Source organism: Modicisalibacter muralis, from assembly GCF_900102945.1.
GTDB lineage: Bacteria > Pseudomonadota > Gammaproteobacteria > Pseudomonadales > Halomonadaceae > Modicisalibacter > Modicisalibacter muralis.
Genome location: NZ_FNGI01000011.1, coordinates 1 through 56,642 on the forward strand (window position 1 = coordinate 1; position 56,642 = coordinate 56,642).

Consider the following 56,642-nt stretch of genomic DNA (forward strand, 5'->3'; position numbering starts at 1 on the left):
GCTCGTTGCTCGTTGCTCGTTGCTCGTTGCTCGTTGCTCAGAATGCCCGGCGCCGATAGCGTCGATAGCGCGGATACCAGAAGTGCCGCTCGATGGTCTCGCGCAGCACCTCATCGCTCGAGCGTAGCGCCACGCCATCTTCCTGGGCCTGCTTGGCGACATCGAAAGCAATCGCCTTGCTGAGTTCGCGAATATCGCCGAGTGCCGGCAGTAACGCCCCCTCGCCCTGCCTGACGATCGGCGAGTTGTTGGCCAATGCATTCGAGGCGGCCATCAGCATGGCATCGGTAACGCGAGAGGCGTTCGCCGCCACCACGCCGAGGCCGATACCCGGGAAGATATAAGCATTGTTGCACTGCGCGATGGCGACACGGCGATCGCCGATGGTTGCCGGCGGAAACGGGCTGCCGGTGGCGACCAACGCCTGGCCGCCGGTCCAGTCGAGAATGTCCTGCGGCGTGGCTTCGGCCCGCGATGTCGGGTTGGATAGCGGCATGACCAGCGGATTCGCGCAGTTCTGGTGCAGTGTCTTGATCAGCGTCTCGTCGAACAGGCCCTTCTGGCCCGAGACACCGATCAGCACCGTTGGGCGCGCATTCTTCACCACGTCCATCAAGCCACTACCCGACCAGCCATCGAGATCGCCACGCGGATGCGCCAGACGCTGCTGGAAGTCATAAAGCCCGTTCATGTCGCCAGTCAGCAGGCCGTTGCGATCGACCATATAGATACGCTTGCGCGCTTCGGCGTCGCTCAGCCCCTCGGCCGTCATCGCCACGATGATCTGCTCGGCGATGCCACAGCCCGCCGAGCCGGCGCCAACGAAGGCCACCGTCTGCTCGCTGACCTTGGCCCCGTTGGCCTTGCACGCGGCCAACAGCGTGCCGACACACACCGCCGCGGTGCCCTGGATGTCGTCGTTGAAGCAGCACAGTTCGTCGCGATAGCGCTCGAGCAGCGGCATGGCATTGGTCTGGGCGAAATCCTCGAACTGCAACAGCACGTTCGGCCAGCGGCGCTTGACCGCATCCATGAACAGGGCCATGAACTCGGCATATTCGTCGCCACTGATACGCTCGTGGCGCCAGCCCATGTACATCGGGTCATCCAGCAACGCCTGGTTGTTGGTGCCCACATCCAGCGCGATCGGCAGCGTATAGGCCGGGCTGATGCCGCCGCAGGCGGTGTACAGCGACAACTTGCCGATCGGAATACCCATGCCGCCGATACCCTGGTCGCCCAAGCCGAGAATCCGCTCGCCGTCGGTGACCACGATCACCTTGACCTTGTCCTTGGTGGCGCTGCGCAGAATGTCTTCCATGTATTCGCGGTCGGGATAGGCGACGAAAATACCGCGATGGTTGCGGTAGATATTGGAAAACTCCTCGCACGCCTCGCCCACCACCGGCGTGTAGATGATCGGCATCATCTCCTCGAGATGCTCTTCGAGCAGGCGGAAGAACAGCGTCTCGTTATCGTCCTGAATCGAGCGCAGGAAAATGTGCTTGTCGAGGTCGTTCTGACAAGCGCGATACTGCCGGTAGGCGCGCTCGGCCTGCTCCTCGATGGTCTCGACGTTTTGCGGCAACAACCCGACCAGGTTGAAATCGATACGCTCCCTGAGGGTAAAGGCGCTGCCCTTGTTGAGCAGCGGCATCTCCAGCAGCGAAGGACCGGCATAGGGAATGTAGAGGGGGCGCTTGGCGTGTTCGCTCATATCTCGGCTCGACTCGATGAAAGAAAAAATGGCGGCGATACCCGGTGGCGCGCCTTACGGTGCAGGTTGAAGCGAGGCGTAAAGCATGGGCACGAAACGCCAAGCCACCGTTGCATTATAGCGCGCTAAGATAACATGCCGCCCCGGTCCGGCCCGCCGGATTGGACGGCTGACCACACTTGCGTCAGGGGCTCGATGAGTGAAGCCGTTATATGAAAGAGCCCAGGCCCACGGCGTGACGCAGTTTGTCCATCATCGGCGCGGCCTCGGCGCGGGCTCGCTCGGCGCCCTTTTGCAACACGCTCTCGATATGCCCCGGGTCTTCCATCAGCGCCTGATAGCGCTCGCGCGGCTCACGCAGGTACGCGTTCAGGTACTCGAAGAGTTCGTTCTTGGCGTCGCCCCAGCCGATGCCCTCAAGATAGCGCGCACGCATGGCCCGGGTTTCTTCCGGCGTGGCGAAAGCCGAGTAGATCTGGAACAGCGTGCAGGTGTCGGGATCCTTGGGCTCGCCCGGTTCCAGCGAGTTGGTCTTGATCTTGCGCACCAGCTTCAAAAGCTTCTTCTCGGAGACGAACAGCGGGATGGTATTGTCGTAGCTCTTCGACATCTTGCGCCCATCGAGACCGCCCAGCACCTGGGTCTTTTCATCGACCACCGCCTCGGGCAGGGTGAAGTACTGGCCCTTGAACAGGTGGTTGAAACGCCCGCCCATATCACGTGCCATCTCGATGTGCTGAATCTGGTCGCGTCCCACCGGCACCTTGTTGGCATTGAACATCAGGATGTCGGCGGCCATCAGCACCGGGTAGCCGAACAGTCCCATGGTCACGCCCTTATCGGGATCGGGTTGGCCGGCCGCCTCATTATCGGCGACCGAGGCCTTGTAGGCATGCGCACGGTTCATCAGTCCCTTGGCGCAGACGCAGGAAAGCATCCAGGTCAGCTCGGGAATCTCGGGAATGTCAGACTGGCGATAGAAGATCGCGTTATCGGTATCCAGCCCCAGCGCCAGCCAAGTCGCGGCGATCTCCCGGCGCGACTCCTGCACGCGCCGGGGATCCTGGCACTTGATCAGCGCATGCAGGTCGGCGAGGAAGTAATAGGACTGAACGTTGGGATCCTGACTGGCGGCGATCGCCGGCTTGATGGCGCCGACATAGTTGCCGAGGTGCGGCGTGCCGGTGGTGGTGATACCGGTAAGAACGCGGGTCTTTTGCATGGGTAGGCGTATCTGCGTGAGAAATGGCAAATATGCCCAGTGTACAACGGCGAGGCTCTTTCAGGCGACCGCCACCTCGGCCAACGCAGCCGAGACGACGGTGCCCAAGGCAGTATTCGGGAATCGCTGGATAAGTCGTCGAACGGGATGACGCGGGCGTCGCTACGTCGCAAGGCGCACGGAACGCAGAAGACGAGACATAACATAAAGTTAGGTGAGTCTCGACCGGGCTGGCGCACCAGTACCGCGTAACACAGCGATTCACCCGTGCAGACAGTTATACAGTGGTTCCAACCAGCGAGCGTGGATCGACACCCTCCAACGCGAACGCCGAGGCGACCGCCGGATGCGTTACCTGCCCGGCGTGTACATTCAGCCCGGCGCGAAAATGCGCGTCGTCGGCCAGTGCCTTCTGCCAACCCTTATCGGCGAGTGCGGCAACGAACGGCATGGTGGCGTTGGTCAATGCCTGTGTCGAGGTGCGCGCCACCGCGCCGGGCATGTTGGCCACGCAGTAGTGCACCACACCGTCAATGACATAGGTGGGCTCGGCATGGGTGGTCGCCTTGCTGGTCTCGAAGCAGCCGCCCTGATCGATGGCCACGTCGACCAGCACGCTGCCCGGGCGCATGTCGGCGAGCATCTTGCGGGTAATCAGCTTGGGCGCCGCGGCACCCGCCACCAGCACCGCGCCGATGATCAGATCCGACTCGCGCACGGCTTCGTCCAGCGCGTCGGCGGTGGAGTACACGGTACGCATGCGCCCCTGGTAACGGTGATCGAGCACTTCCAGACGCGCCAACGATCTATCCAGCACCGTGACCTCGGCACCCAAGCCCAACGCCATGCGCCCAGCATTCTCGCCAACCACGCCACCGCCGATCACCGTGACCCGGCCCGGCGCCACGCCCGGCACCCCCGGCAGCAGCACGCCGGCGCCACCCTGGGCCTTCTCGAGACTGTGCGCCCCGGCCTGTACCGCCATGCGCCCGGCCACGCGGCTCATCGGCGCCAGCAAGGGCAAGCCGCCCTCGTTATCGGTGATGGTTTCATAGGCGATGCAGGTCGCGCCGGAGTCCATCAACCCCTTGGTGAGCTTTTCCTCGGCGGCCAGATGCAGGTAAGTGAATAGCGTCTGTCTCTCGTGGAGCCGCGCGACTTCATCGCTCTGTGGCTCCTTGACCTTGACGATCAGTTCGGCCTGGTCCCAGACCTTTTCCACATCGGCTTCGATAGTGGCGCCAGCCGCCTGGTAATCGGCATCGGGGAAGCCCGAACCCTCGCCCGCCGAGGCTTGCACGATCACCCGGTGGCCACGATCGACCAGTTCGCGTACGCCCGTCGGGGTTAGGGCGACGCGATATTCATGGTTCTTGATTTCCTTGGGAACGGCGATTTTCATGACACCTCCTGCGTGCGGGTATTGAGAGCGGAACGTTTCACCTTCTCAGTACAGCACAAAGCGGCGATCACGATATTATCACGCAAAAAAACGGGCTCCTGCGCTATATCGGCAATCCATTCCAGAAAATACTCCGGCCATAAGCGGCAAAATGACAAATCTTTCCAGCGTGGGGTCAGCCAGCCTCGTCGATCAGCGCGCCACCATAGACCGCCACGTAGGCAGCCGGCAGACGCCGGGCCCGACCACTGGAAAGTTCGATGCAGGCGAAGCGGGTGCGCGCTCGCAGCAGAGTGCAGTCGTCATTCGAGCGCTTGAGCTGGAAGCGCCGGGTCAGGGTCAACCGTCCATCGCAACCGACGATCCAGGTAGCGAGTCGTAGATTATCGCCAGCGTATGCCGGGGCGAGATAATCGAGTTCATGACGATGCACGGCCATGGCCCTGTCGTGCTGGCGATAATCGTCGATATCCAAGCCCAGATGCCGGGAATGGGCCCAGCTGACCTGCTCGATCCAGCGCAGGTACTCGGCATTGTTGACGTGGCCATAGTGGTCGATCGTGGCTTCGTCAACCGTGATATCGATCACGAAGGGGGTGGGCAGCTCCCAATTCATGGCGACTCCTTGTCACGGCGGGCGTTCATGCTGCCAGCATTGGCGCGACTGGCTCAAACCGGGCGCGACGCCGCGCACTGCCAGCAGGCGTCGAAGACACCATCGAGTTTCTCGCCGCAGCGCGGGCAGACCCATGCCGACGCCGTTTCGCGCGGGCCGTGCAGGGCATCGTGGGTCAGTGTTTCGGCACGCTCGCGATTATGCGCCGCAACCCAGACTTCGGGTTCGCACTCGCCCAGCGGCAACTCGCCGGCGCCACCGCCCAGCGTCATGTTGCGCAGCTCGCAGGGAATTCCCGCGTTTTCCAACACGTTGCGCACATGACTGACCAACAGCGTATTGCTGTGCCGGAAGATCCGCACGTAGCTCATGTTCAATCCCGGAAGACCCGCACACCCAACGCCTTGAGATAGGACGTCTCGGGAATCGCCGGATGCACCGGGTGATCCGGGCCCTGGCCGCCCTGATAGATCACCTGGCCGTGGCGATCCTGATGGCGTACCGCGCCGCGCACGCACTCCACCAGACGCTCCGGCGCCAGGTGCATCGAGCACGATGCGCTGAGCAGCAGACCATCGCGGCCCAGCAGGCGCATCGCCTCGCGGTTGAGCCGCGAATAGGCACGCTCGCCATTGGGAATGTCCTTGCGCTTCCTGATAAAGGCCGGCGGGTCGAGAATCACCACATCGAACTGCTCGCCATCGGCCTTGAGCGCGGCCAGTGCCTCGAAGGCGTCGCCCTCGCCGATCGACACTTTTTCGGCGAGCCCGTTGAGCGCGGCGTTTTCGACGACCCGCTCCAGCGCCACGCCGGAACTGTCGATGCACAACACCTCGGACGCCCCGTGAGCGGCGGCTTGCACGCCCCAGCCACCGACATAGCTGAACACGTCGAGCACGCGTTTGCCGGCGACCAGGCCATTGAGCCAGGCACGGTTGGCGCGGTGGTCGTAAAACCAGCCGGTCTTCTGGCCATCGAGCACCGGGGCGACGAAGCGTACGCCATTCTCCTCCAGCACGATCTGCTCGGGCAGGTCGCCATGCACCACTTCCACCTGGCGCTCGAGCTGCTCCTGGCGGCGCCCGGATGAATCGTTCTTGAATACGATCGCGCGCGGCGACAGCACCTTGTCCAGCGCGGCGACGATTTCGCCGGCGAGCATTTCCATGCCCAGCGTATTGAGCTGGACCACCAGCACGTCATCGAAGCGATCGACGATCAACCCCGGCAGCAAATCGCCTTCGCCGTGGACGAGACGGTAAAACGGCTTCTCGAACAACTGCTTGCGCAAGGCCAATGCCTGGTTGAAACGATGCACCAGCAACGAGCGATCGAGGCGCACATTGGCATCGCGCGACACCACGCGGGCGCAGATCAGCGAGTGCGGGTTGACGTAGGCCACCCCCATCGCCTTGCCATTGGCGGCCTCGATCACCGCCTGGGCACCGGGCTCGATGCCCTTGAGCGGCGTCGCCTCGATATCGATCTCGTTGGAATACAGCCAGAGATGACCGGCCTTGAGGCGGCGATCGGCGTTCTTCTTCAGGCGCAGGCGTTCGGACACGGAACTCTCCGTCGAATAAGGGGAAATCAGCACGTATTCTAACGCGCCAACATATCAATGGGGCAGGCTGAGCCCTGAGCTTTCGCGCAGAAATCGTGAAATAAACTTTCGAGCGAAATGAAGCACAAGGCGCCCGGAGCACAGAAGACGAGACATAACATCTTGTTAGGTGAGGCTTCGAGCACCGCGTAACGCAGTGATTCGTTCGCGCAGTCGTTTATTTCGTGATTTTTCAGGTCTGGCAGTGGGCACAGTACACACTGGCCCGCTGACCCAGCGTGATCAGGCGCAGCTCATCGCCACAGCGCCGACACGCCTGCCCGGCGCGCCCATACACATTCAGGCGCTGGGCGAAGTAGCCCGGCTCGCCGGTGCCGCTGACGAAATCGCGCAGCGTCGTGCCGCCCTGGGTGATCGCCGCGGCGAGTACCTCGCGAACCGCCTCGGCCAAGCGCTGGTAGCGCTCGCGCGAGATGCGCCCCGCCGCGCGGCGCGGGTCGATACCCGCCAGATACAGCGCCTCGCTCGCATAGATGTTGCCCACCCCGACCACGACGGCGTTGTCCATCAGAAACGGCTTGACCGCCATGCGCCGACCGCGCGATAGCGTGTAGAGCCGCTCACCATGAAAATCGCTGGACAGCGGCTCGGGGCCGAGGCGCTTGAATCTGGAATCATCATGCAGACTACCCTGCAACCAGTCGACGAAGCCGAAGCGGCGTGGGTCGTGGTAGCGCAGGATGGCACCGCTATCGAGGACCACATCGAGGTGATCGTGCTTCTTCGGCAGATCGCCGACCCGGGCGATACGCAGGCTGCCCGACATACCCAGATGCCAGATCAGCGAGCGCTCGCCGACGGGAACCACAAGGTATTTGGCGCGCCGCCCCAACTCGCCGACACGCCGACCGATCAAGGCATCGGCCAGGTCGTCGGGCACCGGCGTGCGCAGGCGTCGTTCGCGAACGATCACTTCGCTGATCTCGCGCCCCTCGATATGCGGGGCGATGCCACGGCGGGTGGTTTCGACTTCAGGGAGTTCGGGCATGACGGCGATTTTCCTGGGAGCAGATACGCAAAAACCCGGCGCTAACCGGGTTCTGGCGACAGGTCGATGCCTGCGGCGGAAGCGTCAGATCACTTGATCTTGGCTTCCTTGTACATCACGTGCTTGCGAACCACCGGATCGAATTTCTTGAATTCGAGCTTGTCCGGGGTGTTGCGCTTGTTCTTGTCGGTGGTATAGAAATGGCCGGTACCGGCACTGGACACCAACTTGATCTTGTCACGCATGATCTTTACTCCCTGTTAAACGCGCTCGCCACGCTTACGAATGTCGCCGAGCACCGAATCGATACCCTTCTTGTCGATGATGCGCATGCCCTTGGAGGAAACACGCAGCTTGACGAAGCGCTTCTCGGCTTCCACCCAAAAACGATGGGTATGCAGGTTGGGCAAGAAACGGCGACGCGTCTTGCGCTGGGAGTGAGATACATTGTTACCAGTCACCGGGCGCTTGCCGGTAACCTGACATACTTTGGACATGGAAGCCTCCAACCGCTGGGCGAGTTGTTCAAAACCTGTCGGGCAAACCGGGAAGAGAGAGTGGCAGGTGACCGCCTTTCCGCCCCTGTAATTAACCCAAGGAAAGTCAAAGGGCGTACTTTATACCAGAGGACCGGCGCCTCGGCAAGCGCCATCGCGCCTGAGACGAAGCCTTTATAGCCAGCCTCTTTCCGCAAATGAAATGACTTCGCCGTCGCCGACCACGAAGTGATCCAGCACGCGAATCTCGAACAACCCCAGCGCCTCGCTGAGCCGCGTGGTGATGCGCCGGTCGGCATCGCTGGGCTCGGCGACACCCGAAGGATGGTTATGGGCGAAGATCACCGCGCCGGCGCCCAACTCCAATGCCCGGCGCGCCACTTCGCGCGGATAGACCGAAGCGCTGTCCAGCGTGCCGCGGAACAGCGACTCGAAGCGAATCACCCGATGCCGGGTATCGAGAAACAGCGCAGCGAACTCCTCATGACCGAGATGGCGCAGTTGCGAAGCCAGGAAGGCGCGCACCAGGGTCGGTGAAGTCAGCGCGCCGCCACGCTCCAGCTGGCTGGCCAGATGACGCCGCGACAGCTCCAGCGAGGCTTGCAACTGCACGAACTTGGCCTCGCCCAGGCCATGCTCAGCGCAAAAGCGTGCCTGCTCGGCTTCGAGTAATGGCCTGAGCCCACCGAAAGACGCCAACAGATCGCGCGCCAGATCCACCGCCGAGCGCCCTTTCACGCCTACGCGCAGGAAAATCGCCAACAGCTCGGCATCCGATAGCGCCGCGGAACCGAGCGCCAGCAGTTTCTCCCTCGGGCGCTCGCCCTCGGGCCAGTCACGAATCGACATCGGCGTTTCCCATCTCGCTTGTTAACGGGTCATTTACGTTCAAGTAACGCATTTATAACGCAAAGCCGGAACAAAACCGACCAACGTATAAGAAACGCAGTGCCACGCGACAGTTGCGAAACGGCGAAAAACAACTACCATACTAGTTAGTTCAGAACACGATACCCAATCCGCCTTTCACCGAGAGCCTGCATGAACAACGAACTACTCGCCCTGTGGGACGATTGCGCCAGCGAGAGCAGCGTGCGCCAGCGCCTCTACCGCGTGCTGCGCCAGTCGATCATTCGCATGGTGCTATCCCCCGGGCAGGCGCTTTCCGAAAAAGAGATCGCCGATACGTTCGATGTCAGCCGCCAGCCGGTGCGTGAGTCTTTCATCCGCCTGTCGGAAGCCGGTCTGGTCGAGGTGCGCCCACAACGCGGCACTTACGTGGTGAAGGTTTCCCAGGCGGCGGTTCATGAGGCGCGCTTCGTGCGCGAGGCGATCGAGGTGGCGGTGGCCAAATCAGCCGCCGAGCAAGGCCTGGACGAGGCCGTGATCGCCGAACTGTACGATCTGATCGAGCGCCAGAAGCGTTGTGCCTCACCCAGCGATTACGACCGCTTCTTCCTGCTCGACGAAGCGTTTCATCGCACGCTGTCCCTCGGCGCCGGCCACCACTCGGCCTGGCGGGTGACCGAGGAGGTCAAGGCGCAACTCGATCGGGTGCGCTACCTGAGCGTGCCGGAGACCACGCCACTCCCCAAGCTGATCGATCAGCACACGCGCATCGTCGAGACCATCGCCGAGGGCAATGTCGAGGCCGCCGAAGTCGCCATGCGCGTGCACCAGCGGGAAATCCTGCACTCACTGCCGGAACTGGTCGCGCGTTTCCCCGACATGTTCGACGCCAAATCCTGATTCACGAGCCATTGAAGAGAGCCGCCGATGAAGATCAAGGACGCCTACGTCATCGTCACCTCGCCGGGACGCAACTTCGTCACGTTGAAGATCGTCACCGACGAAGGCGTCCATGGCATCGGCGACGCCACGCTCAACGGCCGCGAGATGGCCGTGGTCGCCTACCTCGAGGAGCATGTCATCCCGGCGCTGGTCGGGCGCGATCCGCAGCGCATCGAGGATACCTGGCAGTACCTCTATCGCGGGGCCTATTGGCGCCGTGGGCCGGTGACCATGAGCGCGATCGCCGCCGTCGACATGGCATTGTGGGATATCAAGGGCAAGCTGGCCGGCCTGCCACTCTATCAACTGCTGGGCGGCAAGAGCCGCGAGCGGGTGATGACCTACAGCCATGCCACGGGTAGCGACATCGCGGCCTGCCTTGATGAAGTCGCCCGACACGTCGAGCAGGGCTATCGCGCGGTCCGGGTGCAGTCGGGTATCCCCGGCATCCAAAGCACCTACGGTGTGGCCAAGCGCCCCGGTGAGCGCTACGAGCCGGCCGATGCCAAGCTTCCCGCGGAACACGACTGGAACACCGCGCGCTATCTCAACCATGCGCCCAAGCTGTTCGCCGCGGTGCGCGAGCGTTTCGGCGACGACCTGCATGTGCTGCACGATGTCCACCATCGCCTGACGCCGATCGAGGCCGCACGCCTGGGCAAGGAGGCCGAGCCGTACAAGCTGTTCTGGCTCGAGGACTGCGTGCCGGCCGAGAATCAGCAGAGCTTCAAGCTGATCCGCCAGCACACCACCACGCCGCTGGCGGTGGGTGAGGTGTTCAACTCGATCCACGACTGCCGCGAGCTGATCGAAAACCAATGGATCGATTACATCCGCGCCTCGCTAACGCATGCCGGCGGCATCACCGCAATGCGCCGTATCGCCGACCTGGCCGGGCTCTACCACGTGCGCACCGGCTTCCACGGCCCCACCGACCTGTCGCCGGTATGCCTGGGCGCGGCGGTGCATTTCGACACTTGGGTGCCCAACTTCGGTATCCAGGAGCACATGCCTCACGAGACGCGCACCGACGAGGTATTCCCGCACGATTATCGCTTCGAGGACGGTCATTTCATCGTCGGCGAGACGCCAGGGCACGGCGTCGATATCGACGAAAAAGCCGCCGCCCGCTTCCCTTATCAACCCGCCAGCCTGCCGGTCAACCGTCTCGAGGACGGCACCCTGTGGCACTGGTAACCAGGAGATTGTGATGCAAGCCTTTCAGGTACGCGCCGCGCACGATTACCACCTGGCCGAGATCGAGTTGCCTCAGGCCGCACCGGGCGAGGTGCTGGTGCGCGTCGCCTTCGCAGGCATCTGCGGCTCGGACATGCACATCATTCACGGCGACAACGCCTTCGTGCGCTTTCCGCGCATCACCGGCCATGAATTCGCCGGCATCGTCGAGGCAGTGGGCGATGGCGTCGACGACGTCGCCATCGGCGAGCGAGTGTGCATCGATCCGGTCATCAACTGCGGCGAGTGCTACCCGTGCCGCATCGGTCGGCCCAACGTCTGCACCGCGCTCGAGGTGATCGGCGTACATCGCAACGGCGGCTTCGAGGAGCAGGTCAGCGTACCGGCCGGTAATGTGCACCGCCTGCCCGAAGGGCTGGGCCTGGACGCCGCCGCGCTGGTCGAGCCCTACACCATCGCCGCCAACGTGCTGGAACGCATGCAGCCGCTGCCCGACGATCGGTTGATGATCTTCGGCGCCGGGGTGATCGGACTGACCATCCTGCAGGTAGCGAAGGCGCAGGGTATCGACGACATCACCGTCAGCGACGTCATCGATACCCGCCTGGAGACCGCCCGCGAACTGGGCGCCACGCGCACCATCAATGGCCGGCACGAAGACCTCGAAGCCGTCGTCGCCGAGATGACCGGCGGCGAAGGCATGCCGTTGATCGCCGATGCCGCCTGCGTGCCCGCGCTGCTGCCGCAGATTCTGCGCCTGGCCTCGCCGGCCGGACGCATCGGCCTGCTCGGCTTCAACCCCACGCCCAGCGACCTGGTGCAACTGGAAGTGATCAAGAAGGAGCTGACGATCGTCGGCTCACGCCTCAACAACCGCAAGTTTCCGGAGGTGATCGAGTTGATGGCCAGCCAACGCCTCGATCCCCTGGCGCTGGTCAGCCACCGGCTGCCGCTGGCCGAGATGCCTGGCGCCATCGACATGCTCGATCACCATCCTGAAAAGGCACGCAAGGTGCTGATACGAATCGGCACCTGAGTGCCATCCACTAAAGCTCGCCACAACTCGCACAACCCAGAGCCAGGAGAAAACGATGTTCAAGAAACTCTTTGCCAGTGCCGTGATCGGCGCGGCGCTGATCGGCACTCAAGCCGCCGGCGCCGCCGATTTCACCCTGAAGTTCGGCCATCTGGCCAATGAGCAACATATCTGGAACCAGGCCGCCGAGCATTTCAAGGAGCAGGTCGAGAAGAACTCCGATGGCCGCATCGCCGTACAGATTTTCCCCAATGAGCAATTGGGCAACGAAATGAGTGTCATCAACAGCATTCAGTTGGGTACTGCCGATATGACCATCACCGGCGAGAGCCTGCAGAACTGGGCACCCAAGGCGGCGATGATGGCGGTGCCGTACCTGTTTCGCGACTCGCAGCATTTGCGTGACACGGTCACCAGCGACATCGGCGATGAAATCGAGGCGCAGATCACCGAGAGCACGGGCCTGGTGCCGATTGCCTGGTTCGAGCGCGGACCACGCCAGTTGACGTCCAATCGCCCGATACGCAAACCCGAGGATCTCAACAACCTGCGTTTACGCGTACCTAACGTGCCGCTGTTCGTCGATACCTGGCAGGCGCTGGGTGCCAAGCCGGTCCCCATGGCGTTCAGTGAAGTCTTCTCGGCGTTGCAACAAGGCATTATCGAAGGGCAGGAGAACCCATTGAGCCTGATCAAGAGCGCCAGCTTCAGCGAGGTTCAGGACTACGTGAACATGACCGGCCATGTGCGTAGCTGGATCTATGTCGTGATTGGTCAGAAGAAACTCGAAAGCATGCCCGAGGAGCTGCAGCAGGTCGTGCTCGACGCCGCCGAGGAAATGCAGGCCTATCAGGCGAAGTTGTTCGAGGAAGACCAGAAACGCTTGAAGGAAGCCCTACAGGAAGAAGGCATGGAGTTCATCGAGGTCGATCAACAGGCTTTCGCCGAGAAAGCGACGCCGGCTGTTCTCAAATCATTGTCGGAAGAACAGCGAGCAATTTACGAAGCCATTCAAGACCTTTGATGCCTATGCGGGCGGGAGGATGCAGATCCCCCTGCCCGCTTCATCCCCATTGGTAACGCCTGACAGCTTCGGCCTTGGTGTCTATGCGATGGTCGTCGCTCGATAGAGGAAACGTCATGGACTCCGACGAAAAGGATCTAGAGAACATCGATGTCATGTCGACCGTACCCAAGGTCGGGGGCACCATCGGCAAACTCTTCGACATACTCGATTCCATTTTCACGGCATTTGCCACCCTGGCGCTTCTCGCCATTGTTTTTACGGTTCTTGTGCAAATAATCAGCCGGCTGTTTTTTCCTTCACCGCCCATCTGGACGGCGGAAGGCTCGAAATACCTGTTCATTTACATGGTCGCCATGGCATCAGGCGTGGTAATTCGCAGAAGCCGTAACGTCAATGTCGAGCTTTTCCAAGTGTATCTGAGCCCTCGCGGCCTGGCCGTCTACCAGGCCGTGATATGTACGCTGATCGGCTCGTTCGCCGCGTACATACTCCCGCATGCCTGGGCGTTCGCGCAGGTCGGTACCTTTCAGTCGTCACCGACCCTGTATATCTCCATGTTCTATATCTTCCTGTCGACGGTCTTTCTGTTCTCGTTGGTGCTGTTATACAGCGCAATCGGCGTGTTCGAGGCAATCGCCGCCATGTTTCGCAAGCCACCCACCGAGACGGAGTCAACATCATGGAATTGATCGTACTGTTCGGTGTGTTTCTGGTATTGATGCTGGTGGGAATGCCCATCGCCTTTGCTCTCGGCATCTCCTCGGTCAGTTTCTTATTGATGGCGGACATTTCTCTTACCATCGTGCCGCAACGCATGTTTGCGGGCATCAACTCCTTCGTATTGCTGTGCATACCCGGCTTCGTGCTGGCCGGCAACCTGATGAATGCAGGCAATATCACCGAGCAGATCATCCGCTTTTCCAACGCCCTGGTGGGGCACATCCGTGGCGGCCTGGGGCTGGCCAACGTGGCCGGTTCGATGATTTTTGGCGGCGTATCCGGCACCGCCGTGGCGGACACCGCGAGCATCGGTTCGGTGATGATTCCCGGCATGGCCCGCTCAGGCTATGACAAACCCTTCTCGGCCGCCGTGACCGCTGCCTCCTCGACGGTCGGCCCGATCATCCCGCCCAGCTTGCCGATGATCATCTGCGGCTCGCTGGCCAGCGTCTCGGTCGGGCGCATGTTCATCGCCGGCGCAGTCCCAGGCCTGCTGTTGGGACTGGCGATGATGGTCACCACGTATATTCTGGCCGTGAAGCGCGGCTATCCCAAGGAGAAGCGGGCGACCTTGGGTCAGATCCTCTCCGAGGGGCGCAGCGCCTTCTGGGCCCTGCTGATGACGTTCATCATCCTCTACGGCATCATCGGCGGCTTTTTTACCGCGACCGAAGCATCCATTGTCGCCAGCGTGTACGCCTTGATCGTCGGCATGTTCATCTACAAAGGCCTGACTTGGCGCCAGTTGCCGGCGATCTTTGCCGATACCGCCTTGACGACAGCCGCGTTAATGCTGCTGGTAGGCATGGCCAATCTGTTCGGCTGGATTCTCACCACGCAGCAGATACCGGCGATCATCGCCGAGACGATTCTCGGCATCAGCGACAACCCCATCGTGGTGATTCTGATCATCAATCTGCTGCTGCTTTTCGTCGGCATGTTCATGGAAACCATCGCCGCCCTGATCATCCTCTTCCCGACATTGCTCGGTGTGGCGACCGGCATCGGCATGGACCCGATCCACTTCGCCGTGATGATGGTCCTGAATCTGATGGTCGGCCTGTCGACACCGCCGGTTGGCGTGTGCCTGTTCGTCGCCTCGAGCATCGGCAACTTGCCCATGCTGAAAGTCGCGCGGGCCATCGTGCCGTTTCTGGTCTGCAACCTCATCGTACTGTTGCTGGTAGCTTATATCCCGGCCATTTCGTTGTGGCTGCCCAACCTGATCATGGGGCAGTGATCATGGCAAGAGCGAACGATAAGAAGGCGACCGACACCGCCCAAAGGCTGTCCCGCGCGGCGCTGACCGACTTCTGCCGAGACGTGTTCATCGCCCACGGCCTGAATCATGACGATGCCACACTCTCCGCAGCCGTGCTGGTCGCAGCCGATGCCCGCGGCATTCCCTCACACGGAGTAGCCAGGCTGCCGCGCTACGTGGGCGGGCTCGAAACCGGAACCATCGTCGCCGGCACCGCACCGCAGATCCTGCACGAGACGCCGCTGTCACTGGCTCTCGACGCTCGGGGCGCAATGGGCGCACCAGTCAGCCAGCAGGCGATGGACGCGGCGATCGCCAAGGCGCGCACGAGCGGCGCCGGATTCGCCACGGTGCGCGACAGCAACCACTTCGGCATCGCCGCCTGGTATGCGATGGCCGCGCTCGAGCACGACATGATCGGTATCGCCATGACCAACACCGCCGCGCTGGGCGTGCCCACCCACGGTACCCAGGCGATGTTTGGCACCAACCCGATCGCCTTCGCCGCGCCGGCCGAGCGCGAACGCGCCTTCGTATTGGATATGTCGACCACCGCGGTGACCTACGGCAAGATCGAGGTCTACGCGCGCCAGGGCCAGCCGCTGCCGGCAGGCTGGGCTAGCGATGCGCGTGGCCGCCAGGCCGTCGATGCGGCCAGCCTGTGGGAATCGATGAACCGCTACGCCGGTGGCGGCCTGCACCCGCTCGGCGGCGCCGGCACCGCGCTCGGTGGCCACAAGGGCTACGGCCTGGCGACGATGGTCGACATCTTGAGCGGGGTACTCTCCGGTCACGGCTTCGGCCAGCATCTGCACGACACTCCCAGCGCGATGGGCCGTGTCGGCCACTTCTTCGCCGCCTTTCGCATCGACATGTTCCGCGAGGCGAGCGAGTTCCGCCGCGACATGGATCAACTGCTCGGTGAGCTGCGCGCCTCGCCCCCGGGAGAGGGCCAGTCGCGCGTCTACTACGCCGGCTTGAAGGAGATCGAGCGCGAGGACGAGGCCGCCGAATCCGGCGTAAGGGTGGCCGACAACGTGGTCGAGGCGCTGATCGCCGAGGGCGCGCGTGTCGGCGTGACGCTGCCGCCGGGCGTGGATCGGCAACGGCGGGAGCCGCGTTCATGACCCGAGTCGAGCGTGTGGCCTCGCGACAGACACCCGCCACGATAGGCATGGTGCATCTCGGCCTGGGCGCCTTTCATCGCGCCCATCAGGCGGTCTACCTGGAGCGTTATCGTCAGCGCAGCGGCGACGAGCGCTGGGGTCTGTGCAGCGCCAATCTGCGCTCCAACCTCGCCTTGGTCGCGCGCCTGAGAGACGCCGATGGCCGCTACCACGTCGCCGAGCACGCCGACAGCGAGCATGTCGTGCTGCGCGAGATCGGCGTGCTTCGCGAGGCGCTGTTCACTGGGTGCGATGACGCGGGCGAGTGGGGGCGCGATCTTGCCGCCCTGCTGCAGCGGATGGACTCGCCCGAGGTACGCATCGTCAGCCTGACGGTGACCGAGAAGGGCTACTTCCTCAACCCGGCCAGCGGCGAATTGCTGAGCGACGACCCGGCCATCGCTCATGACATTGCGCATCCGCAATCGCCGCATACCGCGCCGGGCCTATTGGTCGAGGCGCTGGCGCGGCGCCACGCGGGGGGCATGCCGGCGTTCACGGTGCTGTCCTGCGACAACATGCCGGACAACGGCAAGCGCACCCGCCGGGCGGTCACCGACCTGGCGCGCCGGCGCGATCCAGCCCTGGCCGAGTGGATCGCCCGCGAGGTGACCTTCCCGTGCAGCATGGTCGACCGCATCGTGCCGGCGATGACCGATGCCGATGTCGCGCGCCTGCGCGATCTTGGCGTCGACGACCCCGCTGCGGTGGTCTGCGAGGCCTTCAGCCAGTGGGTGATCGAGGACGACTTCCCCCAGGGCCGGCCCGACTGGCAGCCGGATGGCGTGCAGATGGTCGCCGACGTCGCCCCGTTCGAGACCATGAAGCTGCGCATGCTCAACGGCAGCCATTCGCTGCTCGCCTACCTGGGCGCGCTGGAGAACATCGAAACGGTCTTCGATGCGGTGCGCCAGCCTGAGTTCACCGCCCTGCTGCGGCGCTACCTGCATTACGAGGCGGCGCCGACGCTGGCCATGCCCGAGGGCACCGATCTCGACGCCTACGCCGAGCACCTGCTGGCGCGCTTCGCCAACGACAGCCTGCGCCACCGCCTGCAGCAGGTCGCCATGGACGGTTCGCAGAAGCTGCCCCAGCGCTGGCTGCAGGGCGCACTCCAGCGGCTCGAAAGCGGCGGCGACGTCGCTTGCACGGCATTGGGCGTGGCGGCCTGGATTCGCTACACCGCCGGCAGCGACCTGCACGGCAATCGCCATGCGCTCGACGATCCACTGGCCGAGACCTTCGCTGCGCTGCATCGTCGCCATGGCGACGATGCCGGCAGCCTCGTCCAGGCATTTCTAGCGCTTGACGCCGTATTCCCGGCCGCACTGGCCGAGTATTCGTGTTTCGTCGATAACGTCGAAAATGCCTACCGCTCACTGCATCGCCAGGGGGTTACCGCCACCCTGGCCGACATCGACAACTTGATTCGTTAAAGGAGCGCACCATGGAGCAGACCTGGCGCTGGTTCGGCCCCGACGACCCCATTAGCCTCTTCGAGATTCGCCAGACCGGCGCGACCGGCATCGTCACCGCCCTGCACGAGATCCCCAATGGTGAAATCTGGACGGTCGAAGCGATCGATGAGCGCAAGCGCCTCATCGAGAGCGCCGGCCTGACCTGGTCGGTGGTCGAGAGCGTGCCGGTACACGAGGATATCAAGCAAGGCCGTGGAGACTGCGCGGCCTATATCGCCAATTACCAGCAGACGCTGCGCAACCTCGCCGCCTGCGGCATCGACCTGGTCTGCTACAACTTCATGCCGGTACTCGACTGGACGCGCACCGACCTGGCCTATCGTCTGCCCGACGGCGCCCTGGCGCTGCGCTTCGACCAGACCGCCTTCGCCGCCTTCGATCTCCACCTGCTCGAACGCCCCGGCGCCGAGCGGGAGTACAGCGACAGCGAGAAAACCGCCGCCCGCGAGTACCTGGACGGCTTGGACGACGCTGCCCGCCGGCGCCTGATCGACAACATCATCGCCGGCCTGCCCGGTACCGAGGAGCACTACACGCTGGCGCAGTTTCGCGATGTACTGAGCGAATACGACGGCATCGATGCCAAACGTTTGCGCGATAACCTCGGTACCTTCCTGCGCGCCATCGTGCCGGTGGCCGAGGAGGTCGGCATTCGCCTGGCCATCCATCCCGACGATCCGCCACGCCCGATGTTCGGCCTGCCGCGCGTCGTCTCGCATCCCGACGATGCCCAATGGCTGTTGGACGTGGCGCCGAGCCCGGCCAATGGCCTGACACTATGTACCGGCTCTTACGGAATCAACGCCTCCACCGATCTGGTCGAGATGGCCAGGCGCTTCGCCTCGCGCATCTACTTCGCCCACCTGCGCGCGACGCAGCGTGAAACGCCCGATCCACGCTCCTTTCATGAGGCCCATCACCTGGGCGGCAACGTGGACATGGTCGGCGTGGTTCGGGTGCTGGTCGAGGAAGAAATCAGGCGCGAGCGCGAGGGCGGGCCCCGGCTGCCCTTGCGTCCCGACCACGGCCACCAGATTCTCGACGACCTACGCCGCGATACCCGCCCCGGCTACCCACTGATCGGTCGCATGCGGGGCCTGGCCGAGCTGCGCGGCATCGAAGCCGCGATTCGGCACCTGAATGTAACACCCAGCTAGTCTAGAATCCGGAGGTAAGGCGGTCTCATCAAAGCAGAGCCACCGCCTTGTTAGGCACCACACGGATTCGTCACGACTAAGGAAGGGAAAGGAGACCCTATGAAACGCTGGCAATCGTGGTCACTGCTGATTGCATGCTGCACCGTCTCGATGACGTCCCTGGCGGATCAAGAGAGTCGCTTCGGCCCGCCGCAATGGACGCAGTATCGCCTGAACAGCACCAATAATGCCGTCTACGACAACGGTGCCGAGGCCTTGCCGCGTACCAGATACCGCACCGGCGAGCAGGTCAGGGCGACGCCGGTGATCGTGGGTGACTCGCTGTATGTGGGCAACCACGCTACGGGCGGCATGTTCCGCTTCGATCTGGCCAGTGGGCGGGTTATCTGGGGCGCCAGTGACCCGTGGTTTCGTCATGCGCCCAACTGGATTCATGCGGATATGATTCAGGCCGATGGGCGCATCTTCGTTGGTTACGGTAACCGCATGTTCCAAGGCCCCTGGCTACGCGGCACGGGTAGCAGCGGGGTCATGGCGGTGGACCCCGAAAGCGGAGCAACGCTGTGGAAGCATGCCACGCTGGGCGAAGTCATGCCCACCCCGGCTTTCTACGATGGCACCCTGTACACCGTGACCGGTGCCGGCAAGTTGCTTGCCCTGGCGCCTGACAGCGGCAAGCTCCTTTGGTCGCTGGCATTGCCCGGTTGGGTGAGCATGTCATCCCCAGTGATAGATGACGACGGCATGCTCTACGTCGGCGCGCTCAACAGCGTCGTCGGCGTTGACTTGGCGAGTCGTGAAATACGCTGGACGTTCGAGGAGGAGGCCTCCTTCACGGATGTTCCGCCGGCGATCTCAGACGGTATCGTGGTGATTACCGCCAAGGCGAGTCGTCGACAGCTTAGCGACAAACAGCGTCAAACGTATTCGCGCCAACGGGGCGACTTTCACTTCATCTACGCCTTCGATGCCGAGTCCGGTGAGTTGCTCTGGCGCGATCTTCTCGGCAGCGGCGCCCCTCAGGACAACAACACCTCGGGCGCGCCAGCGATCGCCAATGGCCACGTCTATGTGGGCAGCCCCTATACCTACTCGGTATTCTCGTATGATTTACACAGCGGCCAGCGGGTCTGGGAATACCCCTTGGGCACCAAGGTCAAGGGAGCGCCAGCCATCGCCAATGGCAAGGTGCTGTTCGGCGATACGACGGGCTTCCTCCACCTGCTGGACGCCAAGACGGGCACACCTCCGAGCTGTGAGAACGGCCGCCCTGCCGGCAAGCTGAAACTGGGCGGTTCGAGCAATAACTCGAAAACCGTGGCCCTCGCCCCAGGCGGCCCGATAGTCATCAACGACACTGTCTTCGTCGGCAGCCAGGACGGCTTCGTCTACGCCGTGCCCATGGCGGAACTCGGTTGTCATTAATGCTTCCGGACGCTCCCGCCATGGCATGGGGCCTGCACGCCCAACTACGCAAAATCGGGCGCTGATGATAAGGTAACGGCTGGATTCATCGGGACGTTCACCATGTCACCACAGGCCGGACCACGATTGGCTGGAAAGCGCATTCTGCTCGGCATCAGCGCCGGTATCGCCGCCTACAAGAGCGCCCACTTGGCGCGGCTGCTGAAGAAGGCCGGCGCCGAGGTACGGGTGGTCATGACCGCAGGCGCCCAGGCGTTCATTACACCGCTGACCCTGCAAGCCTTGACCGGGGAGGCAGTGCGCACCTCTCTGCTCGACCCCGAGGCCGAAGCCGGCATGGGGCATATCGAGCTGGCCCGCTGGGCCGAATTGATCCTGATCGCGCCGGCCACCGCCGACCTGATGGCGCGCTTGGCCCATGGCCATGCCGACGATCTGCTGACCACGCTATGCCTGGCAAGCGGCGCCGAGTGCGTGATGGCGCCGGCGATGAACCAGGCCATGTGGCGCCACCCGGCCACCCAGGACAACGCCCGCCGCCTGGCCGATCTCGGCTGGCGCCTGCTCGGCCCCGATGCCGGCGACCAGGCGTGTGGCGATATCGGCCCGGGACGCATGCTCGAACCCGAGGCGATCGTCGATGCGCTTTTCAGCTCGCCCGAGGCCGCTTCTCTGTCTAGGTCGCCCGAAGACGCTCCAGTCAGGTCGTCCGAAAGCGCTCCCGACTCCAGTAACGCAGCGGCCAGCGGATTGACGATCACCATCACCGCCGGCCCGACCCGCGAACCGCTGGACCCGGTGCGTTATCTGTCCAACCACAGCTCGGGCAAGATGGGTTATGCACTGGCCGCCGCCGCCGCGAGCCGTGGCGCGCGGGTGCGCCTGATCAGTGGTCCGGTGGCGCTGGATACACCCCCCGGTGTCGAGCGTATCGACGTCGAGTCAGCCATCGAGATGTGTGAGGCCGTGCGCCGGGCCGCCGCCGACAGCGATATCTTCATCGGCTGCGCGGCGGTCGCCGACTACCGCGCCGAGCAGATCAGCGAGCATAAGCTCAAGAAAACCACCGACGACGACACCCTGACCCTGCGGCTGGTCAAGAATCCCGACATCATCGCCGAGATCGCCGCCTGCGAGCCGCGTCCGTTGATGATCGGCTTCGCCGCCGAAACGCGCGACCTCGAAACCTACGCTCGCGACAAGCTAATCCGCAAGAACCTCGACATGATCGTCGCCAACGACGTCGGCCAGGCCGGACTGGGTTTCGGCGCCGAACGCAACGCCGCGCTGCTGCTATGGCGTGAAGACCAGCGGCGCGACGGCTCGTCGGCGCCGGGGCGTCTCGAGCTGCCGGCGCAGAGCAAGGCCACCCTGGCCGAGACGATCATCGACACGGCGCTGGCGCGCTTCGCCGCGCGCGCGCCGTCAAAACCATCTCAACAGGACACTCCATGACCGATTCCATGACGCCCGGCGACACCCGCCGTGGCGCCACGCTCGCCGTCAAGATTCTCGATGACCGGATCCGCGACTACCCGCTACCCCACTACGCGACCCAGGGCAGCGCCGGCATGGACCTGCGCGCGCTGCTCGACGCCCCGCTGGAACTCGCGCCCGGCGCCTGCGAGCTGGTGCGCACCGGTCTCGCCGTGCATATCGCCGACCCAGGTCTTGCCGGGATGATCCTGCCGCGCTCGGGGCTCGGCCATAAACACGGTATCGTGTTGGGCAATCTGGTCGGGCTGATCGATTCCGACTACCAGGGCGAGCTGATGATCTCGGTTTGGAACCGTGGCCAGACGCCGTTCGTGCTCGAGCCGGGCGAACGCCTGGCACAGTATGTATTGGTGCCGGTAGTGCAGGCCGAACTCGAGGTCGTCGAGGACTTCGACGCCAGCCTGCGCGCCGGCGGTGGGTTCGGGCATTCTGGTCGCCACTGACGTTTTGGGCCGTCACTAACGTTGTGGGGCTTCCCTAACATTTTGGGAACACGGCAAATCCTTATTTACGTTACCAAGGAATCAAGGAGAGATTCATGAGCCAGATAACCGCGTCGATCTTCCGCGCCTACGATATTCGCGGCATCGTCGACGATACCCTGACCGAGGCGAGCGTCGAACTGATCGGCCGCGCCATCGGTAGCGAGGCCGCCGCGCGTGGCGAGTCCACGGTGGTGGTCGCCCGCGACGGGCGTATCTCCGGGCCGCGCCTCAAGGATGCCCTGGCGCGCGGACTGACCGCCACCGGGCGCGACGTCATCGATATCGGCATGGTGCCGACGCCGGTGCTGTATTTCGCCACCCACGTACTCGACGGCAGCGCCTCCGGCGTGATGGTCACCGGCAGTCACAACCCGCCGGATTACAATGGCTTCAAGATCGTGCTGGGTGGCGAGACGCTCTCCGGCGACGCCATCACCGCACTGTATGAGCGCATTGCCAACGACGACCTGGCAAGCGGCCAGGGCAAGATTCGCGAGCACGACGTGCGCGACGCCTACCTCGAGCGCATCCTCGGCGACGTCACGCTGGCGCGCCCGCTCAAGGCGGTCGTCGATTGCGGCAACGGCGTGGCCGGCGAGCTGGGCCCCAAGCTGATCGAGCGCCTCGGCGTGGATACGGTGCGCCTGTTCGACGAGATCGACGGCACCTTCCCCAATCATCACCCCGACCCGGGCAAGCTCGAGAATCTCAAGGACGTGATCCGCACCGTCAAGGACACCGGCGCCGATATCGGCCTGGCCTTCGATGGTGACGGCGACCGCCTCGGCGTGGTCACGCCCCAGGGCGAGGTGATCTATCCCGATCGGCTGATGATGGCCTTCGCCGAGGACATGCTGAACCGCAATCCCGGCGCCAAGGTGATCTTCGACGTCAAGTGCACCGGCAATCTGGCTCAGGTGATCGAGAATGCCGGCGGCACGCCGGAGATGTGGCGCACCGGTCATTCGCTGATCAAGGCGCGCATGAAGGAAACCGGCGCCCAACTGGCCGGCGAGATGAGCGGGCATATCTTCTTCAAGGAGCGTTGGTACGGCTTCGATGACGGCATCTACGGCGCCGCGCGGTTGCTGGAAATCCTCTCCCGTCAGGACGCCGACGCCGACACCTTCTTTCACCGTTACCCGCAGGATCTCGGCACCCCGGAACTCAACGTCAAGGTCACCGACGACGACAAGTTCGCCATCGTCGACAAACTGGCCAGGGAAGGCGATTTCGGCGACGACGGCGTCAAGACCACGCTCGACGGCATCCGTGTCGATTATCCCGACGGCTGGGGCCTGTGCCGCGCCTCCAACACCACGCCGATGCTGGTGCTGCGTTTCGAGGGCAAGAACCAGGCGGCGCTGGAGCGCATTCAGGCCAGTTTCCGCGCGGCGCTCAAGCAGATCGCGCCGCAGGCCGAGCTGCCGTTCTGAGTATTCATTTTACATTGCATTAGGAGAACGATCGTCGATGAGCGAACCCCGTGATCCACGTCAGGTGGTCGAGGTGCTATCCGAGGCGCTGCCGTATATCCAGCGCTTCTCCGGCAAGACCGTGGTGGTCAAGTACGGCGGCAACGCCATGACCGAGGACGCGCTGATCGACTCCTTTGCCCGCGACATGGTGCTGATGAAGGAAGTCGGCATCAACCCGGTGGTGGTGCATGGCGGCGGCCCGCAGATCGGCGAGTTGCTTGGCAAGCTCAAGATCGAGTCGCGCTTCGTCGGCGGCATGCGCGTCACCAACGCCGAGACCATGGACGTGGTCGAGATGGTGCTCGGTGGGCTGGTCAACAAGGGCATCGTCAATCTGATCAACCAGTGCGGCGGCAAGGCGATCGGCCTGACCGGCAAGGACGGCGGCCTGATTCGCGCCCGCCAGTTGAAGGTCGAGCACCAGAGCCCCGAGATGACCGCACCGGAAATCATCGATATCGGCCACGTCGGTGAAGTCGAACATATCGCCACCGACCTGATCGAGATGCTCACCGCGCGCGACTTCATCCCGGTGATCGCGCCGATCGGTGTCGATAACGCGGGCCGCAGTTACAACATCAATGCCGATCTGGTGGCCGGCAAGGTCGCCGAGGCACTGGGCGCCGAAAAACTGATGCTGCTGACCAACGTCGCCGGGCTGATGAACGCCGAGGGCGAGGTGCTGACCGGATTATCCACCGCACAGGTGGACGAACTGATCGCCGACGGCACCATTCATGGTGGCATGCTGCCCAAGATTCGCTGCGCGCTGGAGGCCGTCAAGGGCGGCGTGGCCAGTTCGCATATCATCGACGGTCGCGTCGCGCATGCCACGCTGCTGGAAATCTTCACCAACGCCGGCGTCGGCACGCTGATCACCGATGCGGCGAACCGGGAATAGGGACATACACGACCTTTGCGGTTTGCCCCGGCAAGGGCCCGCCAAGTAGGATTAGCGTAACCAAAATTATTAGAAGAACGACATGACGCAGGCGACAACCAAGCAAAGCCGCCGGGAGCAGATTCTCCAGGCGCTGGCACTCATGCTCGAGGAAGATAGCGGCAAGCGCATCACCACGGCATCGCTGGCCCGCCAGGTCGGCGTTTCCGAGGCGGCGCTGTATCGCCATTTTCCCAGCAAGGCACGCATGTTCGAGGGGCTGATCGAGTTCATCGAGGAAAGCCTGTTCGAGCGCATCCGGCGTATTCTCGATGAAACCCCCGACGCCCTACCCCGCTGCGAGCATATTCTCATGCTGCTGCTGGGTTTCGCCGAGAAGAACCCCGGCCTGTGCCGGCTATTGAGCGGCGATGCCCTGACCGGCGAAACCGCACGGCTGCGCACGCGCATGAACCAACTGTTCGAGCGCCTGGAAACGCAGCTCAAGCAACTCCTGCGCGAGGCCGAGATACACGAAGGCCTGCGCACGACGCTGCCGGTTTCCTCGACGGCCAATCTCTTGCTGGCCTACGCCGAGGGGCGTATCGGCCAGTACGTGCGCAGCGACTTCAAGCGCCTGCCCACCGCGCATTGGGACGAGCAGTGGCGGCTACTCGCCAGGGAGCTGATGGTGCCGGTCGCCAAGGCGGCGCGAGCCTAAGAACTACTGCATAAATGCCTGCACGGACTAGGCGTCCCCGACGAATCACTGTGTCACGCGGTGCTGGTGCGCCAGCCCGGTCGAGAAAAGCCTAACTATATGTTATGTCTTTTCTTCTGTGCTCCGGGCTCCTTGTGACGTAGCGACGCCCGCATCATTCCGTTCGTCAATTTATCCAGCAGTTCCGTAGCGTGTCTCCGGAGCCAACATAAAAAGAGCGGCGCCCGGCTTGTCGTCGCCGGGCGCCGCTTTTTCTTCGAACATCTAGCGGGATACTACGCCACCAGCGAATCGTCCAATTGCAAGCGAATCTTCTTCATGGCGTTCTTTTCCAACTGACGGATACGCTCGGCGGAGACGCCGTAAACGTCGGCCAGCTCATGCAGCGTCGCCTTATCCTCGGCCAGCCAGCGGCTTTGCAGAATATCCCGCGAACGCTCGTCCAGCGTCGCCAATGCATTCTGCAAGCGCTGCGTGGAATCCTCTTCCCAGTCGCTGTTCTCGACCTGAGTCGCGGGATCGTAGCGACCGTCTTCGAGATAATGTACCGGCGCCTGGTAGCCCTGATCGTCGTCCTCGCCGGGCGAGGCATCGAAGCCGGCATCGAACGCCGTCAGGCGACCTTCCATCTGCCGCACCACCTCGGGCTTGACGTCGAGATCCTTGGCGATGGCCTCGACTTCGTTGCTGTTGAGCCATCCCAGGCGTTTCTTGGCGCCGCGCAAATTGAAGAACAGCTTGCGCTGGGCCTTGGTGGTGGCGACCTTGACGATACGCCAGTTGCGCAATACGAATTCGTGAATTTCGGCCTTGATCCAGTGCACGGCGAAAGACACCAGGCGCACGCCCTGGTGCGGATCGAAGCGCTTGACCGCCTTCATCAGCCCGACGTTGCCTTCCTGAATCAGGTCGGCCTGCGGCAAGCCGTAACCGGAATAGCTGCGGGCGATATGCACCACGAAACGCAGGTGCGCCATGACCAGGCGCCGCGCGGCCTCGAGATCGCTCTCTTCGGTCAGGCGCAAGGCCAGTTCATGTTCTTCCTCGGCGGTCAATACGGCAATACGATTGACCGCTCGGATGTAACCGTTCAGATCCTGGCCCGGTGATAAATGGCCAATAGGCTGAAGACTGGTGCTCATTGCAGGGATGTCTCCATGTTGCCCAACAAACGTGACGAGCCTCGTGTAGCGGCTCGACCCAAGATGACGTTATCGATAAATGCCATCGATAAACAATTCGCCGAAAACCTTAGCTGCCTAATCTATCGTGGCGTCACTCAGACCACTAGCGTAGATAGAAGTTCGACTTTCGTGCAACCTGCTCCGTCAACATTTTAGCCAGACAGGAACAGGCTAGCGTGGTCGTATTTCCGCAAGATGACGGCTCACCGCCATCCAGCCACCCAACCAACCCAGTAGTGTACTCGAAACCAGCAGGATTGCCGAGCCATCCAAGCCCAATCCCGGCATGCTGAAATGCGCCCCGTAACTCTGCGCCAGGGCCTGTACGGGTGCCGCCAGCCACTGGCCGCCGAGGCTCAGCAAGGCCCACGCCAGCAACCCGCCGCCGAGCCCGTACCAGGCACCGCTATACAGGAACGGGCGACGCACGAAGGCGTGCGTCGCGCCAATCAGCGTGACCACTTCGATTTCCTTGCGCCGACTCTCCACCGCCAGGCGAATGGTATTGCCGACGATCAGCAGCACGCCAAGACCGAACAGCACACCCAGCGCCAGCGTCAGCCGTTGACCCAGCTCGGCGATGCGCCGCAGGCGCTCGAGCCAGGCCAGATCGAGACGTACCTCGTCGACACCGTCGACGCTGCCCAGTTGCCCAGCCAGGTCGCGCACCGCTTCGGGGGCCGTGTTCAGCGGCGTAATCACCACGCTGGCCGGCAATGGATTGTCGTCGAGTCGCGCCAGTGCATCGTCAAGCCCCAGCACCTGCTGGAACTCGGCCATGCCCTCGGCGGCGGTCACCAGCCGTGCGCTACCGACATCGGGGTGCGCGCGCAGCGTCTCGGCAAGGGCCATGGCCTCGCGCTCAGCCATTGATGGCGTCATATACACCGTCAGCGTGGCACTCTCTTCGAGTTGGGCGTCGAGTAACCGGGCGCTGTCCAGCGTCAGCCACAGCCCACACGGCAGAACCAGCGCGATGCCGATGGCTAGCATGGTCAGCAGGCTGGCCAGCGGATGACGAACCAGCCGTCCCGCGCTGTCCCTGGCCATGGCACGATGGTGGCGCGCCCAGGCGCGTGCCCGGCTGTCGAGGCCGGTGCGCTGACTCCGCGCGCCACGACGACGAGTGGCGCCCTGCGATGTCGCGGACGTCTGGCGATCACTCATGAGGCGACCTCGTGAGCGTGCTCGTCGGCGATCAGGCGACCGTCGCGCAGACGCAACACGCGGTGGCGCAGCCGAGCGATCAGCGCCAAGTCGTGGCTGGCGACCATCACGGTGGTGCCGATACGATTGAAATCCTCGAACAGGCGCATGATATCGGCGGAGAGTTGCGGGTCGAGATTGCCGGTCGGCTCGTCGGCGAGCAGCAGCGCCGGTTTGTTGACTACCGCGCGCGCAATGCCGATGCGCTGCTGTTCGCCGCTGGAAAGCTCGATGGGCAGCGCCTTCTCGCGGTGCAGCAGGCCGACCTTTTCGAGTGCCGCGCGCACCCGGCGCGCCGCTTCGCGGGGCTCGACGCCCTGAATCTCCAGCGGCAACGCGACGTTGGCGAACACACTGCGATCGAGCAGTAACTGGTGATCCTGGAACACCACGCCGATCTGGCGACGGTAGAAAGGCACCTGGCTGTCGTGCAGGCGATCGATGTCGTGCCCGGCGACCATCACGCGACCGCGCGACGGCCGCTCCAGGCGCATGATCAGGCGCAGCAGCGAACTCTTGCCGGCCCCGGAATGCCCGGTCAGGAAGACCATCTCACCGCGCCGCACATGAAAATCGAGACCGGCGAGCGCCTCGAAGCGCCCACCGTAACGCTTGCCGACGTGCTCGAAGGCAATCATCCGGCGCCCTCGTCGTCGCGAGCGAACAGCGCACCGACGAAGTCATCCGCCGCGAAGGGGCGTAGATCGTCGAGCGATTCGCCGACCCCGATAAAGCGAATCGGCGTCGCCAACTGCTTGGCCAGCGCGAAGATGATCCCGCCCTTGGCGGTGCCATCGAGCTTGGTCAGGGTAATGCCGGTAATCGGTATCGCCTCGTTGAAGGTGCTCGCCTGGGACAGCGCGTTCTGGCCGGTGCCGGCGTCGAGCACCAGCATCACCTCATGAGGGGCGGCCGCATCGAGCTTGGTCATCACCCGGTGCACCTTCTTGAGCTCTTCCATCAGGTGACTCTTGTTATGCAGCCGCCCAGCGGTGTCGGCGATCAGCACATCGACGCCGCGCGCCTTGGCCGCGGCCAGGGCGTCATAGATCACCGAGGCGCTGTCGGCGCCGGTGTGCTGCGCCACCACCGGCACCTTGTTGCGTTCGCCCCACACCTTCAATTGCTCCACCGCTGCGGCACGAAAGGTATCTCCGGCAGCGAGCATCACGCTGCGCCCTTCGGCCTGGAAGCGCTGGGTCAGCTTGCCGATGGTGGTGGTCTTGCCCACGCCATTGACGCCGATCATCAGGATCACGAACGGCCCCTGGCCCTTGGGAGGCAGCGCCAACGGCGTGGACACCGGCGCGAGCAGCTCGGTCAGTTCGCCCTGTAATGCGCGATACAGCGCCTGGGGCTCGTTGAGCTCCTTGCGCGAGACGCGCGCCGAGAGATTGTCGATGATCTCGCTGGTCGCCTCGATGCCGACGTCGGCCAACAACAGCTGCGTCTCGAGATCCTCCATCAGTTCATCGTCGATCTGCTTCTTGCCCAGGAAGAGATCGGCGATACCCTCGGTCAGGTTGCTACGCGTCTTGCCCAACCCCGAGCGGATACGCGCGAACCAGCCGAGTTTTTCCGGCGCTGGGCCAGGCGCGTCCTGGCGAGCTTGGGTTTCCTCTTTGTCCAGTGCAGGGTCCAGCACATCGCCCTCGGGGCGATGCACTTCTTCGGCGAGCGCTTCGCGTGGCGTATCCACCGGCACCTCGTCGAGGGCCGTGTGTGCCTCGCCTGTCGCCAGGTCGCCATCGAGCGCCTCCTGGGCGGCTTCACGCTCGAGGTCGTTCGGCACGTATTCGGCGGCCTGCTGCGCCTCGGGGTCGACTTCATGTACCGCTGCGTCGGGCGTAGCGATGGCTTCGGAAGAGTTGTCCTGGGCCTCGTCGGCCGGTTGCTCCAGCGTTTCGTGCTGGTCGGATGGTTGTTTCTTCTTGCGCTTGAAAAAACCGAGCATGGGCGAGTATTAATCCTGGGGCTGAAGATAAAGACGCTGAACGAAAAGGCGTCGGGCGAGTGCGGACGGTTTTCGTGTACGTCTCGGCTCATCCTATCACTGTGCGCTACCACTGTGGATAAGGCGCGCGTACAATCCGTCGATCATGAATCGTCGTCGCTCTTCACCCTCACGCCGTAGCGCTGCCCCCACTGGCAAGGGCAGTGGCAAGCTGCGCATCATCGGCGGTGAGTTTCGCCGCCGCCAATTGGCGGTGCCCGATAGCCCCGGCCTGCGCCCGACACCCGACCGGGTGCGCGAAACCCTGTTCAACTGGCTGGCCTTCGAGCTCGCCGGGTGCCGGGTGCTCGACCTTTTTGCCGGTACCGGCGCGCTGGGATTCGAAGCGCTGTCACGCGGCGCGGCGCATGCCCACTTCGTCGAGGCCAACCCCGCCGTCGCCCGCGCCATCGACACCAACCTGGCCACCCTCGGCGCGACCGGCCAGGTCACCGTGCGAGACGCCAGCGGCTTTCTAAGCGGCGCGGCGGCGCCTTTCGACATCGTGTTTCTCGACCCACCGTTTCGCCAGGGACTCGCCGCACCGGCCTGCGAACTGCTGGAGAATCGGGGCTGGCTCGCTGACGAGGCCAGGGTGTATGTCGAGACCGAAGCCGAGCTGGTGCCCAAAGTGCCAACGAACTGGTCGCTGTATCGCGAAGTACGCGCCGGGGATAGTCACGGGCGCCTTTATCGTCGCATCGCGTCGCCGCCCGGCGACGCTTGCTGAGCTTTTGGCCACGGCGTACGCTGGCGACTGCCAAGCAACCACGCCATGCCACACGGACAGCCATTATCAGGAGAACAGCATGAGCATCGAACTCTTCAATCAGCTCGAACAGAAGGTGACCAACGCGGTCGAGTCACTCGAAATTCTCAAGATGGAAGCCGACGAGCTTCGCGAGGAAAACGCGCGCCTCAAGCAGGAACATCAGGAATGGGAGCGTCGCTTGAGTGCGCTGCTGGACAAGTTCCGCGAGTTGGAAGGCAGCGAGACCAGTATTTCCTGAATTAGCGCCTTTTCGATCACGCCGGCAGGGCCAGATCGGGTGGTTGCCGGCGTTCAGCCTTGCGTTAGTGCCAATGTCTTCGACATCAGCAGGGCATCCTCGCCGCGACCATCGGCGCCACGATAATAGCCGCGCCGGCGACCATCGAGTGTAAATCCCACCTGTTCGTAGAGTGCCCGCGCTGCCTGGTTGGATTCGCGTACTTCGAGCAGCAGGCGCTCGCTGCGCCAATCGCGCGCCTCGTCGCATAACCGCCGCAGCAGCGCCCTGGCGATGCCCCGCCGCCGCGCTTGCGGCGCCACGCCGATGGCCTGCAATTCGGCCTCGAACGGCAGCCGATAGAGCAGCGCATAGCCGAGCAGTTCCTCTCCTTCGCAGCCCCCCCACAAGCTGGCCCGTTGACCCTTGAAGGCTTCGTCGAACTGGGTCGACGACCAGGAAGAGTGCGGTTGGGCGGCGGCTTCAAGTGCCACGACTTCGGCTAGCCGTTCGTGCGACAAGCGTTTAAGCCGCAGGGTCATCGTCGTCGCCCTCACCATCCTCCGTACGGTGCCAGGCATCCCGCCAGCCATGCAGGTGCGGCCAGAGTTCGCGCTTGGCGGTGGCGGATTGCGACAGCTCCTGCAACGACGGCCCCTGCCAGCCGGGAATGCCCAGTAACCGGCAGTGGCCGTTGTCCAGTTCGAGTATCGGTGCCAGCGTTTCATCCTCGCCGAATACCAGCAGCCGCTCGGGGCGCCAGCCACGCTGTCTGCGTCCTTCGACGAAGGCGCGCAGGCCGTCGCGGGCCTCGTCCAGCGGCGCCTCGACGGGCTGACCTTCCATCATCGGCCAGCGGAATACCTGGAAGGCTGGCGCGTCGCCGGGCACGATACGCGCCGCTTGCAGCAGATTGCCCAATAGCCGCAGCGCCCCGGTGTCGGGTTCGCGATGATCGGGCAGTAGAATCAACCAGCGCCCATCCAGCGCGGCGATCTGCAGCGTGAAACGCAGCGATACCGCTGCCGTTTTTTCAGCAGGCAGGGCGGCAGACGCCTGGGAGGCGAGCGCCTGCTCCGCCGTGGGTGTCGAATCGGCAACGCCCTCGCTGTCGGGTTCGCCCGCGATGCCTTCGGCGGCGAGCAGTGCCCGTGCCCGTGCCCGTCCGGCCTGGCTCGCCCCGTGTCTTGCCGACGGCAAGCTCCTGTCTGACGGTTCTCGAGCCGACGTGGAGGCCGGCTCGGCATCGTCGAGCAACGCATGCAGGCGCTGGGCCGGCGGCTGCGCGGGCACGCTTTCGGGTACGAGCCATTCGCACGCTTGGGTAGGCGCCGCATTGGGCAATCGATAACGACTGACCCAGGCGGTAAAACCCATCGCCTCGAGATACTGCGAACGCTGCGGCTCGGTGGTCATTTCAGCGCCCGCCACCCAGACAATTGGGCGAATCGGGGCGCGCATTGCCGCGCGCGACCCATTCATCCGGCGTGTATAGATGCAGCGCCAGCGCGTGAACCGGCCCCGACAGCTCCTCGGCAAGCGCCGCGTAGATCTGTTGATGGCGCTTGACCGGCATTAATCCCTCGAACCGCGAGGACACCAGCGTCACCTTGAAATGGGTTTCGGAATTGGCCGGTACGCTGTGCATATGGCTCTCGTTCTCCACCGTCAGGTAGCTGGAGTCGAGGGCTCGTAGCTTCTCTTCGATGCGTGCCTGGACGCTCATGATCATCGGCCTCCTATGGCAAAAGTCCATTGTAACGCGTCACCGGGAACCCGGCGATGGGCGTTCGAATGGCTCGTCGCGAACCGGCGCCGAGGTCATGGGGATGCGCCAAACGCTAGCCAGCAGTGCCAGCGCGACCGCCGCGCAGCCTAGCCATAATGCCGCCTGTACGTTCGCTGCCGGCCACGCCAGCACCACCCCGACCAACGCCACCCCCAGCGATTGGCCGAAGGTGCGCACCGTCGACATGACACCCGAGGCATTGGCGCTGAGCGCGCGCGGCACGCTGGAGAGCAATTCGCGGTTATTGGGTGACTGGTACAGGCCAAAGCCCAGCCCACATAGCGCCGTGCGCCAGAGAATATCGACGACGGCGGCATCGCTTCTCAGCATGGCCAGCAGCGCCAGCCCAACCAGCAGCAGGGCCAACCCCAACGACGCCAGTAGCGTGGCGTTATAGCGATCGGCGAGACGCCCCGCCAGCGGCCCGATAAGCATGATCGCCAATGGCCAGGGCGTGAACAGCCAGGCGGTCTCGAGTGGCGAATAGCTCATCTGGCTCTGATAGAGAAACGACAGACAGACGAACGCCAACCCCTGGGCGATAAAGGCCAGGTTCGAGACTAACGCCGCCAGCGAGAAGCGCGGCTCGGCGAATATCGACAACGGCAGCAGTGGATACTCGGCGCGCCGCTGACGCTGCACGAAGGCCCAGCCGCAAGCGCCGCCAAGCGCAAACAGGCCGACGGTCTGCCTGGCACTCGCGGCATGGCCCAGGCCATCCATCGCCATCACCAACGCGCCAAGCGTGATCGCCGACAGCAACGCGCCCCACACGTCGAAGCCGCGAGAGCGGTGTGTTTCCCTGGGCAACGTACGCCACGCCAGCAGCAACACGACACAACCCACCGGCACGTTGAGCGCGAACAGCCAGGGCCAATCGGCCACCGTCAGCAGCATGCCACCCAGCGAAGGACCGGACGCATAGCCCAACGCCACGACCATGGCGCTGATGCCGAGCGCGCTACCCAGCAGTCGCGAGGGAAAGATCGAGCGATACAGCGATGGCCCGATGCTCAGCATCGCCGCGGCACCCAGCCCTTGCAGGGCCCGCCATATCAGCAGTGGCTCCAGCTCGCGAGCCAGGGCACAGCCCAGCGAGGCCAGGGTGAACACCACCAGCCCGCCGATGTACAGGAGGCGACGCGTCACCAGTTCGCTCAACGCGGCGAAAGCGATCAGGCTGACCGCGCCCACCAGTTGATAGAGATTGACGATCCATACCGCCCGCGACGGTTCGACATCGAGATCGCGAGCCAGGGTCGGCAAGGCGATATTGACCATGTTGGCATCGAGCACCGCCATCAGGGTGCCGAGAATCAGCACCCACACGGCGATGCGACGCTGCGGGCCCGGCAGGCCATCGTCGCCGGGGCGCGTTTCGAAGAGTCGGCTCATGGCATAAGAAAACCCGGCAAGGCCGGGCGAAATCAGGAAACTGGGGTGATCCCGCTTGGTAGCAGAACCCTTAAAACTGAGCGAGCGAAGGTCAGGCCAGGCAAAAATCGGCGGAAGAAGCGGAGTTTACATAGAGTAAATGAGCATTTTTTCGCCGGTTTTTAACGCCGCATGGCCGAGCGCAGCCAATTTTACGCTAATCTTCATCGGTTTCGAGGAGCAATGCATCGTCGATCTCGGCGATTTCCAGCGGTGTCTCGTCGTCGAGATCGACCGCCAGATAACTATGCTCGACGATCAAGAAACGCTGAAAAAGTCCCCAGTCGAGGGTTTCGGGCCACTGTCGCTCGTCTTCTTCCCAGGCGCGCAGTTCACTCTCGAGGATTTCCATGTAGCGTTCGCGAACGAGGGTAGCGAGCGCCTCGGGGGTGTCCATCTCGGGAATCAGGTAGACGGTGCTTTCGCGATCGACGTCGTCGAGCGTCAGGTCGTCGTCGCCGACCGTGGGTTCCAGCGAGTTGATCCAGTCGACGAACGTCTGGGTCGGCTTGACGCTCAGCGCGGAACGGTTGAGCAGTTTCATCTGGATTCTCCTCGACATACGGGCCTCGACATCGAACGCCGATCATTATGGGCGCAAGCCGCCCCGCTTACCAACTATTCTCTCGGGTCGATCCGAAGACCTGGCGAGCGCAGCAGCTTTCAGTCAACCTCGGGTCGCATAGCCGGGAATAGCAATACATCACGAATCGACGGGCTGTCGGTGAACAGCATCACCAGCCGGTCGATGCCGATACCCTCGCCCGCGGTCGGCGGCAGGCCATATTCCAGCGCGCGCACGTAGTCCGCATCGTAATACATCGCCTCGAGATCGCCGGCGTCCTTCTCGGCGACCTGGGCGGCGAAGCGTTCGGCCTGGTCCTCGGCGTCGTTGAGCTCCGAGAATCCGTTGGCGATCTCGCGACCGCCGACGAAGAACTCGAAGCGGTCGGTAACGAAGGGATTGGCGTCGTTACGCCGCGCCAGCGGGCTAACCTCGGCTGGGTATTCGACGATAAAGGTCGGCTGGTCGAGGCGGTGCTCGGCGACTTCCTCGAATATCTCGGTCTGCAACTTGCCCAGACCCCAGCCCTTCTTGACCGCGATGCCCAGGCGCCCGGCGGTGGCTTGCGCGGCTTCCAGGGTATCGATATCGCCCGCATCGATACCGTCGCCGTATTCGAGAATCGCCTGGCGCAACGTCAGGCGGCGGAACGGTTGGCCGAGATCGTACTCGGTGCCTTGGTAGGTCAGCGTAGTGGTGCCCAGCACCTCGCGGGCGGCGCCCCTGATCATCTCCTCGGTGAGATCGAGCAGGTCGTGATAATCGGCGTAGGCCCAGTAGAACTCGAGCATGGTGAACTCGGGGTTGTGACGTGTCGACAGCCCCTCGTTGCGAAAATTACGATTGATCTCGAACACCCGCTCGAAGCCGCCCACCACCAGCCGCTTGAGATACAGCTCCGGGGCGATGCGCAGGTACATATCGATATCCAGCGCGTTGTGATGGGTGATGAACGGGCGCGCCACCGCGCCGCCGGGAATCTGCTGGAGCATCGGCGTTTCGACCTCCATGAAACCGCGTGCCTCGAAGAAGCGGCGAATCGAGGCGATCACCCCGGCACGCACCTCGAAGGCACGCCGCGAGTCCGGGTTCATGATCAGATCGACATAGCGCTGACGATAGCGCGCCTCGGTATCGGTCAGGCCATGGAACTTGTCGGGCAACGGGCGCAGGCTCTTGGTCAGCAGCGTGGCCTCGGCCATCATCACGTACAGATCGCCCTTGCCGGACTTATGCACCGGGCCGCGTGCGGCGACGATGTCGCCGATATCCCAGCTCTTGATGTCGTCGAGTAGCGCCTCGGTCAGGCCTTTCTTGTCGACGTAGAGCTGGATCTGGCCGGAGACGTCCTGAATCACCAGAAACGGCCCGCGCTTGCGCATGATGCGCCCGGCGACCGCCGCCTGGCGATTGCGGCTTTCCAGCTCGGCCTTGTCGAGCTCGCCCAGCTCGGCCTGCAACTCGGCCGCCAGGCTGTCACGGCGGAAATCGTTGGGAAAGGCGCTGCCACCCTGCGCGGCGGCAAGCTCGCGGCGCGCGGCCAGCTTGGCGCGACGCTCCGCGATCAGGTGGTTTTCGTCATGCTGAGAAGAGTCCTGGTTCGCCATTGCTCTGCCTATAAAATCGCTGATTCGGAAAAGTCTTTTGCACCCATCTCGCGGGGCCGTCGCGAGCGATGCCGAGACAAGGCGAACCTCAGCGAATAAGCGCAGTTGGCTCGAGGCCAATGAGCACTATAAGCTGAGGTTCAACGCCGTATCGGCGAGCGCAGCAGGCCCTATAATCCCTGTTTTAAGCTGGCGACGATGAAGGCATCCAGGTCGCCGTCAAGCACCTTATCGCAGTTGCTGGATTGCACGCCGGTACGCAGATCCTTGATACGCTGATCGTCGAGCACGTAGGAGCGAATCTGGCTGCCCCAGCCGATATCAGCCTTGGCGTCCTCGGCCTGCTGCTTTTCAGCGTTGCGCTTCTGCATCTCATGCTCGTAGAGACGCGCCTTGAGCATCTTCATCGCCTGATCGCGGTTGGCATGCTGACTGCGCTGATTCTGGCACGACACCACGATACCGGTCGGCTCGTGGGTGATGCGCACCGCCGAGTCGGTGGTGTTGACGTGCTGGCCGCCGGCGCCACTCGAGCGATAGGTGTCGGTGCGCAGGTCGGAAGGATTGATCTCGACTTCGAAGCTGTCGTCGATTTCAGGCGACAGGAACACCGAGGCGAACGAAGTATGCCGACGCCCGCCGGAGTCGAACGGACTCTTGCGCACCAGGCGATGCACGCCGGTCTCGGTACGCAGCCAACCGAAGGCATAGTCGCCCTGGACGTGAATCGTCGCCGACTTGATGCCGGCGACCTCGCCCGCCGAGAGTTCGACGATCTCGGCCTTGAAGCCGTGATGCTCGGCCCAGCGCAGATACATGCGCAGCAGCATGTTGCCCCAGTCCTGCGCCTCGGTGCCGCCGGAACCCGCCTGAATGTCGAGATAGGCGTTGTTCTCGTCCATCTCGCCGGAAAACATGCGCCGGAACTCGAGCTTTTCCAGCGCCTGTTCGAGTTGCGCGAGTTCCTTCTGGACCTCGCCGACGGTGGCTTCGTCGTCTTCCATCACCGCCAGTTCGAGCAGGTCGGCGCTGTCGACGAGGCCCCGATCAAGCTCGTCGATGGTCGCCACCACCAGTTCCAGCGCCGCGCGCTCCTTGCCCAGCTTCTGGGCGTAGTCCGGATCACTCCAGATATCGGGATTCTCGAGCTCGCGGGTGACTTCCTCTAGCCGGTCTTTCTTCTCGGCATAGTCAAAGATACCCCCTCAGAACGTCTGTCCGTTCGGACAGGTCCTTGATGAGGTTATTGATCGGGTTGATCTCTTGCATGGTCGTCCTGTTGGGATCCTGCATGAAGCGTTGGGGCTCCGTCGCAAACCAGCGGCGGATCGAGGATTGAGCATTGTAGCTAAACGCCGGGGTAGCGTCATCCTGGCGCCAATCTCGCAAGCGGGTTATGCGTTATTCGCAATCGAGTATGCAAAATTCAAAATAGACATCGCCACGGCAGGGAGTGAAGGTCGTGACAGAGTTGGCGTTCGCAGGCTAATAGACGAGCCTGGAGCGCATTTTGTGAAAACAACAAACACAAGGACACAACCCATGCTGAAAATCCGCCGCTCCCTCCTCGGCGCGCTAGCGCTGTCCACCTCTCTGTTTGCTGCGCCGCTTTATGCAGAGACGCTGAACATCGGCGTGGCCGGTGAGCTCGCCTCGTTCGACACTTCGCAGGTTTCCGGCGGCGTCTGGGAATCCCAGGTGCTGATGGACGTCTACGAAGGGCTGGTCAAGAAAGCGCCGGATGGTGAGATCCTGCCCGGCATGGCGACTTCCTGGGAAGTCTCCGACGATGGCAAGACCTACACCTTCCACATGCGCGAAGACGCCAAGTGGTCGGATGGTCACCCGGTCACCGCCGAGGATTTCGTATTCGGCTGGCAGCACCTGCTCGACCCCGAGAACGCCTCGAAGTACGCCTACATGCTGTATCCGGTGGTCAACGCCGAAGCCGTCAACACCGGCAAGAAGCCGCTCGACGCACTCGGCGTCAAGTCCCTCGACGGCGGCAAGACCTTCCAGGTCACGCTCAATTCGCCGACACCCTATTTCATCCAGCTGCTGACTCACTACACGGCCTACCCGGCACCCAAGCATGCCGTCGAGAAGTACGGCGACGCCTGGGTGAACATGAACAACATCGTCACCAACGGCGCCTTCACGCCGGTCGAGTGGATTTCCCAGTCGCGCATTACCGTGACCCGCAACCCCGAGTATTACGATGCCGACAAGGTCGCTCTCGACAAGGTCAACTACTTCACCATCGAGGATCGCAACGCCGGCGTCTCGCGCTTCCGCGCCGGTGAAATCGACATCCTGCGCGAATACTCATCGAGCATGTATGGCTGGCTGAAGGATAACCTGCCCGAGGCCACGCACATGAGCCCGTATCTCGGCTCCTACTACTACGTGCTGAACAGCCGCGAGGGCCGCCCCACCGCCGACAAGCGCGTGCGCAAGGCGCTCAACCTGGCAGTGCGCCGCAAGGTGATCTCCGAGCAGATCATGGCCGGTACCTTCCTGCCGTCGCTGTCGTTCGTGCCCAAGGGCATCGCCAATTACGACGTCCAGAAAATGCAGCTGAGCGACGACATGGATGCGCGCATGGCAGAGGCCAAGAAGCTGCTCGCCGAAGCCGGCTATGGCCCCGACAACCCGCTGGAACTCACCCTGCGCTACAACACCACCGACGAGCACAAGAAGATCGCGATTGCCATCGCCGCCATGTGGCGTCCGCTCGGCGTGAAGGTCAACATGTTCAATTCGGAAGCCACGGTGCACTACCAGACCATTCAAGAGGGCAAGTTCGACGTCGCCCGCGCCGGCTGGATCGCCGACTACAACGACGCCGAAAACTTCCTGTCACTGCTGTATACCGGCGTCGGCAACAACTATGGCGGCTACTCCAACCCCGAGTTCGACAAGCTGCTCGACAAGGCCGCCGTCACCCAGGATGCCGAAAAGCGCGAGGCCCTGCTCGAAAAAGCCGAACAGCTCGCCATGGACGACTACGCGCTGATTCCGCTGCTCTATTACGTGGCCCGCAACCTGGTGGACCCCAGCATCGAGGGTTGGGAAGACAACGTCGAGGACGATCACCCCTCGCGCTGGATCAGCTTCACCGACTGAGGCCGTAAGGCATGCTGAATTACACCCTCAAGCGCCTGGCCATGGCCGTGCCGACGCTGCTGGTCATCATTACCCTGTCGTTCTTCCTGATGCGCATCGCGCCGGGCGGACCCTTCGATGGCGAGCGCGCCTTGTCGCCCGCCATCGAGGCCAACCTGCGCGCCGCCTATCATCTCGACGAGCCGCTGGTGATGCAGTACCTGCGTTACGTCGGCAACCTGCTCCAGGGCGATTTCGGGCCGTCCTTCAAGTACAAGGACTTCTCGGTCACCGAGCTGATCGCCCAAGGGTTTCCAGTCAGCCTCGAGCTGGGTTTCTGGGCGATCCTGCTGGCGCTGTTGATCGGCCTGCCACTCGGCATAATCGCTGCTCTGAAACGCAACTCGGCCATCGACTACGGTGTCATGGGCACGGCGCTGGCCGGCATCGCCGTACCCAACTTCGTGATCGCGCCACTGCTGGCGCTAACGTTCGGGGTGCTGCTCGCCTGGCTGCCGGCAGGCGGCTGGAACGGCGGCGCCTGGCAGAACATGGTGCTGCCGGTCATCGCCCTGTCGATCCAGCAGATCGCCTATCTGGCGCGCATGATGCGCGCCTCGATGATCGAGGTGCTGGGCAGCCACTTCATCCGTACCGCGCGGGCCAAGGGGCTTTCGGAAAGCAAGGTCATCCTGCGTCATGCGCTGCGCCCGGCGTTGTTGCCGGTGGTCTCGTACCTGGGCCCGGCGATCGCCGGGATCGTCACCGGCTCGGTGGTGATCGAGCAGATCTTCGGCCTGCCCGGCATCGGCCGTTATTTCGTCCAGGCCGCGCTCAATCGCGATTACACCCTGGTGATGGGCACGGTGGTGTTCTACGGCGGGCTGATCGTACTGCTCAACCTGGTGGTCGACCTCATCTATTCCGCGCTCGACCCACAAATCCGCTATGACGATTGAACGCCATGACCACTGAATCTTCTCCCTACAGCGGCGCAGATCGCTCGCCGGGGCTGCCGGCGGGCGGTCCCAACCCGCCAACGCAACCGGACCCTGCGGCCGGACAGAGCCTGGGGCGCGAAGCCTGGCGTCGGCTCAAGCAGAACAAGGCGGCAATGGTCAGCCTGTGGCTGCTGGGCGCGATCACGCTGGCCTGCCTCTTCGGCCCCTATCTGTTGCCCTGGGGGCTGGCGGAAGTCGATTGGAATGCCTTCAACAGCCCGCCGTCGCTGACCGATGGCCACTACCTGGGCACCGACGCCAACGGCCGCGACCTGCTCGTGCGCACGCTGTATGGTGGGCGAATCTCGCTGTCGGTGGCGTTGATCGCGACCCTGGTCAGCCTGGTGATCGGCGTGCTGTACGGCGCCATTTCCGGCTATATGGGCGGGCGCACCGACAATCTGATGATGCGCTTCGTCGATATCATGTACTCGCTGCCATTCATGTTTCTGGTGATTTTGATGATGGTGGTGTTCGGGCGCAGCATCCTGCTGATCTACGCCGCCATCGGCGCGGTGGAATGGCTCGACATGGCGCGCATCGTGCGCGGCCAGACCTTGGCCTTGAAGCGTCGCGAGTTCGTCGAAGCCGCCCATGCGCTGGGCGTCAGCGATCGCAAGATCATCACCCGGCACATGATTCCCAATGCCATCGGTCCGGTGATCGTCTATGTCACCCTCACCGTGCCCAAGGTGATCCTGCTCGAAAGCTTTCTGTCGTTTCTCGGCCTTGGCGTGCAGGAGCCGCTGACCAGTTGGGGCGTGCTGATCAACGCCGGCACCAACATGATGCAGACCGCGCCGTGGATGCTGCTGGTGCCGTCGGTGTTTCTCGCCCTGACGCTGTTCTGTCTCAATTTCCTGGGCGATGGGCTGCGTGACGCCCTGGACCCTAAAACTCGATGAACCGGACCATTGGAGCGACCAGGCATGGCTCATAAGCTGCTTGAAATCGATGACCTGTGTGTCGACTTTCAATTGCCGGATGGCGACGTCGCCGCGGTCAGCCACGTCAGCCTGACGCTAGCCAAAGGCGAGACCCTGGCGCTGGTCGGCGAATCCGGTTCCGGCAAATCGGTGACCAGCACCGCCATCCTACGCCTGTTGCCGGAGCTTGCGCGCACCCGTGGCGCGATCCGCTTCAATGGCGAGGACCTGCTCGGCGTGCCCAACCGGCGCATGCGCGAGCTGCGTGGCAACCGCATCGCCACGGTCTTCCAGGAGCCGATGACCTCGCTCAACCCGTTGCACCGCGTCGGCGATCAGATCAAGGAAGTGCTACGCCTGCATCGCGGCCTGCGCGGGCAAGCGGCCAGAACCAAGGTCATCGACCTGCTCGACCAGGTCGGCATCCCCGATCCGGCACGCCGCGCGACGAGCTACCCGCACGAGCTTTCCGGCGGCCAACGCCAGCGGGTGATGATCGCCATGGCGCTGGCCTGCGAGCCGGATCTGCTAATCGCCGACGAACCCACCACCGCGCTGGATGTCACCGTGCAGGCGCAGATTCTCGGCCTGCTCAGGGAGCTGCAACAGCGCTATGGCATGGCGATCCTGTTCATCACGCATGATTTGGGCATCGTGCGCCACTTCGCCGACCGGGTCTGTGTGATGCGCCGCGGCGAATTGCTCGAACAGGGCCCGACCGCCGAGGTGTTTGCCAACCCACACCACGACTACACGCGCATGCTGATCGACGCCGAGCCCAGCGGCAGCAAGGCACCGGTAGCCGAGAGCAGCCCGCTGTTGCTCGAGGCCCACGACGTGCGCGTGCTCTTCGCCATCAAGCGGCGCTGGTTCGGTCATAGCGATTATTTCGAGGCGGTGCGTGGCATCGACGTTCAGCTGAAACGCGGCCAGACGCTGGGCATCGTCGGCGAATCCGGCTCCGGCAAGTCGACCCTGGGCCGCGCGTTGCTGCGCCTGCTCGAGAGTCGTGGCGAAATCCGTTTCGACGACACCGACATCGCCCACCTTGAAGGCTCGGCGATGCGCCCGATGCGCAAGCGCATGCAGGTGGTCTTCCAGGACCCGTTCGGCTCGCTGTCGCCGCGCCTGACCGTTGGCGAGATCATCGGCGAAGGGCTGCGCGTGCATCACCCCGAGCTCAACCGCGCCGCGCGCGACCGGCGTGTGCAACAGGCGCTCAGTGAGGTCTCCCTCGACCCCGGCATGCGCAACCGCTACCCGCACGAATTCTCGGGCGGCCAGCGCCAGCGTATCGCCATCGCTCGCGCGCTGGTGCTGCAACCGGAGTTTTTATTGCTCGATGAACCCACCTCGGCGCTGGATCGCTCGGTCCAGGCCACGGTGATCGAGCTGTTGCGCGAGCTGCAGCGCAAGCATGACCTGACCTACCTGTTCATCAGTCACGATCTGGCCGTGGTACGCGCGCTGGCCGATAGCGTGCTGGTGATGAAGGAAGGCCAGGTCATCGAACACGGCGACACCCAGGCGCTGTTCGACAATCCGCGCGAGCCTTATACCCGTGAGTTGATGCGCGCGGCGTTTATGGGGGAAGCGGCCTAAGCGATATAGTGAAGCACTCCTAACTAAAAAACCCGGCCATAGCCGGGTTTCGGTACTTCTGAGCGCGAGCATCAGAAACGATAGCTTGTCGAGAGCGCGAACACATCGGCGGCGACTTCATAGCGTCCCGACAGGTTGCCCTTGGCTCTATTACCGGGATCGCTTGCATCCAGATCCATATCGACATCATCGGCGAAGACATGCAGATAGCCAGCGGTAATATCCCAATGCTCGGCCGGGGTAAACGTCGCGCCAATCGACGCCCAGCGGCGATCGGAATCGGGTACTCGTGGCGTACGATGGCTACTATCGGGAACCGGCGTCTCGTCATATCCGAGACCCGCACGCAGCAGCCAACGGTCGTTCAGCGCATAGTTGGCGCCCACCGAGAAGGCCCAGGTGTTGTTCCAGTTCTCGTGAGTCGTGCTGGACGTGCCATCATCGAACTCCACCACCAGTTCCTCGAACGAACTCCACTCGGTCCATTCGGCATTGGCCATCAGCGCAAGGCGATCGGTCAGTTGATGATAGACACCGAAGTTGAGGTTGGCCGGCGTGGTCAGATCGGCGCTACCGCCGCCATCGGATACTGCGCCCGCTGCCACCGCCCCCCGAGAAACAGGATCCGTACCGCTGTAATCCACCTCGCCATCCAGTGTCAGTTCAATCTCGGAGCGATAGCCGATACCCAGGCGGGTACGCTCGGTGGCCTGGAATAATGCGCCCAGCGTATAGCCATAACCCCAGTCATCGCCGGTCACCTCGGCAATCACATCATTTTTTCCGGGGGTAGCAAAAGGACTCCCTCCCATAGCCGCTAGGGTACCGAAGTCTGCGGCTTGCGATAACGTCGCATCGGCATATTCCGCGCGCAGACCTACTGCCAAGGATAACCGGTCGGTGGCGCGATAATTCAGCGTCGGCTGGATATCGATGGTTTTCAACTCAGTTTCGACGCCATGGTAGCGACCGATCCAGTCCTCGTCGTACTTGGTGGATAGCCCATACGGCGAGTAGATCGCCAGGCCCAGATCAAGCTTTTCATTGAGTTGCGTCTTGACCGCGAAGGACGGCACCCAAGCCGTTTCCCCTCCCTTGCCCGAAGCGTCCGTAGTGTATGTTATCGGACCATTACTCGCTTGGCCGTCCTTCAACTCGAAGCTCGCATCGATATAGGAAATGCTGCCGACGAACTGGGTGCCGTCGATATTGCCGATGGCCGCCGGGTTATAGACCATGAAACCGGCGTCCTCGGCCCCCGCCGCCGAACCGGCCCAGGCATTCGCCAGCGCTTTGGCACTCTGCTCACGGACTTGAAAACCCGAGGCAAGAACGGGCGCGGACAACACCGAGGCGGCAAGGCCGGCTGTGATGGCAAGACTGAGCTTGTTGATCTTGTTTTGCATGAGTTGTTTACATCCTGTTCCAAGGAATGATGCGGAAAGTGGTTGTCGGTTGCCTTGCTGGACAATCTTATTGTGCTTCTCATTGTTTTGGCTTAAGCGGTCAATCAAGTCAAGGACAAACGACCGTTTTAATTCTTTTGGCCGTTATCCATTAGTCGTAAGCGATATCCCACGCCTCGCCTTGAGCCGCAAAACTCCCGCAACACATTGATTCATAAAGGTGTTATTTCAAGCGATCGCTTCGCCACAAAAAGCTCGTTCAACGGGCGTCGCGTTACGCCAGGCACTAAAGATAGAAGAGGCTGGGCTGGCCAGACGTTGACCGGTTCGCCTAGGCTGAAGGAAAACCACCGATTAGGGGTATACCATGCCGACACTCAACGGCGTGCTGGAAACCGCGCTCTACGTGGAGGATATGACCCGCGCGCGGGCCTTCTTCGAGGAGGTGATGGAGCTCACGGCGTTCACCGCCGATCATCGCTTCACCGCTTACGACGTCGGTCGCAGCACGGTGCTGCTGCTGTTCGCGCGCGGCGAGACGCTGGAAACGGTCACCCTGCCTCGTGGCATGGGTACGATTCCGCCGCATGATGGCCAAGGCCCGGTGCATATGGCGCTGGCCATCGACGTCGATCAACTCACGGCGTGGGAGGCCCGCTTTAGCGAACATGGCGTCGAGATCGAGGGCCGTACTCACTGGCCCAAGGGCGGCGAGAGCCTGTATTTTCGCGATCCCGACGGGCACTTGCTGGAGTTGGCGACGCCCGGCGTGTGGCCGAATTATTGACGGAGGGGGAAGTACGACGCCGCGCGACTATCCCAAGCTAGAAGAGCGCCGCTACGCGGCTTGAAGAAAAAACAGGGATTAAGGATCATTCTTGGCTTCTAGCTTCTAGCTAAGCAGTTCTGCGTGCTCGATCATCAGTTGCAGCGACTCTCTCCCCTTCCAGCGGTTGCGCGACAGCTTATAGGCGCAACGCAGCCGGGCGCCCAGCCCGAAGGCCGGCGTCTCACCCGGTGTCAGGGCGCGAAACCAGATCGCTCGAATACTCATGCCGTCACTCGACAGTTCGAGCATCAGGTGACTGCCGTCGGCGCCCACCGCGCGCAAGTTCTCGACCACAAACTCGCCGTCGAACAGCGGCGCATCGAACTCGCGCCCATAGGGTGCCAGGCGTGCCAGTTCATCGAGGGTGGTCAGGCAGAGCTGCTGGGGTTTCAGGCCGCCGTCGGTGAATACGCAGGGATAGAGCTCGCACTCGCCGAGTTGTTCGGCTACCGCTTGGCGCAGCGCACGACGAAACGCCTCAAGCTGTTCGACCGGCAGCCCGATACCCGCCGCGCCACGATGCCCACCGAAGCGCGGCAGGGCCTGCGGGGCCAGGTCATGGGCGCGCTGCAACGCATCGCGCAGATGCAGGCTCTCGATCGAGCGCCCCGAGCCGGTCAGCATGCCGGGCGCCGCCGCCGGCGTGAGCACCAGCGCCGGGCGCCCGAAGGCCTGCACCAGCCGTGAGGCGACGATACCCTGCACGCCGGCGTGGCCATCCGCGAGATAGACCACGATGACCTGCTCGCCCTCGGCCAGGTCGCGCATCGCCAGTGCACGGGCGCTTTCGGTCATGTCGGCCTCGATGGCCTTGCGCGACTGGTTGTCCTGGTCGAGTACGTCCAGGTGCTGGCGCGCCGTGCCTTCGTCGGCCGCCAGCATGAAATGCAGCGCGGCGTAAGGGTCGTCGAGTCGCGAACGGGCATTGATGCGCGGGCCCATCTGGAAGGCCAGTGTTTCGGCGTCGAAAGGTACGCTATCGGCGCCCAGACGTTCGGCCATCGCTCGCCAGCAGGCGGCCTCCATGCGATTGATCAGCATCAACCCCTGGGTAACCACGGCGCGGTTGATCGCACTGCCGCCCAGCGATACGCAGTCCGCCACCGTGCCCAGCGCGACGTAGGAGAGCCACGCCGATAGCTTGGGGGTGGAAGACGATAGCACGCCGAGTTCGATCAGCACGCTACGCGTCAGCGACATGGTAAGCCAGGCGACCATGCAACCGGCGATGGTGCGATCGGGAAACTCGCAATCGCTGCGAGTCGGGTTGACCGTGGCGTAGGCCGAGGCCGGCGGGCCATCCAGCGGCAAGGCGTGATGGTCGGTGACGATCACCTCGATGCCGGCTTCGCGCAACCGAGCGATACGCGGTTCGTCCGATGAGCCGCAATCGGCGGTGATCACCAGGCTGGGGCGCGGCGAGAGCGCCAACGTGCGCTCGACCAGCGGCAGGCTGATGCCGTAACCATCGTTGATACGGTGGCCGATCAGGCTGTGCAGCTTGTGCGCCGGCACGCCGAACAGCTCGTTGAGGGTACGCAGGATGACCACGTGAGAGGTGATGCCATCGACGTCGTAGTCGGTAAGGATGCCGATATGCTCGCCTTCGGTCACCGCCAGGGCGATACGCTCGGCGGCGCGGCGCGCGTCCTTGAGCTTTTCGGGATGGGCGAGATGACGCAGGCTCGGCGCGACCAGCGGCTCCAATTCACCGTGATAGCCGGACAGCCGCCCCGCCAGTATGCGTGCCTGCAACTCGGAGAGCCCATCGGCAAGGCAGCGCTGGTAGAGCGCTTCATCGCGCTTGCGCGGCTGGATGCGACAGCGCATGAGTTCGCTCAGCGGGCGTTGGGCGACGGCGTTATCCAAGGGTCACTCCAGATGGGCATGAGGCCACTATGCCGCTCAAGTTAGTGGAATCATGACATGTTGACGATAAGCGGGCCGCTCCGCCAAGCGCCGATACCAGGCCTCGAGATTCGGCAGTTTCGGGTGTTCGATAGGCATCTCGAACCAGCCATAGGCATAGCAGCCCAACGGGATGTCACCCATGCCGAACTGGTCTCCGGAAAGATAGGGGCGATCGGCCAGTGCCTGGTCGACCCGGGGGAGCAGCGCGGAGCATTCCTCCAGCCCCTTGGCGATGGCGGCCTCGTCTCGCTGCCCGGCTGGTGTGCGCACCAGGTTCCAGAATACCGCCCGGAAGGGAGCCGCGAGCGTCGATGTCGTCCAATCCATCCACTTGTCCGCCGCCGCGCGCTGCGCGGGATCATCGGCATACAGCGTGCCCTGGCCATGCTTGGCGCACAGGTAGCGCACGATGGCGTTGGATTCCCACAGGATCAGGCCGTCATCCTCGATGCAGGGCACCAGGCCGTTGGGGTTCATGCGCCGGTAATCCGCCTCGTCGACCAGGCCGAACTTGCCACCCGCCTCGATCCGTTCGTAGTCGACACCCAGTTCCTCGGCGCACCACAGCACCTTCTTGACGTTGACCGAGTTCGTGCGTCCCCAGATCTTCATCGCTGTCCCTCCCTGTTCAGGCCACCGGATGGCGGCCTTGCCGCTCCCAATCTAGCGGCGATGTTCGGCGACGAACGCCTGCACGGCCGTGAGTTGCGCCGGCAGCACCGTATAACGCTCCTCGCGCTCGAGCAGGTCGTCCATGTGCGCCGGCAGCGGCACGCCGGGGAAACCGGCCTTGACCACGGCTTCGGCGAACTTGGCCGGGTGCGCGGTGGCCAGGGTGATCATCGGCGTCGCCTTGTCGCCACGGCACGCCTCGGCGGCACGATAGCCGGTGGCGGTGTGCGGGTCGAGCAGTTCCTTGGTGCGATGGTGCGCCTCGCGGATCACCTCGAGAATCGTCGCGTCATCGACACTGTGGCTGGCGAAGCGCTCGCGCAGCCTGGCCAGCGGCGCATCGGCGAGTGCCGTCGGCTCGTGCTGGAAGCGCTCGAGCAGGGCGCGTACGGCATCGCCGTCGCGCGCGTAGGCATCGAACAACAGGCGCTCGAAGTTCGACGACACGACGATATCCATCGACGGCGCCAGGGTCGCCGCGAGCTCGTGCTTGGAGAAGTCGTTGTCGGCGAGCGTGCGGTGCAGGATGTCGTTGGCGTTGGTGGCGATCACGAAGCGCTCGACCGGCAGGCCCATCTGGTAGGCCATGTAGCCGGCGAAGACGTTGCCGAAATTGGCCGACGGCACGCAGAAGCTGACCTTACGGTGCGGCGCGCCCAGCGCCACGCCGGCGGCCACGTAGTAGACGATCTGCGCCATGATGCGCGCCCAGTTGATCGAGTTGACCGCCACCAGGCGCGTGCCATCGAGGAAGGACTGGTCGGCGAAGCTGGCCTTGACCATCGCCTGGGCGTCATCGAAGTTGCCCTCGATGGCGATGTTGAACACGTTGTCGGCGAGTACCGAGGTCATCTGGCGGCGTTGCACCTCGGAGACCCGGTTGTGCGGGTGCAGGATGAAGATGTCGAGGTTGTCGCAGTGACGACAGCCTTCGATCGCCGCCGAGCCGGTATCGCCGGAGGTCGCGCCCATGATCACCGCGCGCTCGTCGCGCTTCTTCAGGAAATGATCGAGCAGCCGCCCGAGCAACTGCAGGGCGATGTCCTTGAAGGCCAGCGTCGGGCCGTGGAACAGCTCGAGCAGGTAGTGATTGGCATCGAGCTGATTGAGCGGCACCACGGCATCGTGGCTGAACGTGGCGTAGGCGTCGCGCACGATCTCGCGAAAGGTAGCGTCGTCGATCTCGCCACCCACGAACGGCTTCATCACCCGAAAGGCAATTTCGGCGTAGGACAGCCCGGCCATCGCGGCGAGATCGTCATGCGATAATTGCGGCACGCTCTCCGGCACGTAAAGCCCACCGTCGCTGGCCATGCCGGTCAGCACCACGTCTTCGAAATTCAGCGCGGGCGCCTGCCCGCGCGTACTGATATAGCGCACTGTTGCATCCTTTAATCGCTGCAAAGAAAGCTGACTGTCAGCGGCCTTGGCTCAGCTAGAAGCTAGAAGCTAGAAGCTAGAAGCTAGAAGCTAGAAGCTAGAAGCTAGAAGCTAGAAGCTAGAAGCTAGAAGCCAAGAATAATCCTTAACCCCTGCTTTTTCTTCCAGGCGCGTAGCGCCGTTCTTCCAGCTTCCAGCCGCGCAGCGGCGCTCTTACAGCTTTCAGCTGTGTGTTATTCGTTCTCGTCGAGCGATTCGACACGAATCCGCGTCACCGGCCCGGCAATATCGGCCAGCGACTCGAGCTGGCGGATCACCTCGTTCATGTTTTTCTCGCGAGTGCGATGGGTCATCAGGATGATCGGCACCAGTTCGCCCTCGGTGGCCTCCTTCTGCATGATCGCTTCGATCGAGATGCCCTGCTCGGAGAGAATCGTCGCTACCCGCGCCAGCACGCCGGGGCGATCCACCGCCAGCAGACGCAGATAATAAGCGGTGACGATGTCCTCCATGGGCAACATCGGCAGGCTGTCGTCGCCCTCGATGATGCCGCTGAAAGCCAGGTAGGGCACGCGATAGTGATGGTCGGTGCTGATGTCGCGAGCCACGTCGAGCAGGTCGGCAACCACCGCCGAGGCGGTCGGCTCGGCACCCGCGCCGGCGCCGTAGTAAAGCGTCGGGCCGACGGCGTCGCCCATCACCGCGATGGCGTTCTTGACGCCATGCACGCTGGCCAGCAAGCGCTCCTTGGGTATCAGCGTGGGATGCACGCGCAGCTCGAGCCCGGCCTCGGTGCGTTTGGAGATGCCCAGATGCTTGATGATGTAACCCAGATTGTCGGCGTGATCGACATCCTCGGCAGTGATCCGCGAGATGCCTTCGGTGTAGGCCTTGTCGAACTGCAACGGCACGCCATAGGCGATGGAGGCGAGAATCGTCAACTTGTGCGCGGCGTCGATGCCTTCGACATCGAAGGTCGGGTCGGCTTCGGCATAACCCAGCGCCTGAGCCTCGGCCAGCACGTCCTCGAAGGCACGCCCCTCGTCGCGCATATGCGTCAGGATATAGTTACCGGTGCCATTGATGATCCCAGCCAGCCATTGAATGCGATTGGCGCCGAGCCCCTCGCGCAGCGACTTGATGACCGGAATGCCACCGGCCACGGCGCCCTCGAAGGCGACGATCACGCCCTTGTCGTGAGCGGCCTGGAATATCTCGTTGCCATGCACGGCGATCAACGCCTTGTTGGCGGTGACCACATGCTTGCCATGCTCGATGGCGGTCAGCACCAGCTCACGCGCCACGTCGTAACCGCCGATCAACTCGACCAGCACGTCGACATCGGGATTCCTGGCGACGTCAAAGATATCCGTGGTGACATTGAAACCCGTGGTATCGCAGTCGGGATTCTCGCGGCGCGCGCCGATCTGCTCGATGACGATCGGTCGCCCGGCCCGCCGAGTAATCTCATCGGCATTGCGCGTCAGCACATTGAAGGTTCCACTGGCGACGGTCCCCAGACCACAGATTCCCACTCTCACCGGTTTCAACGTCGTGTTCTCCCTGCTGTCGTTCGATTCTCGGCGCCGATCGAAATCGATCGAACGCCAAACGTAGAAACCCCCGCACGGGGTGTCAACTCATGATCAACCTTGAATACCCAACATGGCGGCCAGTCGCTCGGCAGGTACATAGCCGGGCACCAGGCGCCCATCGGGCAGAATGATCGCCGGGGTGCCGCGCACGCCCAGCTCTCCCCCCAGATGATACTGCTCGACGACCGGATTGTCGCAGTCGGCGGGTGCATCGAGCGACTCGCCGCGCTTGGCCGCGCTCATCGCCTCGCTGGGATTGTCGGCGCACCACACCTGTTCCAGCAAACGCGCGCCCTGCGAATTCAGGCCGCTGCGCGGGAACGCCAGATACTTGACCTCAATGCCCATGTCGTTGAGTCGCGGCACCTCCTCATGCAGCTTGCGGCAGTATGGGCAGGTCGCATCGGTGAATACATGAATCACCGCCTTGGGCTCCTCCGCGCCGCGAAAGACCACGAATCGATCCTCGGGAATCTCGGCCAGACGCTCGGCGCGCTCGGCGTTACGCGACTGTTGAGTGAGGTTGACCAGCCCCTCGTCGCGATTGGCATACAGGTCGCCGACGATGAAATGCTCGCCCTCGGCATCGCTGTAGAAGGTCTCACCGCTTTCCAGGCGCACCTCGAAGAGCCCTTCGAGCGGTGTCTCGCTGACCGACGCCACCGGCATTGGCTCGCCATTGACCGCCAGGCGCTCGGCCAACTCCTCGGGCGCCGGGGCGGCCAGCGCCAGGGTGGCATTCATCGACAGGGTGGTGATCAGCACTGCGCACAGCGACGCTCTGGAAATTCGACTCATGTTCAGCCTCGTGGATGGTGTTCGCCATGCAGCGTTTCCAGGCGCGCCTGGGCCACATGGGTATAGATCTGCGTGGTCGATAAATCGCTATGACCCAGCAACAGCTGTACGACACGCAGATTGGCGCCATGATTCAACAGGTGCGTGGCGAAGGCATGGCGCAGCGTATGCGGCGACAATGGTTTGTCGATGCCGGCACACTGGGCGTGGCGTTTGATGCGATGCCAGAAGGTCTGGCGAGTCATGAAGCCATCGTTGCGCCCCGGAAACAATGGCGGGCGACGAATATCGCTCATCAGCGCGCCTCGCCCGGCGCGCAGATAGCGCTCTACCCAGAGCTGGGCCTCCTCGCCCATCGGCACCAGGCGCTCCTTGTCACCCTTGCCCAATACCCTCACCACGCCCTGGCGCAGATTGACGGTATCCAGGCGCAGCCCGATCAGCTCGGAAACCCGCAGGCCACAACCGTAGAGCACTTCGAGCATCGCCCGATCGCGCAGGCCCAATGGCGTTTCGACGTCGGGCGCGCCGAGCAAGCGCTCCACTTCCTCTTCGTCGAGCGTATCGGGCAGGTTGGCGCGGACCCTGGGCAGGCGGACCTCGCTCAGTGGATCGCCATCGATCAGGCGCTGCTCCAGCGCCCAGCGGTAGAAGCGCCGCAGGCTCGACAACAGGCGGGCATTGCTGCGCAGCGAGTGCGTCTCGCGTCGTGCTTCGAGCCAAGCCGTCAACGCCTCGCTACCGGGCGTCAGCAGGGCGCGCCTCTCCAGGCGCAGATGCCCCTGCCAGGCGTCCAGATCGTGGCGATACGCCGCCAGGGTATTCTCGCTGGCGCCCTGTTCCAACCAGAAGGCATCGAGGAAGGCTTCGATCAGGCGGTTGTCGTCATGCGTTTCGCTCATACACATTGCTCATGGTGCAGAAACGACGAAACCCCGTGCCGCACAGAATGCGGCGACGGGGTTTCGCGCGGCAGCAGCGGAGCAAGCCCGCCGTGTCACCAGGGTAAAGCGGCGACTTAGCCCAGCTTTTCCTTGATGCGCGCCGACTTGCCGCTGCGCTCGCGGAGATAGTACAGCTTGGCCTGGCGCACGTCACCGCGGCGCTTGACATCGATCGCGGCAACCTGCGGGCTGTAAGTCTGGAAGGTACGCTCGACGCCGACACCGTGAGAAATCTTGCGCACGGTGAAGGCGGAGTTCAGGCCGCGATTACGCTTGCCGATCACCACGCCTTCGAAAGCCTGCAGACGCTCGCGGGTACCCTCGACGACCTTGACCTGCACGACCACGGTGTCGCCGGGTGCAAATGCCGGAACGGCCTTTTCCATCTGCTCGGCTTCGAGCGCCTGGATCACCTTGTTCTTGCCACTCATGATGCAACTCCTTGACTGATATAGGCCACGCGGGCTCGCTTGTGTCTTTCAGGATCGTCATCCGACGATCCCCTGGAAGCAGCGCCCACCTGACATGTGATCCCGACGCTTGATCACGCGGGAACGACAGGATGGGTGACGCGCACGGCTTTCGATGACTCGTCGCCCGCCGAATTAACGATCGCTCTCGTTAGCTCCGACCGGCCCCTGGCCGCTGCGCTCCTCCGCCGGATTGGCGTATTCCTCGATGAACTCATCGAGCAGCTTGCGCCACTCGGCGTTCAACGTTCGGCTCTCCAACAACTCGGGGCGTCTGAGCCAGGTTCGCCCCAATGACTGCTTCAATCGCCAGCGTTTGATGGCGGCGTGGTTACCGCTAAGCAGGACTTCCGGCACCTGTCGCCCGTCGATCACCTCGGGGCGCGTATAGTGCGGGCAATCCAGCAAGCCATCGCTGAAGGAGTCTTCCTCGGCCGAGTCCTGATGCCCCAACACGCCGGGAACCAGTCTCGCCGCGGCATCGATCAGCACCATTGCCGGCAGCTCACCGCCGCTCAATACGTAATCGCCGATCGACCACTCCTCGTCGATGTCACTCTCCACGACGCGCTCGTCGATGCCCTCGTAGCGCCCCGCCACCACCACCAACGGGCCACTCGCGGCCAATTCGCGCACGCCTCGTTGATCCAGCGGCCGCCCCTGGGGCGACAGATAAACCACTTTCGGCGCGACGCCGAAGCGCTGCTGACCCTGTTCACGAGCGGCATGGATCGCCTGGCGCAGGGTCTCGACCTTCATCAGCATGCCGGGGCCACCGCCGTAAGGGCGATCGTCCACCGTGCGATGGCGGTCCGTGGCGTAATCCCGGGGATTCCAGAAATCGATTTCCAGCAATCCCTGCTTGACCGCTCGCCCGGTCACGCCGTGTCCGGTCAGCGCATCGAACATCTCCGGAAACAGGGAGACAACACCAATCCACACGGCAGATCCCATGGGGCCGGGTCTATCGCCCGACCCATCAAAGCTCGTTCAGAATTCCGGATCCCAATCCACCGTCAGCCTACCGGCGGCCAGATCGGTATCGCGAACCACTTGTTCGGGCAGGAAAGGCAGCAGCCGTTCCCGGTCATCGACACTGCGCTCGTCGCCCTGCACGACCAGAACGTCGTTGGCGCCGGTCTCGAACAGATAGTTCACATGGCCCAGATCGACACCGCTGAGCGTCACCACCCTGAGGCCTTCCAACTGATACCAGTAATAGTCGCCCGCTTCGAGCGCCGGCAATGCCCGCTTGGGCAACAGTATCTCCGCCCCGGCGAGTTGCTCGGCCTGCTCGCGGGAGTTCACCCCGTCAAGGCTGGCCACCAGGCCCTTGCCTTGTCGACGCCCCTGGGTCAGGCGATGCGTGGTTCTTTCCCCACGCTGCTGCACTACCCATTCGGCGTAGTCGAGGATGCCCTCCATCGGGCTGGTGTACGAATACACCTTGAGCCAGCCTTTCACGCCGTGAGGGCTGGTCAGCTTGCCCAGCACCACGTAGTCGTCCCGATCACTGCCTGGCGGCGCGGTCATCGCGTCATTCGGCATGGGCGGGCTTCTTACGCCTGCTGCTTACGAGCTTCTTTGACCAGCTCGGCAACGCGATCGGAGACTTGCGCGCCCTGGCCCTGCCAGTGGCTGACGCGATCCAGATCGACGCGCAGACGCTCTTCCTGACCGCGAGCGATCGGGTTGAAGAAGCCGACACGCTCGATGAAGCGGCCATCGCGAGACTTGCGCGAGTCGCTTACGGTCAGATGATAGAAGGGACGCTTCTTGGCGCCACCACGTGCCAGACGAATGGTAACCATTGCGTTAACAGTCCTTCGGTTGAGTTCAGTAATTACGCCACAGATTCATGACTGCGGTCGCAGTCGGAGGCCGCGCACGCGCGCAGCTTGCCACGAAGACGCGACATTCTACGGAAAACGCCTTGCGTTGGAAACCTTTTTCCTCGGCAGTGGCCTTCTTCGCGCGGTGGCTTCGTCAGCGCCGCGGGAAGCCGCCGGGACCGCCCATGCCGCCTGGGCCGCCCACACCGCCGGGACCACCCATGCCGGGCATTCCCGACATGCCGCGCATCATCTTCTGCATGCCGCCCTTCTTGCCGACCTTCTTCATCATCTTCTGCATCTGCTTGTGCTGCTTGAGCAGGCGGTTGATATCGGGCACCTGCAGGCCGGCACCGGCGGCGATGCGCCGCTTGCGCGAGCCGTTGATGATCTCCGGCTTGCGGCGCTCCTTGGGGGTCATCGAATTGATCAGCGACTCGAGCTTGCCGAATTCCTTCTCGGCGCCGGCGCCCTGAGCGGCCTCGGCCATCTGGCCCATGCCGGGTAGCTTGGACATCAGCCCACCCATGCCGCCCATCTTCTTGAGCTGCTGAAGCTGGTCGCGAAAGTCCTCGAGATCGAACCCCTCGCCTTTCTTGACCTTCTTGGCCAGCCGGTCGGCCTTGTCCTTGTCGACACTGCGCTCGGCTTCCTCGATCAGCGACAGCACGTCGCCCATGCCGAGGATGCGCGAGGCGACGCGATCCGGATGAAAGGGCTCCAGGGCATCGACCTTCTCCCCGATACCCATGAACTTGATCGGCTTGCCGGTGACGTGGCGCACCGATAGCGCCGCGCCACCGCGCGCATCGCCGTCGGCCTTGGTCAGGATCACCCCGCTCAGCGGCAGTGCCTCATGGAACGCCTTGGCGGTATTGGCGGCGTCCTGGCCGGTCATGGCGTCGACGACGAACAGCGTCTCCTGCGGCGAGAGCGCCTTATGCAGCGTCTGTATCTCGTCCATCATGTCGCTGTCGACATGCAGGCGACCGGCGGTGTCGACGATCACCACGTCATGAAACTGAATCTTGGCGTGCTTGAGCGCCGCCTCGGCGATGGCCACCGGGCGCTGGTCGCTGGTCGAGGCGAAGAAGTCGACCTCGACCTCCTTGGCGAGCGTCTCGAGCTGGTCGATGGCCGCCGGACGATAGACGTCGACGGAAACCACCAGCACCTTTTTCTTCTCGCGCTCGCGCAGGAATCGCGCCAGCTTGGCGACCGAGGTGGTCTTGCCCGCGCCCTGCAGGCCGGCCATCAGGATCACCGATGGCGCGCCCTTGAGCGCCAGCCCTTCGTTGGCCTCGCCCATGATCGCTTCCAGTTCCTGCTGGACGATCTTGACGAACTGCTGCCCCGGCGAAAGGCTCTTCGAGACTTCCTGGCCCACCGCACGCTCGCGAACGCGCTCGATGAAGGCCTTGACCACCGGCAGGGCGACGTCAGCCTCGAGCAGCGCGCGACGTACCTCGCGCAGGGTGTCCTTGATGTTATCCTCGGTCAGTCTGGCCTGACCGGTAATCGACTTGAGCGTCCGCGACAGACGCTCCGATAGGCTTTCGAACATGGGCTCTCCGGCGCTGATGCCTTGGCTATGGCCGACGATTATACGCCTTCACGCCGGCAGTCTCCATGCGCCACGCGCGGCTGGGCGTCACGCCCTCGATTGGGTATAGTGGCGACTTGATCGATTCTCTTTTACCACTTCAATGAACCTCGTCGAGGTCGGCAGAGCCTAAGATGCAGGCGCTTCCCTTCGCTTTTCTCGCCATCGTGTTCTATCTCGGCGCCGGTTCCTGGCAGGGCCTGGCGCTGCTGCGACGCGTGCCCCAACGCCCATTGCTGGTGCGTGGCATCGGGCTGCTGGCGGTGATTTCTCACGCCGTGGTGGTGTTCGCAAGCCTCGGCGATCTCGACACGCTCAACCTGGACATTTCGGCCAGCGCCTCGCTGATCAGCTGGCTGGTGGCGCTATTGCTGCTCGCGGTGAGTTTCGCCAAGCCAGTCCTCAGTGCCGCCGCC

56 protein-coding genes (1 of these 56 running past the window's edge) are annotated in these 56,642 nt (G+C 63.3%); 23 read left to right on the plus strand and 33 right to left on the minus strand.

Going from position 1 to position 56,642, the window contains the following annotated elements; translation table 11 throughout:
* Window positions 1–37 precede the first annotated feature (37 nt).
* The 10 genes from BLR92_RS16025 to radC form a co-directional block, all read right to left on the minus strand.
* On the minus strand, window positions 38–1,717 hold the full coding sequence (locus BLR92_RS16025) for an NAD-dependent malic enzyme (protein ID WP_089730294.1): 1,680 nt from the start codon (window positions 1,715–1,717) through the stop codon (window positions 38–40).
* A gap of 208 nt (window positions 1,718–1,925) precedes the next feature.
* Window positions 1,926–2,939 (minus strand): tryptophan--tRNA ligase, encoded by a 1,014-nt coding sequence (locus tag BLR92_RS16030; protein WP_089730426.1) that lies wholly within the window; start codon window positions 2,937–2,939, stop codon window positions 1,926–1,928.
* Window positions 2,940–3,216: 277 nt separating this feature from the next.
* On the minus strand, window positions 3,217–4,341 hold the full coding sequence (gene ald, locus BLR92_RS16035) for an alanine dehydrogenase (protein WP_089730295.1): 1,125 nt from the start codon (window positions 4,339–4,341) through the stop codon (window positions 3,217–3,219).
* A gap of 175 nt (window positions 4,342–4,516) precedes the next feature.
* Window positions 4,517–4,957 carry an acyl-CoA thioesterase gene (locus tag BLR92_RS16040; protein ID WP_089730296.1) on the minus strand — a complete coding sequence of 147 codons (441 nt, stop codon included), beginning with the start codon at window positions 4,955–4,957 and terminating at the stop codon, window positions 4,517–4,519.
* 53 nt (window positions 4,958–5,010) lie between these two features.
* Entirely contained in the window at window positions 5,011–5,328 is a 318-nt protein-coding gene (locus tag BLR92_RS16045) for a putative signal transducing protein (protein ID WP_089730297.1), read from the minus strand.
* 2 nt (window positions 5,329–5,330) lie between these two features.
* Complete coding sequence (locus BLR92_RS16050) at window positions 5,331–6,521, minus strand: class I SAM-dependent rRNA methyltransferase (RefSeq protein ID WP_089730298.1); 1,191 nt, start codon at window positions 6,519–6,521, stop codon at window positions 5,331–5,333.
* A 232-nt stretch (window positions 6,522–6,753) separates the two neighbouring features.
* Window positions 6,754–7,569 (minus strand): bifunctional DNA-formamidopyrimidine glycosylase/DNA-(apurinic or apyrimidinic site) lyase, encoded by an 816-nt coding sequence (gene mutM, locus BLR92_RS16055; RefSeq protein ID WP_089730299.1) that lies wholly within the window; start codon window positions 7,567–7,569, stop codon window positions 6,754–6,756.
* An 89-nt stretch (window positions 7,570–7,658) separates the two neighbouring features.
* Window positions 7,659–7,814 carry a 50S ribosomal protein L33 gene (gene rpmG, locus BLR92_RS16060; RefSeq protein WP_086509014.1) on the minus strand — a complete coding sequence of 52 codons (156 nt, stop codon included), beginning with the start codon at window positions 7,812–7,814 and terminating at the stop codon, window positions 7,659–7,661.
* A gap of 15 nt (window positions 7,815–7,829) precedes the next feature.
* Window positions 7,830–8,066, minus strand: coding sequence for a 50S ribosomal protein L28 (gene rpmB, locus BLR92_RS16065; RefSeq protein WP_089730300.1), 237 nt, complete (start codon window positions 8,064–8,066; stop codon window positions 7,830–7,832).
* A gap of 174 nt (window positions 8,067–8,240) precedes the next feature.
* A complete protein-coding gene (gene radC / locus BLR92_RS16070; RefSeq protein ID WP_089730301.1) occupies window positions 8,241–8,915 on the minus strand; it encodes a RadC family protein in 675 nt (224 codons plus the stop codon).
* A gap of 192 nt (window positions 8,916–9,107) precedes the next feature.
* Between radC and BLR92_RS16075 the strand changes: the two genes are divergently transcribed.
* From BLR92_RS16075 to slmA, 15 genes are all read left to right on the plus strand, one after another.
* A complete protein-coding gene (locus BLR92_RS16075; RefSeq protein ID WP_089730302.1) occupies window positions 9,108–9,815 on the plus strand; it encodes a GntR family transcriptional regulator in 708 nt (235 codons plus the stop codon).
* A 27-nt stretch (window positions 9,816–9,842) separates the two neighbouring features.
* Window positions 9,843–11,054 carry a D-mannonate dehydratase ManD gene (gene manD / locus BLR92_RS16080; RefSeq protein WP_089730303.1) on the plus strand — a complete coding sequence of 404 codons (1,212 nt, stop codon included), beginning with the start codon at window positions 9,843–9,845 and terminating at the stop codon, window positions 11,052–11,054.
* Window positions 11,055–11,067: 13 nt separating this feature from the next.
* Entirely contained in the window at window positions 11,068–12,090 is a 1,023-nt protein-coding gene (locus BLR92_RS16085) for a Zn-dependent oxidoreductase (protein WP_089730304.1), read from the plus strand.
* A 55-nt stretch (window positions 12,091–12,145) separates the two neighbouring features.
* Window positions 12,146–13,114 (plus strand): TRAP transporter substrate-binding protein, encoded by a 969-nt coding sequence (locus tag BLR92_RS16090; protein WP_089730305.1) that lies wholly within the window; start codon window positions 12,146–12,148, stop codon window positions 13,112–13,114.
* 116 nt (window positions 13,115–13,230) lie between these two features.
* Complete coding sequence (locus BLR92_RS16095) at window positions 13,231–13,806, plus strand: TRAP transporter small permease (RefSeq protein ID WP_089730306.1); 576 nt, start codon at window positions 13,231–13,233, stop codon at window positions 13,804–13,806.
* Window positions 13,797–15,077 carry a TRAP transporter large permease gene (locus BLR92_RS16100; RefSeq protein ID WP_089730307.1) on the plus strand — a complete coding sequence of 427 codons (1,281 nt, stop codon included), beginning with the start codon at window positions 13,797–13,799 and terminating at the stop codon, window positions 15,075–15,077. The genes BLR92_RS16095 and BLR92_RS16100 overlap by 10 nt, the downstream gene beginning before the upstream one ends.
* A 2-nt stretch (window positions 15,078–15,079) precedes the next feature.
* Window positions 15,080–16,225, plus strand: coding sequence for an Ldh family oxidoreductase (locus BLR92_RS16105; protein WP_089730308.1), 1,146 nt, complete (start codon window positions 15,080–15,082; stop codon window positions 16,223–16,225).
* Window positions 16,222–17,700, plus strand: coding sequence for a mannitol dehydrogenase family protein (locus BLR92_RS16110; RefSeq protein ID WP_089730309.1), 1,479 nt, complete (start codon window positions 16,222–16,224; stop codon window positions 17,698–17,700). Before BLR92_RS16105 ends, BLR92_RS16110 begins: the two co-directional genes overlap by 4 nt.
* Before the next feature lie 11 nt (window positions 17,701–17,711).
* The gene (gene uxuA, locus BLR92_RS16115) at window positions 17,712–18,899 is read left to right on the plus strand and encodes a mannonate dehydratase (protein ID WP_089730310.1); all 1,188 of its coding nucleotides are present in this window, start codon (window positions 17,712–17,714) and stop codon (window positions 18,897–18,899) included.
* Between the two features lie 99 nt (window positions 18,900–18,998).
* The gene (locus tag BLR92_RS16120; protein ID WP_089730311.1) at window positions 18,999–20,324 is read left to right on the plus strand and encodes an outer membrane protein assembly factor BamB family protein; all 1,326 of its coding nucleotides are present in this window, start codon (window positions 18,999–19,001) and stop codon (window positions 20,322–20,324) included.
* A gap of 102 nt (window positions 20,325–20,426) precedes the next feature.
* Window positions 20,427–21,779, plus strand: a complete 1,353-nt coding sequence (gene coaBC, locus BLR92_RS16125) for a bifunctional phosphopantothenoylcysteine decarboxylase/phosphopantothenate--cysteine ligase CoaBC (protein WP_089730312.1) — start codon at window positions 20,427–20,429, stop codon at window positions 21,777–21,779.
* Window positions 21,776–22,264: a dUTP diphosphatase gene (dut, locus tag BLR92_RS16130; RefSeq protein WP_089730313.1), complete on the plus strand. Its 489-nt coding sequence runs from the start codon at window positions 21,776–21,778 to the stop codon at window positions 22,262–22,264. The genes coaBC and dut overlap by 4 nt, the downstream gene beginning before the upstream one ends.
* A 95-nt stretch (window positions 22,265–22,359) precedes the next feature.
* Window positions 22,360–23,742, plus strand: a complete 1,383-nt coding sequence (locus tag BLR92_RS16135; protein WP_089730314.1) for a phosphomannomutase/phosphoglucomutase — start codon at window positions 22,360–22,362, stop codon at window positions 23,740–23,742.
* A 37-nt stretch (window positions 23,743–23,779) separates the two neighbouring features.
* Window positions 23,780–24,685: an acetylglutamate kinase gene (gene argB, locus BLR92_RS16140; RefSeq protein ID WP_089730315.1), complete on the plus strand. Its 906-nt coding sequence runs from the start codon at window positions 23,780–23,782 to the stop codon at window positions 24,683–24,685.
* An 82-nt stretch (window positions 24,686–24,767) separates the two neighbouring features.
* Complete coding sequence (slmA, locus tag BLR92_RS16145; protein ID WP_089730316.1) at window positions 24,768–25,385, plus strand: nucleoid occlusion factor SlmA; 618 nt, start codon at window positions 24,768–24,770, stop codon at window positions 25,383–25,385.
* 275 nt (window positions 25,386–25,660) lie between these two features.
* Here the strand turns inward: slmA and rpoH are convergent, their stop codons facing one another.
* From rpoH to ftsY, 4 genes are all read right to left on the minus strand, one after another.
* Window positions 25,661–26,527, minus strand: a complete 867-nt coding sequence (gene rpoH, locus BLR92_RS16150; protein ID WP_089730317.1) for an RNA polymerase sigma factor RpoH — start codon at window positions 26,525–26,527, stop codon at window positions 25,661–25,663.
* Between the two features lie 213 nt (window positions 26,528–26,740).
* Window positions 26,741–27,736 (minus strand): permease-like cell division protein FtsX, encoded by a 996-nt coding sequence (ftsX, locus tag BLR92_RS16155; RefSeq protein WP_089730318.1) that lies wholly within the window; start codon window positions 27,734–27,736, stop codon window positions 26,741–26,743.
* The gene (gene ftsE, locus BLR92_RS16160) at window positions 27,733–28,413 is read right to left on the minus strand and encodes a cell division ATP-binding protein FtsE (RefSeq protein ID WP_089730319.1); all 681 of its coding nucleotides are present in this window, start codon (window positions 28,411–28,413) and stop codon (window positions 27,733–27,735) included. Before ftsE ends, ftsX begins: the two co-directional genes overlap by 4 nt.
* Window positions 28,410–29,729: a signal recognition particle-docking protein FtsY gene (ftsY, locus tag BLR92_RS16165; protein ID WP_089730320.1), complete on the minus strand. Its 1,320-nt coding sequence runs from the start codon at window positions 29,727–29,729 to the stop codon at window positions 28,410–28,412. Before ftsY ends, ftsE begins: the two co-directional genes overlap by 4 nt.
* Window positions 29,730–29,874: 145 nt before the next feature.
* Here ftsY and rsmD point away from each other — a divergent pair, with 145 nt between their 5' ends.
* Window positions 29,875–30,498: a 16S rRNA (guanine(966)-N(2))-methyltransferase RsmD gene (gene rsmD / locus BLR92_RS16170; protein WP_089730321.1), complete on the plus strand. Its 624-nt coding sequence runs from the start codon at window positions 29,875–29,877 to the stop codon at window positions 30,496–30,498.
* 79 nt (window positions 30,499–30,577) lie between these two features.
* Window positions 30,578–30,778, plus strand: coding sequence for a cell division protein ZapB (locus tag BLR92_RS16175; RefSeq protein ID WP_089730322.1), 201 nt, complete (start codon window positions 30,578–30,580; stop codon window positions 30,776–30,778).
* Window positions 30,779–30,831: 53 nt separating this feature from the next.
* Here the strand turns inward: BLR92_RS16175 and rimI are convergent, their stop codons facing one another.
* The 7 genes from rimI to prfB all read right to left on the minus strand — a co-directional run bounded on the left by rimI (window position 30,832) and on the right by prfB (window position 37,421).
* A complete protein-coding gene (rimI, locus tag BLR92_RS16180; protein WP_089730323.1) occupies window positions 30,832–31,299 on the minus strand; it encodes a ribosomal protein S18-alanine N-acetyltransferase in 468 nt (155 codons plus the stop codon).
* Window positions 31,283–32,173, minus strand: a complete 891-nt coding sequence (locus tag BLR92_RS16185; RefSeq protein WP_089730324.1) for a hypothetical protein — start codon at window positions 32,171–32,173, stop codon at window positions 31,283–31,285. The genes rimI and BLR92_RS16185 overlap by 17 nt, the downstream gene beginning before the upstream one ends.
* Window position 32,174: 1 nt before the next feature.
* A complete protein-coding gene (locus tag BLR92_RS16190; RefSeq protein ID WP_089730427.1) occupies window positions 32,175–32,483 on the minus strand; it encodes a BolA family protein in 309 nt (102 codons plus the stop codon).
* A 39-nt stretch (window positions 32,484–32,522) separates the two neighbouring features.
* Window positions 32,523–33,941: an MFS transporter gene (locus BLR92_RS16195; RefSeq protein ID WP_089730325.1), complete on the minus strand. Its 1,419-nt coding sequence runs from the start codon at window positions 33,939–33,941 to the stop codon at window positions 32,523–32,525.
* 196 nt (window positions 33,942–34,137) lie between these two features.
* The gene (locus tag BLR92_RS16200; RefSeq protein ID WP_089730326.1) at window positions 34,138–34,524 is read right to left on the minus strand and encodes a hypothetical protein; all 387 of its coding nucleotides are present in this window, start codon (window positions 34,522–34,524) and stop codon (window positions 34,138–34,140) included.
* A gap of 119 nt (window positions 34,525–34,643) precedes the next feature.
* Window positions 34,644–36,152, minus strand: coding sequence for a lysine--tRNA ligase (gene lysS, locus BLR92_RS16205; RefSeq protein ID WP_089730327.1), 1,509 nt, complete (start codon window positions 36,150–36,152; stop codon window positions 34,644–34,646).
* A 170-nt stretch (window positions 36,153–36,322) separates the two neighbouring features.
* Window positions 36,323–37,421, minus strand: a protein-coding gene (gene prfB, locus BLR92_RS16210; RefSeq protein WP_139171614.1) for a peptide chain release factor 2 whose coding sequence is annotated in 2 segments (ribosomal slippage) — window positions 36,323–37,345 and window positions 37,347–37,421 — 1,098 coding nt in all. Because the reading frame shifts where the segments join, the coding sequence is not laid out codon by codon here.
* 273 nt (window positions 37,422–37,694) lie between these two features.
* On the opposite strand from prfB, the gene BLR92_RS16215 reads away from it, so the two are divergent.
* The 4 genes from BLR92_RS16215 to BLR92_RS16230 are packed head-to-tail and all read left to right on the plus strand — an operon-like array spanning window position 37,695 to window position 42,786.
* Window positions 37,695–39,278 carry a peptide ABC transporter substrate-binding protein gene (locus BLR92_RS16215; protein WP_089730328.1) on the plus strand — a complete coding sequence of 528 codons (1,584 nt, stop codon included), beginning with the start codon at window positions 37,695–37,697 and terminating at the stop codon, window positions 39,276–39,278.
* A gap of 11 nt (window positions 39,279–39,289) precedes the next feature.
* Window positions 39,290–40,216 carry an oligopeptide ABC transporter permease OppB gene (gene oppB, locus BLR92_RS16220; RefSeq protein WP_089730329.1) on the plus strand — a complete coding sequence of 309 codons (927 nt, stop codon included), beginning with the start codon at window positions 39,290–39,292 and terminating at the stop codon, window positions 40,214–40,216.
* A 5-nt stretch (window positions 40,217–40,221) separates the two neighbouring features.
* Entirely contained in the window at window positions 40,222–41,163 is a 942-nt protein-coding gene (locus tag BLR92_RS16225) for an ABC transporter permease (RefSeq protein WP_089730330.1), read from the plus strand.
* 24 nt (window positions 41,164–41,187) lie between these two features.
* The gene (locus tag BLR92_RS16230) at window positions 41,188–42,786 is read left to right on the plus strand and encodes an ABC transporter ATP-binding protein (protein WP_089730331.1); all 1,599 of its coding nucleotides are present in this window, start codon (window positions 41,188–41,190) and stop codon (window positions 42,784–42,786) included.
* A gap of 71 nt (window positions 42,787–42,857) precedes the next feature.
* On the opposite strand, the gene BLR92_RS16235 is transcribed toward BLR92_RS16230, so the two are convergent.
* Window positions 42,858–44,192 (minus strand): OmpP1/FadL family transporter, encoded by a 1,335-nt coding sequence (locus tag BLR92_RS16235; protein ID WP_089730332.1) that lies wholly within the window; start codon window positions 44,190–44,192, stop codon window positions 42,858–42,860.
* A 367-nt stretch (window positions 44,193–44,559) separates the two neighbouring features.
* Here BLR92_RS16235 and BLR92_RS16240 point away from each other — a divergent pair, with 367 nt between their 5' ends.
* Window positions 44,560–44,979: a VOC family protein gene (locus tag BLR92_RS16240; protein ID WP_089730333.1), complete on the plus strand. Its 420-nt coding sequence runs from the start codon at window positions 44,560–44,562 to the stop codon at window positions 44,977–44,979.
* A 105-nt stretch (window positions 44,980–45,084) separates the two neighbouring features.
* On the opposite strand, the gene recJ is transcribed toward BLR92_RS16240, so the two are convergent.
* The 11 genes from recJ to ffh all read right to left on the minus strand — a co-directional run bounded on the left by recJ (window position 45,085) and on the right by ffh (window position 56,187).
* Window positions 45,085–46,851: a single-stranded-DNA-specific exonuclease RecJ gene (recJ, locus tag BLR92_RS16245; RefSeq protein ID WP_089730428.1), complete on the minus strand. Its 1,767-nt coding sequence runs from the start codon at window positions 46,849–46,851 to the stop codon at window positions 45,085–45,087.
* A 75-nt stretch (window positions 46,852–46,926) separates the two neighbouring features.
* Window positions 46,927–47,544: a glutathione S-transferase family protein gene (locus BLR92_RS16250; protein WP_089730334.1), complete on the minus strand. Its 618-nt coding sequence runs from the start codon at window positions 47,542–47,544 to the stop codon at window positions 46,927–46,929.
* A gap of 51 nt (window positions 47,545–47,595) precedes the next feature.
* Window positions 47,596–48,984, minus strand: coding sequence for a threonine synthase (gene thrC, locus BLR92_RS16255; RefSeq protein WP_089730335.1), 1,389 nt, complete (start codon window positions 48,982–48,984; stop codon window positions 47,596–47,598).
* Between the two features lie 233 nt (window positions 48,985–49,217).
* Window positions 49,218–50,534, minus strand: coding sequence for a homoserine dehydrogenase (locus tag BLR92_RS16260; protein ID WP_089730336.1), 1,317 nt, complete (start codon window positions 50,532–50,534; stop codon window positions 49,218–49,220).
* Window positions 50,535–50,630: 96 nt separating this feature from the next.
* Window positions 50,631–51,377 carry a DsbC family protein gene (locus BLR92_RS16265; RefSeq protein ID WP_245704240.1) on the minus strand — a complete coding sequence of 249 codons (747 nt, stop codon included), beginning with the start codon at window positions 51,375–51,377 and terminating at the stop codon, window positions 50,631–50,633.
* Window positions 51,378–51,379: 2 nt separating this feature from the next.
* The gene (xerD, locus tag BLR92_RS16270) at window positions 51,380–52,279 is read right to left on the minus strand and encodes a site-specific tyrosine recombinase XerD (protein WP_089730337.1); all 900 of its coding nucleotides are present in this window, start codon (window positions 52,277–52,279) and stop codon (window positions 51,380–51,382) included.
* A gap of 116 nt (window positions 52,280–52,395) precedes the next feature.
* Window positions 52,396–52,752, minus strand: a complete 357-nt coding sequence (gene rplS, locus BLR92_RS16275; protein WP_089730338.1) for a 50S ribosomal protein L19 — start codon at window positions 52,750–52,752, stop codon at window positions 52,396–52,398.
* A 174-nt stretch (window positions 52,753–52,926) separates the two neighbouring features.
* A complete protein-coding gene (gene trmD / locus BLR92_RS16280; protein ID WP_089730430.1) occupies window positions 52,927–53,733 on the minus strand; it encodes a tRNA (guanosine(37)-N1)-methyltransferase TrmD in 807 nt (268 codons plus the stop codon).
* 48 nt (window positions 53,734–53,781) lie between these two features.
* On the minus strand, window positions 53,782–54,324 hold the full coding sequence (gene rimM / locus BLR92_RS16285; protein ID WP_089730431.1) for a ribosome maturation factor RimM: 543 nt from the start codon (window positions 54,322–54,324) through the stop codon (window positions 53,782–53,784).
* Window positions 54,325–54,350: 26 nt separating this feature from the next.
* Window positions 54,351–54,602, minus strand: coding sequence for a 30S ribosomal protein S16 (rpsP, locus tag BLR92_RS16290; protein ID WP_089730339.1), 252 nt, complete (start codon window positions 54,600–54,602; stop codon window positions 54,351–54,353).
* Window positions 54,603–54,777: 175 nt separating this feature from the next.
* Window positions 54,778–56,187: a signal recognition particle protein gene (gene ffh, locus BLR92_RS16295; protein WP_089730340.1), complete on the minus strand. Its 1,410-nt coding sequence runs from the start codon at window positions 56,185–56,187 to the stop codon at window positions 54,778–54,780.
* A 173-nt stretch (window positions 56,188–56,360) separates the two neighbouring features.
* On the opposite strand from ffh, the gene BLR92_RS16300 reads away from it, so the two are divergent.
* A protein-coding gene (locus BLR92_RS16300; RefSeq protein ID WP_089730341.1) for a cytochrome C assembly family protein crosses the window boundary here: on the plus strand, window positions 56,361–56,642 show its 5' end (the start). It continues 519 nt past the right edge of the window; the window shows 282 of its 801 coding nt (coding positions 1–282); it begins with the start codon at window positions 56,361–56,363; its stop codon lies off the right edge, out of view.

Bases quoted from the DNA above. Each gene is read 5' to 3' on its own strand.
- BLR92_RS16025 (WP_089730294.1), bottom strand. From the start codon at position 1,717: ATGAGCGAACACGCCAAGCGCCCCCTCTACATTCCCTATGCCGGTCCT.
- BLR92_RS16085 (WP_089730304.1), top strand. From the start codon at position 11,068: ATGCAAGCCTTTCAGGTACGCGCCGCGCACGATTACCACCTGGCCGAG.
- rpmG (WP_086509014.1), bottom strand. From the start codon at position 7,814: ATGCGTGACAAGATCAAGTTGGTGTCCAGTGCCGGTACCGGCCATTTC.
- recJ (WP_089730428.1), bottom strand. From the start codon at position 46,851: ATGCGCTGTCGCATCCAGCCGCGCAAGCGCGATGAAGCGCTCTACCAG.
- BLR92_RS16235 (WP_089730332.1), bottom strand. From the start codon at position 44,192: ATGCAAAACAAGATCAACAAGCTCAGTCTTGCCATCACAGCCGGCCTT.
- BLR92_RS16185 (WP_089730324.1), bottom strand. From the start codon at position 32,173: ATGACCACCGAGCCGCAGCGTTCGCAGTATCTCGAGGCGATGGGTTTT.
- slmA (WP_089730316.1), top strand. From the start codon at position 24,768: ATGACGCAGGCGACAACCAAGCAAAGCCGCCGGGAGCAGATTCTCCAG.
- BLR92_RS16230 (WP_089730331.1), top strand. From the start codon at position 41,188: ATGGCTCATAAGCTGCTTGAAATCGATGACCTGTGTGTCGACTTTCAA.
- rpmB (WP_089730300.1), bottom strand. From the start codon at position 8,066: ATGTCCAAAGTATGTCAGGTTACCGGCAAGCGCCCGGTGACTGGTAAC.
- BLR92_RS16215 (WP_089730328.1), top strand. From the start codon at position 37,695: ATGCTGAAAATCCGCCGCTCCCTCCTCGGCGCGCTAGCGCTGTCCACC.
- rimM (WP_089730431.1), bottom strand. From the start codon at position 54,324: ATGACCGCGCCGCCAGGCAGTGATCGGGACGACTACGTGGTGCTGGGC.
- BLR92_RS16250 (WP_089730334.1), bottom strand. From the start codon at position 47,544: ATGAAGATCTGGGGACGCACGAACTCGGTCAACGTCAAGAAGGTGCTG.
- rplS (WP_089730338.1), bottom strand. From the start codon at position 52,752: ATGAGTGGCAAGAACAAGGTGATCCAGGCGCTCGAAGCCGAGCAGATG.
- BLR92_RS16030 (WP_089730426.1), bottom strand. From the start codon at position 2,939: ATGCAAAAGACCCGCGTTCTTACCGGTATCACCACCACCGGCACGCCG.
- lysS (WP_089730327.1), bottom strand. From the start codon at position 36,152: ATGGCGAACCAGGACTCTTCTCAGCATGACGAAAACCACCTGATCGCG.
- dut (WP_089730313.1), top strand. From the start codon at position 21,776: ATGACCGATTCCATGACGCCCGGCGACACCCGCCGTGGCGCCACGCTC.
- ald (WP_089730295.1), bottom strand. From the start codon at position 4,341: ATGAAAATCGCCGTTCCCAAGGAAATCAAGAACCATGAATATCGCGTC.
- BLR92_RS16100 (WP_089730307.1), top strand. From the start codon at position 13,797: ATGGAATTGATCGTACTGTTCGGTGTGTTTCTGGTATTGATGCTGGTG.
- uxuA (WP_089730310.1), top strand. From the start codon at position 17,712: ATGGAGCAGACCTGGCGCTGGTTCGGCCCCGACGACCCCATTAGCCTC.
- ffh (WP_089730340.1), bottom strand. From the start codon at position 56,187: ATGTTCGAAAGCCTATCGGAGCGTCTGTCGCGGACGCTCAAGTCGATT.
- BLR92_RS16265 (WP_245704240.1), bottom strand. From the start codon at position 51,377: ATGAGTCGAATTTCCAGAGCGTCGCTGTGCGCAGTGCTGATCACCACC.
- BLR92_RS16090 (WP_089730305.1), top strand. From the start codon at position 12,146: ATGTTCAAGAAACTCTTTGCCAGTGCCGTGATCGGCGCGGCGCTGATC.
- ftsY (WP_089730320.1), bottom strand. From the start codon at position 29,729: ATGCTCGGTTTTTTCAAGCGCAAGAAGAAACAACCATCCGACCAGCAC.
- BLR92_RS16175 (WP_089730322.1), top strand. From the start codon at position 30,578: ATGAGCATCGAACTCTTCAATCAGCTCGAACAGAAGGTGACCAACGCG.
- BLR92_RS16135 (WP_089730314.1), top strand. From the start codon at position 22,360: ATGAGCCAGATAACCGCGTCGATCTTCCGCGCCTACGATATTCGCGGC.
- coaBC (WP_089730312.1), top strand. From the start codon at position 20,427: ATGTCACCACAGGCCGGACCACGATTGGCTGGAAAGCGCATTCTGCTC.
- BLR92_RS16120 (WP_089730311.1), top strand. From the start codon at position 18,999: ATGAAACGCTGGCAATCGTGGTCACTGCTGATTGCATGCTGCACCGTC.
- BLR92_RS16040 (WP_089730296.1), bottom strand. From the start codon at position 4,957: ATGAATTGGGAGCTGCCCACCCCCTTCGTGATCGATATCACGGTTGAC.
- argB (WP_089730315.1), top strand. From the start codon at position 23,780: ATGAGCGAACCCCGTGATCCACGTCAGGTGGTCGAGGTGCTATCCGAG.
- BLR92_RS16045 (WP_089730297.1), bottom strand. From the start codon at position 5,328: ATGAGCTACGTGCGGATCTTCCGGCACAGCAATACGCTGTTGGTCAGT.
- rpsP (WP_089730339.1), bottom strand. From the start codon at position 54,602: ATGGTTACCATTCGTCTGGCACGTGGTGGCGCCAAGAAGCGTCCCTTC.
- oppB (WP_089730329.1), top strand. From the start codon at position 39,290: ATGCTGAATTACACCCTCAAGCGCCTGGCCATGGCCGTGCCGACGCTG.
- ftsE (WP_089730319.1), bottom strand. From the start codon at position 28,413: ATGATTGCCTTCGAGCACGTCGGCAAGCGTTACGGTGGGCGCTTCGAG.
- BLR92_RS16195 (WP_089730325.1), bottom strand. From the start codon at position 33,941: ATGAGCCGACTCTTCGAAACGCGCCCCGGCGACGATGGCCTGCCGGGC.
- radC (WP_089730301.1), bottom strand. From the start codon at position 8,915: ATGTCGATTCGTGACTGGCCCGAGGGCGAGCGCCCGAGGGAGAAACTG.
- BLR92_RS16225 (WP_089730330.1), top strand. From the start codon at position 40,222: ATGACCACTGAATCTTCTCCCTACAGCGGCGCAGATCGCTCGCCGGGG.
- BLR92_RS16190 (WP_089730427.1), bottom strand. From the start codon at position 32,483: ATGAGCGTCCAGGCACGCATCGAAGAGAAGCTACGAGCCCTCGACTCC.
- rimI (WP_089730323.1), bottom strand. From the start codon at position 31,299: ATGACCCTGCGGCTTAAACGCTTGTCGCACGAACGGCTAGCCGAAGTC.
- rsmD (WP_089730321.1), top strand. From the start codon at position 29,875: ATGAATCGTCGTCGCTCTTCACCCTCACGCCGTAGCGCTGCCCCCACT.
- mutM (WP_089730299.1), bottom strand. From the start codon at position 7,569: ATGCCCGAACTCCCTGAAGTCGAAACCACCCGCCGTGGCATCGCCCCG.
- BLR92_RS16095 (WP_089730306.1), top strand. From the start codon at position 13,231: ATGGACTCCGACGAAAAGGATCTAGAGAACATCGATGTCATGTCGACC.
- ftsX (WP_089730318.1), bottom strand. From the start codon at position 27,736: ATGAGTGATCGCCAGACGTCCGCGACATCGCAGGGCGCCACTCGTCGT.
- BLR92_RS16075 (WP_089730302.1), top strand. From the start codon at position 9,108: ATGAACAACGAACTACTCGCCCTGTGGGACGATTGCGCCAGCGAGAGC.
- BLR92_RS16200 (WP_089730326.1), bottom strand. From the start codon at position 34,524: ATGAAACTGCTCAACCGTTCCGCGCTGAGCGTCAAGCCGACCCAGACG.
- manD (WP_089730303.1), top strand. From the start codon at position 9,843: ATGAAGATCAAGGACGCCTACGTCATCGTCACCTCGCCGGGACGCAAC.
- rpoH (WP_089730317.1), bottom strand. From the start codon at position 26,527: ATGAGCACCAGTCTTCAGCCTATTGGCCATTTATCACCGGGCCAGGAT.
- BLR92_RS16240 (WP_089730333.1), top strand. From the start codon at position 44,560: ATGCCGACACTCAACGGCGTGCTGGAAACCGCGCTCTACGTGGAGGAT.
- xerD (WP_089730337.1), bottom strand. From the start codon at position 52,279: ATGAGCGAAACGCATGACGACAACCGCCTGATCGAAGCCTTCCTCGAT.
- BLR92_RS16110 (WP_089730309.1), top strand. From the start codon at position 16,222: ATGACCCGAGTCGAGCGTGTGGCCTCGCGACAGACACCCGCCACGATA.
- BLR92_RS16105 (WP_089730308.1), top strand. From the start codon at position 15,080: ATGGCAAGAGCGAACGATAAGAAGGCGACCGACACCGCCCAAAGGCTG.